The organism is Bacteroidota bacterium (assembly GCA_041658205.1).
Classification (GTDB): Bacteria; Bacteroidota; Ignavibacteria; order UBA10030; family UBA8401; genus UBA8401.
The window spans coordinates 519045-576715 of record JBBAAO010000001.1 but is presented as its reverse complement, the minus strand read 5'-3'; the positions used below and the strand labels follow the sequence as shown (position 1 = coordinate 576715).

The following is a 57671-nucleotide window of genomic DNA, read 5'->3' as shown; positions in this document are numbered from 1 at the left end:
AAAGAATTACTCCCATTCAATGGTGGCAGGAGGTTTTGAACTAATATCATAGACAACACGGTTAATGCCACGCACTTCATTGATGATTCTGTTGGAAACATCAGCAAGAAACGTATAAGGTAAGTGCGCCCAATCAGCAGTCATTCCGTCAACACTTGTTACAGCTCGAATTGCTACGGTATTTTCATACGTCCGTTCGTCACCCATAACGCCAACAGACTGCACAGGAAGCAAAACGGCAAACGCCTGCCAGGTAGCATTATAAAGATTTTGATTTCGTAATTCACCTATAAAGATATCATCGGCGCTGCGGAGTATCTCCAGTCGTTCTCTTGTAATTTCGCCAAGAATACGAATGGCAAGCCCCGGTCCGGGAAAAGGGTGACGATCAATTAAATTATCGGATAATCCAAGCTTTCGGCCAACCTCCCGAACTTCGTCCTTAAATAATTCTCGGAACGGTTCAATCAATTTAAGGTTCATTTTTTCAGGAAGACCACCGACATTGTGATGCGTTTTGATTGTCTGCGAAGGACCTTTGAAAGAAACAGATTCGATCACATCAGGATACAAAGTCCCTTGAGCCAAAAACTCTGCCCCGGAAACCTTTTTCGCCTCTTCCTCAAAAATATCAATAAAGGTTTTGCCGATAATCTTTCTTTTTTGTTCGGGTTCGATCACCCCTTTCAGGCGCGTAAGAAAGATCTCCGTTCCGTCAACAAAATCGAGAGCAATATGATATTCGTCCCGAAATGTTTTAATCACTTGCGCGCTTTCACCGCGACGCATCAGACCGTTGTCAATATGAATACAGAACAACTGATCCCCAATTGCTTTATGCAGTAACACTGCCGCAACAGATGAATCTACTCCACCGCTCAATGCGCAGAGAACTTTTTTATTCCCAACTTTTGAACGAATATCGGCGATGGTATTTTCGATGAACGATTCAGCATTCCAGTTACCAGAACAGCCGCAAATGTCTTTAACAAAATTGGAGAGAACTTTTTTCCCTTCGGTGGTATGTACAACTTCCGGATGGAATTGAATTCCATAAATTTTTTTTTGAGAATTTCGGATCGCACAAATCCCAGCGTTTTCTGAATGAGCGATCTTTTCATACCCTACGGGCATTTTGGTCACCTCATCGCCGTGACTCATCCACACTTCCGTCTGAGCTCCGAGACTCCTAAAAATATCGGTATGATCATCCATCAATAACTGAGCCCGACCAAATTCGCGTCTTGGTGCTTTATTTACTTCTCCGCCATTTTGAAAAGCGATTAGCTGCAACCCGTAACAAACTCCTAAAATCGGAAGATTCATTTCGTAAATTCTTGCATCGGGAATCGGAGCATCAGTCGCATAGACGCTTGATGGACCTCCGGAAAAAATAATTCCTTTTGGATGAAAGGTAGAGATTTTATCGAATGGAACATTGAACGGATGAATCTCGCAATACACATTCAGTTCGCGTATGCGTCGCGCAATGAGTTGTGTAAATTGGGAGCCAAAGTCGAGAATAAGAATGGATTCAGTATGCTTCATGGATGATGTTTGAGAGTTTAGATTTCAGTGTGCGGACTGTGGATATAGTAGAAGATAACGCACATTGTTTGTTTTTCCAAGATTGATTTATCGTTCGATTCTATTGTAAATAGGAAAGGTTTTCTGTAATTTCATGAACGAACAATGGAAAAACAAAAAGAAGAACATGCATCAATTTCCAACCGCCGCGCACGCTTTGAGTATGAAATTCTCGATTCGTACGAGGCAGGAATTGTTTTAAAAGGCTCAGAAGTAAAATCATTGCGTGCCGGAAAAGCCAATCTGCAGGACAGTTATGCTTTAATCAAGAATGGCGAAGTGTGGCTGATAAATATGCATATCAGTCCATACGAACAGGCAAACCAATTCAATCATGACCCTATCCGAACACGGAAATTGCTGCTGAATAAAAGCGAAATTGCGAAACTTAACGTGAAAACGAATGAAAAAGGATTAACGTTGGTGCCGTTGAAATTGTACTTTAAAAAAGGAAATGCCAAAGTACAACTCGGAATTGCCAAAGGTAAAAAATTACACGACAAACGGGAATCGATAAAAGAACGCGATGTTGAACGCGAAATGCGACGAAATTCATAAGTATACATTACTCACAGCACTATCTATCATAAAAACTGAACATGCCATTTCCTTCACTTAACGAACAGATGGACCTAATTAAACGAGGCGTTTCGGAGATCATCCCCGAAGCAGACCTCGTTCAGAAAATTGAAAAATCGATCAAAACCAACAAGCCGATGAATGTTAAACTCGGGTGCGATCCAAGCCGTCCGGATCTTCATTTGGGACATTCTGTTGTACTTCGTAAACTTCGTCAGTTTCAAGACTTAGGACATACAGCAATTCTTATTGTGGGAGATTTCACCGGGATGATTGGAGACCCATCGGGAAAAAGCAAAACGCGTCCTTCCCTAACACTTGAAGAGACTCGAAAGAACGGCGAAAGTTATTTTGACCAGGCAAAGAAAATTTTATCCGACAAGAATGTCAAAATGATTTACAATTCTGAGTGGCTAGGGAAAATGAGTTTTGCAGATGTGATTAAGCTAACGAGTAAATATACAGTTTCACAGATGCTGGAGCGGGAAGATTTCCATACACGGTTCAATAAAGAAGAACCTATCTCGCTTCACGAGTTTCTCTATCCCCTTGCGCAAGCGATGGATTCTGTTGCAATCGAAAGTGATGTGGAACTGGGCGGCACGGATCAAAAATTCAATCTGCTTGTCGGCCGTTCAATCCAGCGCGAGTTCGGAAAGGACGCACAGGTTATTTTAACAATGCCCATCCTTCCGGGAACAGATGGTATTGAAAAAATGAGCAAGTCGCTTGATAATTATATTGGTATCAGTGATTCACCCCGCGAGATTTTTGGCAAAACACTTTCCATTCCTGATAGATTGATGTATGATTTTTTTGTGCTGGCAACGAACATTCCAAATTCGCAACTAGCGGAAATCAAATCGGCAATCGAAAACGATCCACGAAATACGAAACGTCGTTTAGCAAAAGAAATCGTTACGTTATATCATGATAAAGAAGCGGCACAAGCGGCAGAAGATGAATTCGACAGAATCTTCGTAAAGAAGGATCTTCCCGATATCATTGAAGAGATGAATTTTGGATCAAAAGGAGATTCCGTAAACATCTTGCAGCTTTTGACCGACACGAAACTTGTTCCTTCGAAAGGCGAAGCTCGACGGCTGATTGAACAAGGCGGCGTGACGATCAATAATGAAAAAATTACAGACTCCAAAATTGATGTCCAACTGACAGAACCGAAGATCATTAAAGTGGGAAAACGAAAATTTCTCAAGATCATTCCGTCTTGAATCTAAAGTAATTTTAACAATATTTTTGTTTGCATTTTTTAGAACAATCTGTATATTTCGCATCACATCAAACGATCACAACACACATTTTACGGATGATCTATGACGAATTTTTTTTATAAATCAAAAATACCATAATACTTTTATTCACCAACCACAAAAGGAGATGAGACGTTGTCATTCGTCCCAGCCAAAATGTTCTTCACCAAAGGCGTCGGCAGACACAAAGATTATCTGCAGTCATTCGAACTTGCCTTACGTAACGCCGGCATTGAAAAATGCAATCTTGTAACCGTATCCAGCATCTATCCCCCAAAGTGTAAACGCATCTCCGTTGCCGACGGATTAAAAGTACTTGAACCAGGACAAGTGACATTTTGTGTTATGGCAAGAAACGCCACAAATGAGCCTAATCGACTAGTAGCATCCTCCATTGGTGTTGCAATGGCTGCTGACGATTCTCAATACGGTTACCTTTCTGAGCATCATCCTTTTGGCGAAACGGAAGAAAAAGCAGGTGAATATGCTGAAGACCTAGCCGCCACCATGTTGGCAACGACTCTAGGGCTTGAATTTGACCCTAATGTTGCTTGGGATGAGCGTGAAAAGCACTTTAAAATGAGCGGAAAGATCCTTAAAACGTTTAATGTTACCCAATCTGCTGAGGGCGATAAAGACGGAAAGTGGACGACTGTAATTTCAGCCGCTGTCCTCCTTTCATAAAAGCTTCATAATATTTTTACAAATAAAAAGGGACGCATAATGCGTCCCTTTTTATTTGATTTTTATTTATTACTACTTAAGCCTTTTTATCAAAGACCTTTCTATATTCATCGTAGTAAGTTATTACCGATTCAACATAATTTGATGTTTCTTTCCAACCTTTGAAATAGCCGTTTGTAGGTTTTTTCTCTTCCCATACAAATTTATGTAATGATGAGTATTTTTTTGATAATAAAGAAAGGGAGTTTTTTACAGATTTCCATTCTTTAGGGTTATCATTGACATATTCAGCCATCTTTTGAGCATCATTTACCCTACCGGAACCTGCATTGTATGCAGCAAGTGTAAATTTAACTCTGTTTTCTTCACTCAATCCATCATCTCCGAACTGTTTGTAGAGTCTTGCCAGATAGAAAATGCCTCCGCGGATATTACCATGCGGATCATCAAATGCTTCGCTTTCCAGTCCGAATTTTTCAGCAATTTCGGTCTGTGTAGCAGGCATAATTTGCATGAAACCTTTTGCACCTCTATGGCTTTCAGCAGAATGATCAAATCTCGATTCTACTTTGATGACAGCTACAACCAATCGCCAATCTATCCCATATCGTTCGGAATAGTAGCGTATCGTCTTACCATATTTATTCAGAATTGCTAAGGATTTTTGGTCAAGTTTTGTTCTGACTTCTTCCTGAATAAAGATCTTATCAGACTTTGCTGAAAATGAGCCATCGAAACAACCAAAAATCACCATTGGCACAAACCAGAAAGTATTGAACAGAATCTTTCTCATTATCCCCTCAAATTGTTGAGAAATTCCCCCGATATTCAGAGGGTGTTTTTTCAATGTTTTTAAAATAGCCGTGACCACTCTAAAAACTGTTTAAAGGTACCCAATAAAGGGGTTATGAGGCAAATTAAATAATTCTAATGTTTATGTTGATGGGTTACGATTTTTGAAGTAGGAAAGAATAACAGAAATCGTTAGAATTGATAGGATAATAGATAAGGAAACGACAGTATCAATCTTAAAAAAGTCCACAATTATCATTTTTACACCGACAAAAGCTAAAACTACACCGACACCATATTTAACATAGACAAATGAAGCATGAACTTCAGCCAATACGAAATACAGAGAACGGAGTCCTAATACCGCCATAAGATTGGAAGTAAGAATGATAAACGTATCCGTTGTAATGGCAAAAATAGCCGGGATAGAGTCTATTGCAAAAACCACATCTGTTGTCTCAATCACTAAAAGACACACAAAAAGCGGAGTGGCAAAGGTTTTACCAGCTTGTCTAATGAAAAAGCTGTGTCCATGATAGCTATTATTCACCGGTATGATCTTCCGGAACAGTTTTACTGCAAGGTTCTTTTCCGGTTCAATTTTAGCATCCTCTCCATAGATAACTCGATATCCCGCATATATTAACATTGCCCCAAAGAAATAGAGAATCCAATGGAACTGTTCCACCAATGTTGCGCCTAATATAATGAGAATGCCGCGAAGGATAATAACACCAACAATGCCGTAGTTGAGAACCCGGCGTTGATCCCGTAACTCGACTCCAAAGATGGTGAATACAATGAGGAACACAAACAGATTATCGACTGAAAGTGATTTTTCAATGATATAACCGGTGAGAAATTCGAGGGCTTTTTGCTGACCGTGAGTGTAGTAAATTACTACATTAAACGAAAGTGACAGCGCAATCCAGAAGATACTCCAATAGATAGCTTTTCGTAAGGGCATTTAAGATTAAATTTATTATATTCTTCAACAAGATAGTAAAACAACTGTTCAATACCAATGAGAATTTACTAAGATGCATTCAGAGTTACGTTCATTTATTCAAAAAAACGAATTCATTATTTTTTCTCTCCTGATATTAAGTTTCGGCTCGTGCGAACAAAAGCAACAGGAACAGCCCTCTTCTCAGCAACAGTCAAAACAGACCATGCAAAAAAAATTTCCGGCATTTGACGGCAATAAAGCATTTAGTTATTTGAAAGTGCAAACGGATTTCGGTCCACGCAATCCTAATTCTGACGGACATAAAAAGTGCCTGTTTTTTTTAGAGAGTGAGCTGAAAAAATTTGCCGACAACGTAAAACTTCAGCAATTCAATCAAAAAGGGTATAACGAATCGTTATTTCTGACAAATATTTTTGCTCAATTTAATCTACTTGCTACCCAACGTATTTTATTAATCGCCCATTGGGATACCCGTCCTCGTGCCGAAGAGGATGCTGATCCGGCAAATCATTCTAAACCTATCATCGGCGCAAATGATGGCGCAAGCGGGGTCGCAGTATTGTTGGAACTTGCCCGACTTTTTAAGGCAACACCTCCTCCAATCGGTGTTGATATTTTACTTGTTGATGGCGAAGATTACGGTGACTCAAGAAAGGACGGAAACACCGATCTCTATTTCCTCGGCGCAAAATATTTTGCAAAGACAAAAGATCCCGCGTATACTCCTCAATTTGGAATCTTATTGGATATGGTTGGGGACAAAGACCTGCAAATACCTCTTGAACAAAACTCAATGCGAAGTGCTCCCCAATTGTTAGATATCGTATGGTCCACAGCGGAAGAAGTTCACGCAACACAATTCATCCGAATTCCCGGAGAAGCTATTTCCGATGACCACATCGCATTAAACGAAGTCGGCATTCCAACTATCGACATCATCGATTTTCAATATCCGCACTGGCATACAACGCAAGACACTCCGGACAAATGCAGTCCGGAAAGTTTAGAATCTGTAGGCACTGTTTTATCCGCCGTCATTTACACAAAACTTGGAAAGTAATATGAACGGATCTTCTACCCGATTTGCATTTTTTGAGATCGTGCGAATCGTTATCCCCGGCGCTTATTTCATCGTTGTTGCCTATTTGTTAAGCCTTGGTTTTGGTATCAATCTTTATCCCTTTGCAACGTTGGGATTTGGAATCCCATTCTTTTTTCTTGCTTCGATTGTGGCAGGATTTAGTTTTTATTCCAAAGAAACTCCGAAAAAGCGAAAGGCGTTCCAGGAAAATCAGCCGAGTATTTATATTCTCGATCGATCTCGGGAAATTTCTTCCTCCCATCCGCTCACTGAAGACGAGGCACGGCGCCTCTATTTTTACATTTTAAATCACCATATGCCTGTGACTGTTCATGATAAGATTTTCTTTTTCGGAATGATCTATCATATCATGATCAATATACGCAGAACATCATTTTGGTTCGGTATTGTCGGCGTTGCCGCTTTGATTGTACAGATTGCAACAACACAACTGACAACGATCCCGGCGGTTTCCGCAGTCGTTCTTATTTGGTTCATCTATGGAATGAATGTGCGACACAATAAAGCTGACCGGAAAATGCAGGAAAACTATCAAGACCAGATTTTTTGGCTTGAAATGAATAAAGAGACTGTCGATGCATTAATCCATCAACGGATAAAAAAATTATGAATGATACTTATCTCGATATTCACATTTCCGTCCTTCCTGATGAGCATGTACGAGAGATTCTGCCCGCAGCACTGTCTGATTTTCCGTTTGAAGGATTTTTGGAAGATGACCGTGGAATACACTGCTTCATCAAAAAAAATGAGTGGCATGAATCAATCGATCAGGTCATTAAAGACATTTCCGAACTGTATCAGCTTTCCTTTATCGAACATGTAAGCACCTCTGAAATCAAAAATAGAAATTGGAATGAAGAGTGGGAAAAAACAATACAGCCAATCCACGTTTCGGATAGGTTTGTCATCACCCCCTCCTGGCACATTGTTAATGATCCTAATAAAACGGTTATTATCATTGATCCAAAAATGACGTTTGGAACTGGGTATCACGAAACCACAAGATTGATGATACGACTGATGGAACAATATCTTCCACCAGGAACCACGGTTCTGGATGTTGGCACCGGAACGGGAATATTGGCAATCGGCGCTGTAAAACTCGGTGCGAAACATGTCGTTGGTGTCGATATCGATGAATGGTCTCTGGATAATGGTATTGAGAACGCAAAGCGTAATAATGTTCAAGACAACATTGAAATACGCATTGGATCAATGGATGTTGTAACTGAAGCCCATTTCGATATTGTGCTTGCAAATATTATTCGCAATACGATTTTAGAGCTGATGGATTCCATGCTGGCGAAAGTTTCACCACAAGGAAAAATATTCTTCTCGGGTCTGTTAGTCGGTGATCGTGAAATTATTGAGTCAGCATTACAGCAGCGAAATTTTAAGGTGATCACAGTCCTTCAAGAAAATGACTGGATCGGGATGGTCGCAGAAAAAATATGAGAGTTGCTGCTATCGATATCGGAACAAACACCATCTTGCTTCTTATTGCAGATGTAGACAGGAATGGAATTACCCGCATTGTGCATGACCAACAGGTAATCGCACGATTAGGGAAAGGGGTCGATGCTGAACGCGTTATTAATCAAGAAACGTTTCTTCGTGTTGAAGGATTCTTTCGCGATTATAAAACAACATGCGATCGTTTAGCTGTGGAGACAATTTGCGCTGTCGGCACCAGTGCAATTCGGGATGCAAAAAATCGAAATGAATTTATCTCTTTCATTAAAGAAAAGACAGGGATCGACATCGAGATCCTTTCCGGAGACGATGAAGCACAGTGGACATATCGCGGTGGGATTTCAGAGTTTGCAGGAAAAGCTGATCGTTATTCAGTTATTGATATCGGCGGAGGCAGCACAGAAATTATCATCGGCAATGCATCGAAGATTCATTCAAAAGTGAGCATTGACCTTGGGAGTGTAAGAATCACCGAACGCATCTTAAAAGATTCTCCACCGGAAATTGGAGCATTAATCGAAGCTCATGAATTCATTGCATCACATATCCAAAAAAAACTGCTGATCGATATCCCTTCTACATTTTCTATTGGAGTGGCCGGAACATTAACTACACTTGCAGCGTTGCATCAAAATCTTCCTCATTATATTCCAGAAAAAGTAAGCGGATATTCCCTTACGTACGATGATGTTTGCGCTTTGTTTGGATTACTCAAGGATAAGTCTTTATCGCAAATTACATCCTTTCCTCAGATATCCGCCGGTCGCGCAGATATCTTATTGGCGGGAATTTTAATCTTAATGGGATATATGGAAGCGAGCGGTCTCAAACAAATTACGGTAAGCGACCGCGGATTGCGGTATGGGATAGTATATCGCGAGATTGAAAAATTATTTCAATAGAACACTGGTTTTGTCAAGATAACATTAGCACGGACGAACTTATCATTCACCATGCCGGGCGATATTCTTGTAAATTCTTTTTGAGTATTTTTCGGTACTGGTGTACTCGTAACTGTCGTTAAGCGTTTTACTTCTTTTCCCTTGTCGTCAAAATAAACAAATTCCAGTTCTACGAACTGTAGATTTTGATCTGTGCTGTTCAAAACCGTTATCGTATGTAATGGAAGAATTCCCAAGTTGTTAACTGTAAATGTATGTTTCGTAACAAAAACACCCTCTTTCTTTTTGGTCGATCGAGTATCCAATGTCGGATCGGCATAGATTTTTTGGATCTCGTCCATTTTACGATTGACGGATTTACGTAAGAGACTTTCCTCGGGAATCTTATCATAATAATATTCCGCAATTTCATATTCCCCTTTATTGAAAAACTCGTCCCCCTTCCGCAGATTGGTGGAAGCATTTTCTTCGGAGTCCGAACATCCAAAAAGAACTATCATAAAAAGGAACGGCAGTTTTTTCATATGAATCCTTCATTAAACGGTATATGGTTTCTTCAAAAACGATTGAACGATTGAGCAGAATGTCTCCCCTGCCCTCTTAACTTCTTGAATTGTTGTGAATTTTCCAAATGAAAAACGAATTGCGGCCTGAGCAGTTTTGGCATCACGACCCATTGCCAAAAGAACATGCGAAGGTTGTACACTCCCTGAAGTGCAGGCAGAACCGCTGGAAACTGCGATTCCTCGAAGATCCATATTTAACAATAAGGTTTCGCTTTCAATTTCATAGTACGTCGAATCGAGCGAAACATTAAGTATATGGGGCAGGGAACGGTCCTCAATTGAATTGAGGACTATCCCGACAGATGATGATCTGATAATATTCAAAAGTTCGGACCGAAAATCTGATACTGCGGTATACAGTTTTTCCCTATTATTTTCCGCTAATTCAATCGCCTTTGCAAAACCTGCAATCAACGGTATGTTTTCGGTTCCCGGACGGTTCTTTCGTTCCTGAGCACCGCCGTGGAGGAATGCATCCAGGTTTGTCCCTTTTCGGATATAAATTGCGCCTATTCCTTTGGGACCGTATATCTTGTGAGCAGAAAGAGCAAGAATATCAACGCCAAGGTCATTTACATTCACTGGAATTTTACCAAAAGTCTGCACAGTGTCCGAATGGAATGGAATTCCAAAATTTTTTGTTATTGCTGAAATCTCTTGGATAGGCTGAATTGCTCCGGTTTCATTATTGGCATGCATCACCGATACAATACATGTTTTATCCGTGATGAGTTTTTTGATCTCTTCGGGTTGAACAAATCCATTGGAATCGACAGGAATTCGGGAGATGGTAAACCCTAATTCATGAAGATATTCAGCACAATCCAAAACCGCATGATGCTCAATAGCGGAAACGATGATATGATCTTTTCCACTGCTGCGTCGCTGCGAAAGAGCAGATCCCATCAACGCATGGTTATCTGACTCTGTGCCGCCGGACGTAAAAAATATTTCGGCTGTATCAGCTCCAATTGAACGCGCAATTTTTTCCCTGCTTTCTTCGAGAACAACTTTTGCACTCCTTCCAAATGCATGAACAGACGATGCGTTACCGAATGTCTCGTTCAAATGCAGTCGAACGACTTCGGCAACTTCGGTGTCCAACGGAGTTGTTGCGCTATAATCAAGATAAATATGCTGTTTATTGTTTATCACGTAAAAATATATCAAAAAAATTAAAGAGAACCAAAATAAACAAAAAAGGTGAAGCACAATGCTTCACCTTTTTATTACCCTTTTGTGAATAGTATTCAATCTTTTTGTCGGCGTTCTTTCTGAACATCTTTCACGACTTTTCGAAGGTCCTTCATAAAATTTCTTTCGAAAATCATATATTCAGCAATTTGTTTATTAGTAAAGATTTCTTTCAGGCCCTCAAGATATTTTTTACGGGCATCCGATATTTTCTTTTCAATTTCAAAGAATTCGTTGAACGATTTCTGCAAATCAGAATCTGTAGCATTCGAACGAACTTGTTCATCAAGTTTTTCAATTATCTTGGTGCGATCCTCCTCTAGCTCTTTTACACTTTCACGGTGTTTATTATATCGGCCCACAAGTTTTAATCCTGTTTCCTCATCCAACTTAAGTGCTTCAATCATCCGAATTTTCTTAAAGCTTTCCAATCGTTCCATCGGACGCTGAAAATGGCCTCCCATGGCATCCGGCGGTTGCGCAAACATGGTTAACGATGCAACAATATATGTGAGTGCAAATTTATAATAGTTCATACTATCTCCTAAGGAATCGTATTTTTTTGGAACAGTTCTACCACCTGTTCTGCTTCTTGTTCTTCAAGCAATGCAAACACTTCATTTTCCGTCTGATACGTCGATGCATCAATCCCGAAAAGTTCATCGGATACTTTGGTATCGAGAAGATTTTCCGCAGTGCTCAACGTAAGAGCAGATGTTTCTTCCATGAGCATCGTAATTTCATTTTGCTCAAATTCACTCACCAGTGAATAGATCGGCGACGAAATGCTCTCCGGATTGAAGGAATAATATAATCCGTATAAAGTCAGAATTACTATTGCTGCCATTACAGGCCGGAGAAAAGAGTGAATCCATTCAGGAATAGACCAAAAAGTATAGTTTTCACCATTGTCAATTTTTTCCCTTATCTGAGGCAAAAAATTGGTGAAATAGTGTTCAGGGACGGGGGATACCTCTTCTGTCTGTAACACCGTAAATGTTTCTTTCAATAATTCAATCTCTTCACGCATTTCCGGCGAAGCAGTCAGCATCAGATCGACTTCGTTTTTTTTCTCTGTCGATAGTGTACCTTCAACATAATCAATCAACACTTCATGTAACTCTTTACTTTTCATGTTTAAGATATTCTCCGATTTTTTTTACCGCATGAAAATAATTTGCTTTTAATCCCCCAACACTCGTCTTCAATATTTTTGCTATCTCGTCATACGGTAACTCTTCATAATACCGCAATAGAAATACTTTTTTTTGTTTCTCCGGTAATCGTTCAATTGCGTTTTCAATCTGCCTTGTTTGTTCTTTTTTTTCCAGCAACTCTAACGGATGAGCATCCGATGAACGAATCTGGTGAACTTCCTCATTGATGGAAAATGTTTTTCGGATCTTTTTTCTGCGAATTTCATTCAGAGACAGGTTAATGGCAATTCGATAGATCCACGTGTAAAAACTTGAATCGCCTTTGAATGTCTTTAATGAATGATAGGCTTTAATAAAGACACTTTGTGTTACATCGTCTGCTTCGTCATGATCTGGAATCATGCGACGAACAATCCAATAAATTTTTTCTTTATAACGAAGGACAAGCTGATTATATGCCTGTTCGTTCCCGTTATTGAAATCTTTTATTAACTGCAGTTCATCGGTTTGATTCATTCAATTCGTGACGTTTTGACACAATCATGGGCAGGTAAGTTTAATATCAATCAAAGTTATACCTCATCCCGACAAAAATGTCCCACTTTTTCGCATAGTCCGAAGTGATTATATACTCATTTGGACTATTTTGGAAAGAATAACTTGAGGACGTTACCTGAGTTGTAAAGCGACTGAGCAAGATGTTCATATCAATAATGAGATCTCTCGTCGGTTCATATGTTCCTACAAATCCAAACGTTTGTTGTTTTGTAAGAGGACTGTATAATATGGTTGGACTCGGAAGCCGATACTGCATCACTGTTGAGTCTTTCCCTCCTTTGCGAAGGGATTCAAAGAACAATCCAATCTCCAGATTGTGCATAGGCCGATGATAGACGCCGACAGAAAAAAGATCTGCATTCTGTCCAAGCCAATGACCTAAATTGATCTTGTGGCTCTGATATGTATCATCCGAAAATCTGTGATTATACACCCACGGATTCAACCGTGTGTATTCAACTATGATTTTCGTATCTGAAAAAACTAGATCATACAACTTTGTTCCAACAGTAAAAGCCAATTGATTGTGTTGTCGGTTTGTATTTGCAAAATCTTCAGTTGAAATCTCATCAATAAACAGCGATAGATAATAGTTCTGATTCTTAATAAAGTTCAGATCAGCAGATAAGAACATTTGAGAATTATCCGTGTCATTCATCCAATGCTCACCAGCTTTAAAGAACATGATCGGAATGAGGTATAATAATTCAGGGCTGCGACCGCCATATACTTCTGACTCTCCGATTGCCAGATCAACACCATCCCACGGAGTGAATTCCAGCATATGTGCAGCAATATACTTTTGACGATTGACTCTACGAAATCCGAGACCGCCTGGAACGGTAGAACTTTGATACGAACGGGCTGAATCCAAAATATCAGAATATAACCACCCATGGATATACGTGAAATCCAAATTCTCACCGAGTTTTGCGCGAATCTTTAACTGCGGAAATGATGGCGCTTTGTTTGACAGGATGATATTCCCTTGTTCCGCTGCACCCCAAACATTATGCATTTTTTCCATTGACAGCGAAACAAATCCTATATCAACATTCACTTGTACCTCAACAGGGTCGTAATACAATCTGCTGCCAAGATTCCCTATCACTTGGGAGGGTTCTGAAGAAAGAGGATTTGACCCGCTGCGGTATGAACCTGAAAGACTGTTATCTCTGTACATAAAATATGCTCCGACTGTCTTCCCAACATACCCATATGCATTCAACCCATTCGACGTTACTTTTGTAAATGAATTGTCAGCGCGGTCACGATAGGTGACCCCTCCGATAAGATCAATATTCACTCTCCCGGGATCACTCTTGTATTGGTATACATGCCATCGTTCTTCAATAATATTTTCATAGCCGAGATTTTCTAGTTCCTGAAAGAATTCTTCTTTGTAAAAAAATTGCTCTTCTTGCTCTATCTCGGTTAACAATTGTGATGTTGTGTCAATTTGGATAATAAATTTTGCTAATGCTTCACGCGAAATTGGTTTCACGACATCACGGTAGCCAACAATAATCTGTTTCGCTTCCATCTTATCCAAATATTTGTAGAGTGGATGTGTTACAGGGAGGTATACTGATTGAGAATAGAGAAAGATTGGAAAGAGGAACAGCAATATTTTTTTCATTCAATGATCCGCACGTTATTTTTCTCGTTAATTGATCTGAAGGCTCATCGTATCAACAAATTTTTTTGTCACCATCCGCGGACGGGTTATTGCACTCCCGGCAACAGCACAAAATGCGCCGCGCATTAATGCTTCTTTCGCTTGCTGGGGTGTCCACACTCTTCCTTGTGCAACCACAGGGATTTTTACGGCACGAGAAAGTTCTTCAATTAATTGGAAATTGGGTTCATCCGTCAACAGCTTTTGCGTATAATCAGTATATCCGGAGAGTGTTGTGGCAATGGCATCCGCGCCCATTTCGGCGGCACGAATTCCCTCTTCAAATGTCGAAATATCCGCGATGAAAGGGACATCGAAACGATTTCTCGCTTCCTCAAAAAATTCAATACCGTCCATTCCATTGGGGCGTTTCCTTGGCGTAACATCGAGCGCGACGATATCAGCACCGGCTTTCAACATTTCTTCGATATCTTTGAAATCAGGAGTGACACAAATCCAGCCATTGGCAAATTGACCGTCGATGATCCCAATGAGCGGTAAATCGACTTCTGCACGGACGGCTTTGATATTTTCAATACCTTCGGTGCGAATACCGGCAGCGCCCCCCATTTTTGCGGCCAGCGCAAATTTTGCAATTAGGTGTGGAGCATTAAATGGATCATCACCTTCACTTTGACATGAAACTATGAGACCATGTTTGAGTTCTGCAATTAATTCATTCATATCATTTTCATTAATTGAGTATCATTTGTTTGAGTGCTGTTAATCCCTGCTCAACACTTCCCGATAAATGGATATGTAACAATCTGCGAGATCTGTTCGCAAATGATTGATAATCGCCCAGTCCCTGAGCATTTTTCAATATTTCAAATGTAAATATTTCGTCAGGAATCGTTACATCCTTTGGCTCATTGGCGGAGATAATGAGAAATATACCATTTGGTTTTCCCCCTTTGTGTAATTGTCCGGTTGAGTGAAGATATCTCGGACCAAAGCCCACGGTCGAAGGAAGACCGTACAATTTCGTTAACTCTTCTCTCAAAGCATACATCAATTTTTCATTTGCACTGTTTTGGTCAATGTACGCCAACAGAGCGATATAATCCTCATTCCTTTTTCCGGAAAAATGTTTCCGCAATAAGGAAGAGACTGATGTAGCGGATAGTGATGAAGCGTATGAAGGTTCTCCAAAAACTGCAAATTGAGCATCGGAGATTATTTTGTTCTTAACCGGAAGTTTTCCGTTTTGCTTAAACTCATCAATAACACTAACAGTATTGTCTTTACTCTCTTTTACATTTGGCTCATCAAATGGATTAATTTTTAATACAATCGCTGAAATTGCAGTAGCAAATTCCCAAAGAAAGAATTGAGACCCAAGTTCGTAAATATCTTTCAGTATCACTTTAGCAAAAGGAATGTTTTTCGCTTCAAGCTCTTTTTGTAACCCGGCATATTTATTGACATCCTTTTCTAAAAGGAGAAAAATGAAAAACCTGTCTGATCCGAATTTTGCATTGCTAAATTGTTGCGGAATTATTTCACCTTCAACAGGCAAAATTCCTTTCCCTTCTTTGCCGGTACTTTCAGCAATCAATTGTTCTGCCCAATATCCAAATGTGGCAATCTCGTCGGAAATAACGAAAGTCATTTTATCGATTCCTTCATTATGAGCTTCCCCCATCATAAGACCGATCTGCGCTGCCGGATTCTGAACCGTTTCAAATCGGCTTTGTTTCCTCATCTCATCTGCGGCATGAAGCAATTTCTTGATGTCCATTCCGACCAAGGCCATCGGGACAAGTCCAAAATATGATAGAGCGGAATATCTTCCTCCGATATCCTCTGGATTAATGAATATTTTTCTGAACTTTTTCTCCTTTGCAATCCCCTCCATTTTTGTATTCGCATCGGTGACAGCAACAAAATTTTCACCCGGATTCTTTTTCACGGAACCGACGCGGTCATAAAAATATTGATAAAACATGTTCGTTTCTGTTGTTCCGCCGGATTTTGAAGCAACAATGAACAATGTTTTTGCAAGATCAATCTGCAGTTCTATTCGCAAAACTGAGGTAGGATTAGTACTGTCTAACACTAACAGATGTGGAAAACCTGCTGCAGAACCAAACGTAGCCCGGCAAACATCGGGACAAAGACTGCTTCCACCCATACCTAAGACCACTACGTGTTTAAACCCGGCATTTTTGATTTCATTTCCGAATGAAATCAGTGTATCTACATTGGAAAGCATCAGGTCAAGACTTTGTAACCATCCAAGGCGGTTAAGGATTGATTTTTTATGAACCTCTTCACTCCGCCAAATTGTGTAATCTTTTTCCCACAGTCGATTAATAATGGAATGCGTTGCAAACGAAGTGAATTGGTTGTTAAGATTTTCGCTTAATGATCCTGACGATATTGAAATCGATGGCATAATATTCCTAAAAAATGGTTGAAATTCTTAAGAATATAGCCATAAAAAACAAAAAAGGCGATGAATATTCATCGCCTTTTGACCAAACAAAAGAAATGTTATTTCTTAAAGATGATTGTTCCTGGAATGATTCCAACTGTTGCTGAATCTTTTAAGGTTGCACTCTTGTCGTAGACATACAGCTTTCCATTCGAATTAAAATCTTTTGCATCTCCAAGATAAATCCGTTCTGTGATGTTATCGACGGCGATAGAGTACGGCGTTTTTAATATAAAGTTCGACGAAACAATTGTGTTTGCTTTTGTATCAAATTTCAACACTCCGCTTTGCACTACCGTATAACCATATCCTTTGTTTGAAACTGCTAATTCGCTTGGATGACCGTACGTTGCAAGCGGAAGAGAAATTGTTCCCTTTACCGCATATGTCACAGGATCGATGACCGAAATATTACCGGGAGTATCATTCTTGGAATTGGAAAAGTCCATATACCCATTGCATAACACAATCACATCACCATCGCTGTCCAGAGCGATATCGGTCGGTGACTTTGCCACTTTAATTGTTGCAACGACTGAGTCACGAATCGGATCAATGACAGAAACAGTACTGTCGCTTCCGTAACCAGAATTACAGACAAACACCTTTCCATTCGCAACCACCATCCCTTGCGGATTCAATCCGACAGAGATATTATCTTTGATGATGCCATATGTTGAAGGGTTAAACGCTGTCACACTTCCTTTATACAGATTTGTAATATATCCCTTCGTGTCGCTGACAATAACAATTTTGTTTGGACTATTCCCTGATACATTGATTGTCCCAAGGGATTTATGTGTTTCAGTTGAAATGATCTCTACCTTGTGAGAGTTGTTAACGACAATAAACGCTTTATTGTTATAGAGAACAATATCATTTGAAACGTCGCCTAAAGAACGATTATTTGCTGCAGTAAACACATCAGAATATATTTTGTTCGAATCTGGAACAAAGAGCGACAATGTAGAATTCAATTTTGTAAAACCTCCTTCGTTCAGAATATAAATCCCTTTCGTTGAGATGGGATTTTCTTGAGCCGGCACTATCGGATCGGTTTTGTCGCAGCCTGAAAGAGCGATGATGATGAATAATGCGACGATATATTTTTTCATGTTTTTCCTGTAATTGATTAATGGTTATTGAAAAGAAAATTCAGTGGTTATCAAATAATTTCTTAACGGGGTGGGATAACCTCGGATCTGCTGATATTCTGTGTTGAGAATGTTATTGACCTCTCCCCTAATACGAAATGAATATGAAGCAAAACTGAATTCATAGGAAAGATTCACATCGACCGTTTCATATGTTGGCAATATAAATCTGGGATTGTTATCTGCTGTTTCATATCGGAATCCATTAAACGAATAAAGAATATTTAATGACACACCGGCATATGAACTTCCAATGATCAACGACGATATCTCCTGGGGGACAAACGGCAGAATTTTATTCTGCGTGATATCGTTTGGTGTATCTGCACTCGTTTTTATTGTGCGCAGAAAGTTATGATGATAATTCAACATCAATAAATGGTTGAACATATTTGCATTGACGCGCAGTTCAACTCCTGAAGATGACACGGATTGCAGATTTTTTGGGGACCATATTCCTCCTGCAACGGGCTGCCAGACGATTTTATCTCGTGCATCGATGGAAAAATAATTTGCCTCGACACTGAAATCGATTATTTCATGCTGAATTCCGCCGATAAATCCTGCATCAAAATTCCATGAACGCTCTGGATGCAGCTGAGGATTTCCTCCGTTGACCCAATACAGATCGTTAAATGTCGGCACACGGTAATTTTTTCCATAACTCGCCCTCAGATGCAGTACCGGTTCTTCCAGAACTCCAATGTTAACGCCAATCTTTGGAGAAATATCCCCTTGTGTATCACTAAAGGAATCAAATCGGATCGATGGATAAAGAGTCGCTTCGAAAGGAATCTGAAAATGATGCTGCGACGAAATCAATCCGCTCAGCTGTTCCCGCTTTGAAGGGATCGATTCATTACTGGAAATGGAAGCAACGGTAAGATCACTCCCCACCATCAAAAGATGATCAGACGAAAACGAATACCGCAGAATTGGTGAGATATTGATAATATTGTTCTCATAATACGCTGAGAGAGGAATTCCGCTAATCACCAGATTTGGATCGCCATAATTCTGTTGGTTAAAATGATACGTGATAGGGATTGAGAGGGTGATGTTCTGAGAGTTCGACATCTCTGTTGTAGAATTGAGGAATACGTCTTTATCATGAATACGAGCAAGATTGTTCTGAACAGCATTCGTTACGGCGGAAGGCTGCCCTCGTTCCGCCTCAGAATATCGAAATGAATAATTCGTTATGATATTATCTGAGAATGATGTCCGGGCTGACAAGGAATAATTTTTGATGAAATAATCAGAACCGCTCCGCTGCAATGTTTGTTGTGTTATGCCATCATCAAAAACAAACTCAAAAGCGTTAGATGCGTGCTGATGTTTCATGGTTCCCCGATATGAGAACCGTTCATTCCCGCCGCCTGCCGTAAGCTGATACCCGATCAGTCCGAACGAACCCACATTATTAGAAAGTAACGCAAAATATTTTCCTGTCGCTTTTTTTGTAATAATATTGATCACTCCTCCCACCGCATCTGCTCCATAGAGTGATGAGTTTCCCCCTCCGGAAATTTCAATCCGCTCTACCTCTGCCAAAGAAAAAATCCCAACATCAACCGTACTGATTTGAAATGTTGTAAATCGTTGCCCGTCGATCAGGATCAATGCATAATCGGATCCCATTCCGCGGATGGAAACGGATTGAAGCGCACCGTTCCCACCGTAGCCGCGTAACGTAACGCCGGACAGATTTTTCAGTTTGTCTGCCAATGATATGCCGTTACTCTGCGCAAGTTCAAGACTATCAACAATCTGAACAGAAGTTGAAAGCTTTTCTATTGGCATTGCCGTTCTGGTGCCGGTGATAACAACATCACTCAATCGAAACACTCTTGTGGAGTCACTTTCCGAATGCGAATATGTACAGAACAACAAAGATATCGTGAGTAAATATTTCACTGTGTAAAAATAAAAAAGCCCAACCTTCATCAAATGAACGTTGGGCTAAGAAAAAATAATTAAAAAATAATTTCTCAATCCATCCTCAGTCCTCGAAGGAGTATTGAATCTATATATTGGCAGGTCTCCTGGCTTGTTCATCACACGGAGTTCACCTGACAGGTGGGCTCCATGATTATGAATTCACAGTTGCGGGTCAGCTTCCGAATGAAACGGAATTCCCATTTTCATCCCGATTTCGTATCGGGACACCAACATTGTTATGATAAAGAACCGTATTTCGTAAAAACTATGTTATACTTTTTGAGCAGCAGTATGTGGAAGATATTTCATTGATAATTCATACACTCCAAAAAGGACGGTTACATAAAAAACATCTCCGGCAATGGCATTTCTGAAAAATGGAAGTGCCGCAATATAACAATCGATTAAGCCGTTCATTGTCAATGGATACATAAAACCACTTTGCCATACACCAAAATTTGTTACGAGAAAGAATAAGAAAGAACCGGCAAATGTTGATCCGGCCACCACCCCAATCGATTTTTTATTCGAGGCAAACATTCCCAGCATTGTTACAACCAAAAAGCTGCCGTAGACCCAAACAATTCCATCATAAAAACCGAGAAAATAATCACTGATAATCAACGCCGCGAACGGTAACACAGGGGCAAAACGTTTATCAAAATACATACCGCCAAATAACGCAATAGCAGTGATTGGTGCAAAGTTCATTGGATGAGGAATTAAACGGGAAAATGCAGCCGCTAAAACCAGCACAATTCCGATCAATATCGATTTATTGGATTTCATACGAACTCCTTAGGTGATTGGTTTGCTTTAAAATGAAAATGCCTCATATACGATGAGGCACGAAAAATTTTCAGGTTCAAAAACTTTCTGCCACCTCATTCCACGAAGGTGAATCAAAATCGGTATTGGCAGGTCTCCTGGCTTATGATGCTGTGCATCATCTACAGTTGCGGGTCAGCTTCCGAATTGAACGGAATTCCCATTTTCACCCCGAAATCATTTCGGGACACCAACACTCTTTATGGAAAAGATCAAAATTTCTTGTTGTAAAGATACGATTTCGGACTTCTGATGTCAAGTCGTTTTGAGGAATATATTTTTTACTCGCTGCATCTCTCCTCGAGTGAAAAATCCGATGATATATAAACTGAAACACCAGAAAATAAACACGAAAATTTTCGTAACGATGTCCGCATCAATCATTTTTACAAAAGCAAAAGCAACAATTACAGAGAGAGTCAGTTTTGCAATGCGAGCAAATTCGTATTCAATGTAATAGAATCGTTGGACAACAAAATACAGCGTAATTTCCACCATAATATATCCGGCAAGCGTTGCATATGCTGCCCCTATAATGCCAAATTGAGGAACGAGAAGAAAAGTAAGAATGATTTTTGTAATTGATCCGGACACCGAGGTTGGGAAAAGATATTTTGTCTTTTTTTCAATCTGAATTCCAGCGTTAAGATTTGTGCCGATTCCACTAAAGATATAACTCAATAACACCAGCGGGACGATCTCCAATCCTGACCAGTATTCTGGCGGAAGAATATATTTCTTTCCAAAAAATTTGTATTGAATAATATGTTCGAGAAAAAAGGATAACGCTAAAAATATAAATGCGCTGATGGCAAGATAATAGGTCATAATGCGGGCGAAGAGTGTTTTTGCATTCGGATCTTTCGCATGCGATAAAAAGAACGGGCGCCAGGCAAATTCGAACATACCAGTAATTAATGCCATAAAAATCCCCAATCGATAATTTGCCTGATAAATACCGACAGCGGAATCATCCATCAGCAGTTTTAAGATCGGTCGATCAACCAGTTGAAGTAACAGACCGGAAACGCCGACGGGTACGATCGGCAATCCAAATTTCAACAACTCTTTCAGAAGTCCTTTATGCAAAGAAAATGCAAATTGACTAGTTGTTGACGGCAACAGCAGTAAAAATGTACATACCGATGCAGCAAGATTGCTAAAGAATATCCCTTCTATTCCCCAATGAAAGAAATAGATCGTAATAATATTCAATAAAACGGTAAGGACAATATTGAACATCTTCGTTCCCGCAAAGAATTTTGCTTTTCGTTGCAATCGAAGGGATGCATATGGTATCATCACGATCGCATCAAAGAACAAAATCACGGCAGCATACATAATAATTTTGGCTTGCGATGCATCAATTTGGAATACTGAAGTAAGCGGTATCGAAAAAAGAATCATCAATACAGAGAAGAGTCCGGACATCAATGCAATGGAAAGATATGGAGTGCTGAAATTATCTTTGACACTTCCTATCTCTTTCGATGAGGCAAAGCGGAAGTATGAAGACTCCATTCCAAAACTGTAAAAAATGAAGATGAATCCAATATAGGAATAGACGTTTGCAACAATTCCGAATTCGGACGTGGTGAGAATGTTTGCATATAATGGAACGAGAGCAAAGTTCAACAATCTGGCAAGGACAGTGCTGATGCCGTAGATTGCTGTATCTGTTCCAAGTCTTTTAATTTGTTCAAACATAGAGAAAAAAGGTCAGCCACGCATTTCACTGATCATTCAAATCTGTATTAACGAAACGGGTGGCTGAGAAAATGATTTAGGATTTAGGATAGATATTCCAGTGATATATCTAATGCCTTTGGAGAATGGGTCAACGCGCCAACCGAAATAATATCAACGCCTGTTTCGGCGATAGAGCGTACCGTTTGAAGAGTAACACCCCCTGATGCTTCAACTTCAATCGTTCCATTGATCAATGATACCGCTTCGCGCATTAAATCGAGAGAATAATTGTCCAACATGATTCTATCCACACCACCGATATTTAACACTTCTTGAACCTGTTGGACTGAGGTCGTTTCAACTTCAATCTTCATTTCAATGTCATTCTGCTTCAGATAATCTTTGCAGCGAAGAATAGCATTTTGAATTCCCCCTGCGGCTGCTATATGATTATCTTTAATTAATACCATTGAATCGAGAGCAAAACGATGGTTTACTCCTCCACCGTCTATCACTGCTTTTTTATCAAGCACGCGAAGACCGGGAACAGTTTTGCGAGTATCGGTGATCTTTGCTTTTGTTCCAGCAACTGCATGAACATATTTATGGGTGAGTGTAGCAATACCCGACATTCGTTGGAGAAAATTCAACGCAACTCTTTCACCCGTCAACAAACTCCTCACCGGACCGTGTAATTCTCCTAAGGAAACATTCTTTTCAACGAGGGAGCCATCTTGTACACTGGGTTCATACGTTACCTGACCATCAACGCAGCTAAAAACCAATTTGACAATATCCACACCGGAAATAATTCCACTTTCCTTTGCGATAAGCTCAGCTTTTCCTAGTTGTTCTTCAGAGATGAGTGATTCACTGGTGATATCACCGAAACCGACATCTTCGAACAATGCTTGTTCAATTAACCTGCCGATTTTGCTATCGTTAAGATAATTATTTTCCATCGGTTTTGGGAAGGAGTATCGGAATACCGTTATTTACTTCGTACACCGTCTTGCACCCTACACAGGTAAGTGTTGATTTTTTTTCGTCGTACTTCAATTCTGCTTTACAAGCAGGGCAACAAATTATTTCAAGAAGATCTTGTTTTATCATATCAAAAATATTTTTGCATAATGTGAATATATTCCTGCGGAGGTCTTATTGGTTTGCTCGTTTGTGCATTAATAAAAGCGTGGACGGTCTGACCAGTCACAAGAACTTCCGATTCTTTGTTTCGTGTGATCTCATAATTGATTGTTAACTTCATTGTTGGAAATTCTTTGAAGGTTGCTTTGACATGAAGAATATCGTCATATAACGCCGAGCGGCGATAATGTGTGTGTGCTTCCAAGACTACGAGATAGATCCCTGCTTTTTCGATATCAGAATAGACAATGCCGATATTTCGAAACAGATTTGTTCGGGCTTCTTCAAAATACGTCAGATAATTTCCATGATACACAACCTTCATCCCATCTGTTTCAGCATATCGAACGCGGATATCGGTTGTAAACGAGATTCCCGGTTCATTCATTCCAAGCACCCATATTGCAGAACTTCTCGATCCTGCGTTCCACAAGTTTTTCCGGTTTCAATTTGCTGAGTGCTTTCAGCTCTTCACTTAACGCATCTCTTAAGATCAATGCTGCTTGCTGTGGGTTTCGGTGCGCGCCCCCTTGCGGTTCAGGAATAATTCGATCAACAATTTTTTGTTCTAATAAATCAGGAGGCGTCAACCGCAATGCTTCCGCTGCTTGTTCTTTGAATTCCCAGCTTTTCCACAAAATGGAAGAGCACGATTCCGGTGCTATAACGGAATACCATGTATTTTCCAGCATCAATATTCTATCGCCGACTCCAATCCCTAACGCGCCGCCGGAAGCCCCCTCTCCGATGATCACGACAATAATCGGCACCGGAAAGTGAGACATTTCAAAAAGATTACGTGCGATAGCCTCAGCTTGTCCGCGTTCTTCCGCTTCCAGTCCCGGATATGCTCCCGGTGTATCCAGCATCGTAATGATGGGACGATTGAATTTTGCGGCAAGTTTCATCAAACGGAGAGCTTTGCGATATCCTTCAGGATTGGGCATGCCAAAATTGCGATACAGATTCGATTTTGTATCTCTTCCTTTTTGATGACCAATAATCATCACTGGCCGGCCATCCAATTTTGCAAATCCACCGACAATTGCTTTATCATCACCATATGCACGATCTCCGTGCAGTTCAACAAAGTCTGTCGTCATATGCTGGATATAGTCAAGTGTATAGGGACGTTCGGGATGCCGAGCAAGTTGTACTCGCTGCCAGCGGGTTAAGTTGGAAAATATATTCTCTCTCAATTGGCTCACCTTCATTTCAAGGGTTTTCACTTCATCGGAGACATCAACATTATCGGAAAGATTTTTTATCTCTTCAATCTTCTGTTCCAGTTCGAAGATTGGTTTTTCAAATTCTAAAACTACTTTTGCCATAATTTCTCCGAAACATACCGGATAACTTGTTTACTCTTTTTGGAACCATTGTTGAATCGATTTGAGGATAATTTCAAGATCGAGCATCAACGATTGGTTTTTCGCATAATAAAGATCGTACTGTTCCTTTTCCTCAACTTTCAGTGTATTACCATTCTGTATATGGATTAACCCGGTAATGCCCGGTTTTCCACTAAACATATTTCGTTGAGGAGTCGAAAAATAACCAACGATACTCATTGAACCGATTAACACAGATGGTAGTTGTAATATCGCCTTTTTAAATCCGATTGCCGGTTTTTTTGAAAAAACAGTGATAAAATATACAAAAGGGGCAATGGAAATCAAAAAGAAAAGACTGAATAGTACATCGAACAAGCGTTTTACAAAGCGATTTCCTAATTTCCCGATGTTATAATCGATCTCGATAAACGGAATTTCATCTAATTGATCAATGCTTGGCTTCCCGATAATCACTTCCAGATTATTCGGCACCAGTCGAAAATTAACAAACCGGTTCCTGTTCTTTGCAATAACATCCAGAATCATTGAATAGGAAACCGCATCGGAAGAAAAAATCACTTCACTGATATGCTGTTCCTGAATCACTTTACCGATCGTTTCCATACTACCTAGAATTTCTACATCGAAAATCTTTTCACCGACTCGTTTTCGATTCACATCAATAAATCCCACAACTGAATATCCGCCGCCGACTTTTGCCCGTAACTTTTTCACGATCTCTTGACCCGATTGCTGTGCACCAACAATAAGTGTTCTCCTGCCAAACAACGTTGTTCGGGATGTCTTTTCACTAAAACCAAACAATCGCAACAGTAAACGCCATCCGGGAATGAAAAAGAGCGACAATCCCCCTGAAATAAGCATGATCATTCGGCTGAATGCAAAATCTTTTTCAAATGCAACGATTGCAGCAATAACGGTGAAGCCCGAAAAGACCGCAGCGAATGATCGGGAGACCGACAGTTTAAATTCGGTATACACTCCATATAAAAACAAAGCGATAAAAATAATTAAAGCAGGAACAACGAAAGTCCAAGGATATGCATAGACCGGAAATGTGAAAAGCGCGCGCTTTCGAATATATTCGCCGATAAGAATAGTGCCAACCACAATCGCCATATCCATCAGCGCCACCGCAGCCGGTTTCACCAATCGAGCGGAGTTTGCAATGATCCTGCGGATATAAATACCGGAATAGATAAACCATTCGAACACCGGTGAACCGGTATGATGTTTCCGGACAAACAACCGCATAGCATTGTAAAAAACTTTTAACTCATCAATATCGCTTCGCTTTGTGCTTTCCCCTTTGTAATGAATGATCGATGTTGTCGGTACATAATTGACCTTCCATCCTGATTGTTGAACCCGAAAACACCAATCAAGATCTTCTCCGTACATAAAGAATGTCTCATCAAGTCCGCCGATCTTCTCATAAACCTCTCGCGTGATCATCATAAACGAACCGCTGACAGCATCAACTTCGCATGTCTCGTCCGGGTTCAAATACGTGAGATTATACCGAGCAAATAACTTTGAATTTGGAAATAATGTGCTTAAACCAAATGTTTTTGTAAACGCGACCCAGGGTGTTGGAAAACTTCTGCGGCAAGGAAGTTGAAGTGAACCGTCAGGATTTAATATTTTACATCCAACCATTCCAGAGTCAGAATGCGTCGTGAAAAATTCAATCAACTTCTCAAACGTATCTTCCTGAATAAGCGTATCAGGATTGATCAGGAGAAGATATTTTCCTGTGGACCGTTTAAGAGCTTGATTATTAGCTTTGGCAAACCCTAGATTTTCCGTATTCACAATCAGGTGAACATTCGGAAAGTTCTTCTGGATAAGTTCAACGCTTCCGTCGTCAGACGCATTATCCACAACAAATACTTCCGACGAATATCGTTCGAGAGCTTTGAACAATGAGATGAGCGCATTGTTCAAAAATTCGCGAACATTATAATTAACAATAATAACGGAAATATCCATTACGGAAGGAGTCTGATGTGCATGAGAAACAACGATCTTATAATTGATTGAATATGCTGCGAGCTTTCAGTTTCCACACCATAAAAGCCGCTTCATAGACTATTTTTTTATTCATTTTTGAAACTCCCACACGCCGATCGACAAAGACGATCGGCATTTCCATCAACGTAAATCCCTTTTTCCATGCAAGAAAGTTCGTCTCTATTTGAAATGCATAACCATTGGAACGGAGTTTATCAATATTGATCGTCTCTAGGACTTTCCGTTTATAACATTTAAAACCTGCGGTTGCATCATGCACCGGCATTCCGGTGATAACTCTTGTATAGATGTTTGCACAATAACTTAAAATCAATCGTTTCATCGGCCAATTCACAACATTCACCCCTTTAATGTAACGGGATCCGATTAGCACATCACATTCATCCATTTTACTCAGCATAATTGGAATTTCTTTTGGGTTATGAGAAAAATCAGCATCCATTTCAAAAATGAAATCGAACTTCCGTTCAATGGCATATTTGAAACCGGCAACATAGGCCGTTCCAAGGCCGAGCTTTCGTTCACGTTGAAGCATATGAATGCGGGAATTCGATTCCATCATTTTTTTTACGATTTCGGCCGTTCCATCAGGAGAATTATCATCGACAATTAAGACTTCAACCATTTCGGATTGTTGAAGTACTTCGGTAATGATCTTTTCGGCATTCTGTGCTTCGTTGTATGTTGGGATGATGACGAGTGCTTTTGGCATTAGTTACCTTTTCCTGCTATCATGACGTAAAAGGTCATTAACAGAATTTTGATATCCATTCTGAATGACATGTTTTCTATATAAAAAAGATCGTATCGAACTTTTGATTTCACATCGTCTATCGACGTATCATATCCCTGTTTAATCTGTGCCCATCCTGTAATTCCCGGTTTGACGGAAAGTCTTCTTTTGTAGAGTGGGATTTCCTTGGACAACATCTCTACGAAATGCGGTCGTTCAGGCCGTGGACCGACCAAGCTCATATCCCCGCGGACTACATCATAGAATTGCGGGATTTCATCCAAACGGGTTTTTCTAAGAAATCGACCAACTGAAGTAATGCGTGAATCATTCGTTGTTGCCCAGACCGGGCCCGATCGTGATTCGGCATCTTGAAACATGGAACGAAATTTGTGCATTCGAAAATGTTTTCCATTTATTCCAACCCGCTCCTGACTATACACCAATGGACCCGGAGAATTAAATCTGATTGCAATCGCCACGAAAACCCAAATCGGCGATGACAGCGTCAAGATCATAATCGATACAAAAATATCCATCAATCGTTTTGCACTTTCTTCCCATGCCTGCATAATGTGCGGCATAATTTCAATCAGGGGAAATCCATAAATTTGATTCGTCCGCGCCTGACCGGAAATGATGTCATACATATCCGGAATAATCTTAATAGAAACGTCAAATCCAGTTGAAAGTGAAACAACATTAAGAACGATATCGCGTTGATGTGAATCAAGTGCTAATAATATATTTCGAAGTCCGTATTTCTGAATCAATTCGGGAATATCGTCAACTACACCAAGCACGGGTAGTGGTAAATCATTTTTCGTCACATCTAGCGTAACGAAACCTATGATTTTATATCCAAGAGCCGGATATTTGTTTACAGAATCAAGAAGATCGGTTGCTTTTGCTCCAGTACCGACAATGATAGTTTCGCTTTGCCCGATGCCTCGTATTAATAATCGTTTTCGGAAACTGCGAATACCTATCCTTCCTACTCCAACAAAGAGGATCATCAACACCCAGTACATGGCAATAATGGAACGATTAGCCGAATACGTCGCGTTCCGTTCATCATCAAAAAAGATCACAAAAAATAGGCCGATACATCCAATAGAGATTGTCCGAAAAATCGCCGCAAATTCATCCGTTCGAGATTTTGCGTACCATGCACGATATAATCCAAAAAAGGTAAAGACGGAAAGCCAAAACAGATACATAATCGCCATCGGCAAGATCAAATCCGGCTTTGCCTGAACTTCAATAATTTCGCTTTCTACCCGCAACAGATAATAACAAATCCATGCAAGATTGATCGCAAAAAAATCAAACACAATTATTTTTCGTTCAAAATGCTTCATGAATTACTGGCTATATTTACATAAAAATCATTGAGCTCACGGCCGATAACTTCCATCGAATATTTTTCACGAATCATTTTTTTTCCATTCATGGATAGAACATTTCTCAGTTTTTGATCCCGGAACAATGTGATAACCGCAGCCGCAAAATCATCAGGGTTGTTTGCAACAAGCACTTCGTTATTATCGACAGAATTTATACCCTCGGCAGTTATTGATGTAGTAACAACTGGAATTCCAATTGCCAGTGCTTCAAGAATTTTAAATTGAGACCCTGCTCCGAAACGAATAGGAGCAACCGCTACAGAACTCTTCAGATATTCATCCAATATGTTCTTCACAAATCCCGTCACAAATATATTTTTGCTTATCAGTTTCCTGATAATTGAAGGAGGGTTTTGGCCGACAATATAAAAAGTTGCACCAGGTTCTTCCTTAAGAATTTTAGGAAAAATCTCATTCGTAAAATATTCGATAGCGTCAATATTGGGAAAATACGTTAAATTTCCAGTAAATATTATTCTTTTATTCCCTGGATCAGAAACATAAGAATCAACTATTTGTGTCAAATCGATGCCATTATGAATGACCCGAATATTAGCATCAGGAATACTATTTAGCAAAACACTTTTATCTTTTTCTGAGCAGACAAGATTATTTTGAACACTTCTTATATTCTTTTCATATTCTCTTAAACGATTTAATTCAATATTGAGTATTATTTTTTTGAATATTGAACTCTCCTGCTGAATAAATCTACTGAGATAAAGCGATCCTGCATCTGTAAGATCTACCACTCTTTGAATATGCAGGTGCCCTCTCACATATTCCAGCATTCTTATAAGATGCACATGCACCAGATCATATTTTTCCGTTAGCAGCAATGAATCAATCGTTTTTTTCATCAAATGGGAACGGAAATAAAGTATCTGAAATGGAAGAGGTGAGAATATTCCCATAAAACAATTGAAGATTGATTGTAAAGTTGACAATTCTATGAGAATAATTTTCTTACAATATTGTTGAAGGTCAATCTCATATTTTTTTTCCTCCCGGGATGTAACGAACGATATCAAAGTTATGTTATGACCGTGATTGAATAATTCTTTCAATAGACGGAACGTACGGACTTTATCTCCTCGAAAAGGTGGAAAGGGAATTCTAGAAGTTATAAAAAGTATATTCATGCTTAGCGTATCGTAGGACCGACTGTATTATAGACTGATAATATTTGATTCGCTGTTTGCTTCCAAGAAAATTTCTTACTCCAATTTTTACTACTACTACAAATTCGTTCACGTTCAATTTCTGAAATCTGCAAAAGGTGGTTAATAGAACTAATAACTTTGTTTTCATCGTCTGGATCAACAATAACTCCTTCATTCCCCATGAGTTCAGGAATGGATGTCCTATTTGAAGCGATAACAGGCACACCGCATGACATGGCTTCAAGAACTGGCAGTCCGAAACCTTCATATTTAGATAAAAAAAGAAATAGTGTTGCACTTCGTAATAACGTCACTAACTCCACTTCCTGAATCAACGGTAGAAAAACTATCATCTTTTCAACGCCACATTCGAGCGCTAACCCTTCAAATTCTCTTCTATATGCTTGAGGAATTCCTGTTATCACTAATTGGACATCTGGCATATTACGAATTTGTGAAAATAGTTCAATGATCCTCTTCGTATTTTTTCTTGGAGCTATTCCACCAAATGAAAGAATAAACGGCTTCATAATATTATATTTCTGCAATATTATCGATGCACGCACATCCGGATAGTCGGGAAATTCACAACCAAGGTGTACAACTGATACGGGTAATTGAAATGATGGAAAATACCTTCCGAATTCAGAATGTGAAAAATGAGAATCAGTCATTATTGCCGATGCTTTTTTAATAACATTGGATACAACGGATTTTCTATATTGTTTCCCGAGTCTTTGATATAAATTCCCCGGACGTAAATCAGCATTTTCATTATCCATGAACATTAAATCATGAATAGTCATTACTAATTTTATCGACGAATCAAAAAATAATGGGCCTGTATTACCTGGACAATGCAAAATATCTATCCTATCTCGATGTGCTGCTTGTGGAAGAGCGAGTTGCTCCCATATCATATAGTTTGCAGGAGATAGAATTTTCTTTTCAAACCTGCTCGGTAATACCCCGTCAGTATCCTCTTTGTCTATATACAAGATATAAGTATTAGCTGTATCTAGTTTTTCTAATTCGCGAAGAAAATATATGACATAACGCGGCATACCATGCGGTTCATATAAAGCTAAACGCGCATCAATTCCTATTTTCATTCACTCTTCCAGATAGTCTTGAATATTCTTCGATATAATTTTTCAACGATTCCTGAAAATCCGCGGTAATTCTTTCCCAAGAATATTTTTTTTCTATTAACAACCGACCTTGTCTCCCAAATGAAATATTTTTCTGAGGATCAAGAAGAAACGATATAACCGCCTCAGCAAAAGAATTTTCATTATCAGCAATAATCAAATGCTTTCCATTTTCTATATCAATCCCTTCGCATCCAATACTTGTTGAAACAATTGCCTTTGCAGCAGCAAGAGCTTCCAAAACCTTGAGTCTTGTTCCTCCGCCAAATTGAATTGGAGCTACGACAACCTGCGCTTTGTCTAAATAGGAGCGAATATCCTCTACCTCTCCTGTCACAATGATATTTTGCCTTTTTTGAAGATTTAATAACCTTGCTGACGGAGAGCGTCCAATAATAAAATATTTTGCGTCAGGTATTTTAGAAACCACTGCTGGAAATATCTTTGTTGCAAAATAATATGCTGCTTCCTCATTCGGGAAATAAGAATAGGAACCTGTAAAGATAATATTATTTTCACCCGAATTTGAACTATTTTGAGCTGATCTAAAATATGTTGTATCGACACCATTAGGAACAATAATAGAATGAATATCCCTCACCATCGATTTCATCAACTTTTCTTCGTGACTGGAAAGTGCGATTCCCACATTATATTTTTGAAGTACTTTTTGTTCGTAACGATATAATGATTTCCATTGACTTGCTGAGTACCAAGACATAAAACCTTTGCTTTTTTCTGCAATTCGTTTGTAGACAGTATAATTTAAATCAATATTCTGAGGAACTACTGGAATTGATACCGATGGTATATGCTGTTCAACAAAAATGTGTTCACATAAAATAATGTCATAGCTATTTTCTTTTATTAATGCCCGGATTTTTTCGGCCATTGTAGTGCTAAAATATTGTAATACTTTGTAGGGAGTTTTAGAAAAAAAGCTTTTAATGAGTTTAATCACACTATGTCTAATGTCTACAGGAATTGCATACACAGCCCGACAATAGCGAGAAAGTTCTTCCTTTGCAGAAAAAGGATCTCTTGTATTGGATAATCCTACAAAATCAACCTCATTAAATCGTGATAAGCCTTTAACAATATGATATAATCTGTTACGTCCACCACTATTAATAGGATATGGAATATCTGTCGCTATAAAAAGAATTTTCATCTTTACACACTTGAATCAACCAATTATTTTTGACTTTTTCTGCCATAATCTCAGTATACCATCGATTCCTTGATTGAAATTATCAGAAGAAAAGTTTTGCATATGATGTTTTAGTACTGTTAAAGTCTGTTCGCGCAGAAGAGTGTTTTCCAACACTATAGCAATATTGTTTAATAATTGCTGAATGGAATTGTATCTCAGCACTTCCTCGATTACTATTTCACGCTGCCCACCTGTGTTATGGACAAAAGTGAGACAGCCCGCTCTGACCGCTTCAAGAATAGAAATGCCAAAGTGTTCATATTTTTTTGGAGCAATATAAAATTTGCTGGCTATCAGCATTTTCATCAATGTTTCATTTTCAAGATTATGGTAAAATTCTACGGAAACACCAAGATCGGCAATTTTGTTTTTAACTTTCTCGTAATATTTTACATCGCTGACTCTTCCGACTATAGCAAACTTTGCTGAAGGGTATACGGAAATAATTGCTTTGCAAATATCAATGAATTCTAAAGTTTTTTTATCCGGAGATATTCTTCCCACTGTTACAAAACGAAATTCCCGTTCTTCCCAAGGGATGGTGTGATCCAATGATATTTTCGACACGGCGTCAGGGTGAACTATTTCAGCAGGTATTCTATACAATTCTTTTAGCCAATCCGCCATAAATTGAGAATTAACCATTGTTACATTATTTGAAAATCCCTTTCTACAATTCCGTGAAATTAACCAGATCATAAAATTGTACGGTATTTCCATAATGGACTTAATTAAGACAAAAAAAATGGGATCGTTGATCATCTCATAACGTTTAAGGCTGCGTACTGGAGCAAATGTTGGATGATGAACATATTGTATTCCACATTTTCTAAAATCAATCTCATTATATGTACTAACGCATAATTCAAAATTCTTTGCTAATAATTTAGTCTGTCGGTGAAGGTAAGCAATTCGCAGCAAGTAAAAGCGACCGGTTCGGTTTTTCAATATATTAGGATATTTTGCAACAACAAGAGATACTCTTTCCGAGGATAAAGAAATACCGGTCGTTTTTGCAATAGCTGAAAGAGACCATTTTTCTAGTGTAAGAATAGTAATATGTGCATCAGTTGTTTCAACTATTCTTTTCATAATCTTTAGCGCAACTGTTTCCGCTCCACCTATCTGAATGAATTGTGGGTGAACAATTAGGATAGATTTCACATTCAATATTTTAGATATACTCTTATTCACAATGTTCAAAATATTTATTTCACCACCATAAGTTTTTTCGCTCGAGTACACTTACTGGTTTGAAGTTGATAAATATACCTTCCACTTGTCTCATTTTGGTCATTTCACTCCACCATATAACTTCAACTGAATTTTTATTCATTCGCACGTTTCTGTATTTCTCCTTCAACCTTGACGAAAGGTAAAATATTCATCAAAATTATTTGATGAAATCTATGATAACTTTTCCCGAAATGCAGTTATCAAATCTTGTATTGTAATGAGCCGCAACAAAAAAAATCCACCAACCATACAAACAACAACAAGGGTAAGTCTCACAATAAACGGTAGCGAAACAGTAAACAATCCAAGAATATAAACAGCTATTGCCGATGCACTCACTTTCAGCAACACACTCAATAGCGCTCTAGTCCTAATGTAATCTCTTACCAAAGTCCAATTAGAAAATGTAACCGCACACTCAGTAATGACCACTGAAATTGCCGCACCTACAACACCGAGAATCGGTATTAAGATCACCAGTAGTAGCACATTACCAATCGTTGTTCCCAAAATATATACATTTGCTCTTGATTGACGGCCGGAAACTGCAACGAGACTTCCTACCACCCAATTTATTCCTATCGGAATCATGGCTAAACACAAAATTCCAACCGATGAAGATGCGTCTTTGTAGAAATCGCCAAAAAGGAGTAAGGTCACCTCGTCATGCAAAATAAAAATAGGAACACTTATAAGCATAGCCATACTTAAAATGATGCGTAAAGCATCCATGGCAAGACGTGAGACCACCTCTTTGTCATTGATTCTTCGGGCAAAGACCGGATATATAGGCGCAATAATCATAGAAGGAATCAACACAAAGGCTTCAACAATTCTGTATCCTGCGTTAAAATATCCAATTAATTGATCATTCTGTGTAATGATTGCAAGAAGCAGTGTACCAGAACGGAGATACACTATAATGAAGATATTCATAGTTGCAAACGGAAGAGCTGGTTTTATTATTTCAGACACAAGGTTACGGAACTCAGGAATGAACGCGGGTTTTCCTACCTTTTTAAAAACTAATAAAAGTGTCACCAGGCTTGCTAACAGGTATGCGATAGCAAAAGAAAAACCATAACTGAATGCCGTTGGAAAAAAAAGAAGGGCGATACCGCAAAATAAAATGACACTTATTTTTTCTACAACAATGGACCATGCTTCATACTGCATAATCTCGTAAGCCCTAAAAACAAATCGAAAATGAGTTAATGCAGCACTTGTTATACCAAAGATTACTGCCGCAAAAAACAAATTATAATCCGTAACAAGCGATGGGATAAAAAGACTGAGAGCGTACGCTGCGATTGAGGCAATGATTCCGCTTCCTACTTTGATCCACGTAGTTTGGGAAAAAAATGTAAAATATCGTTTTGGTTCCGAAGCAAGTGTACGAATTAAATGAATATCAATTCCGCCTTCGAAAATACCAACGGCCACAGAAATAAATGAGATCGCAAGCATGTACTTCCCAAATTCGGCCGGGCCGAGAACTCGAGCAGATACTAAAAGAAAAAAAAACCAAAGGGGTTTCGAAATCAGGTTGACAGCAACCAACCATGATATATTTTGTCTAATCGTTTGCTTCGTTACCATACAGGAAAAAGAAAACGGATTCTTACATCGGACAAACTAATTGAAACAATGTGAAGGCAGATGAAGGAAATCATTCTATGGTTTCTATTGAATATTCAATTTTCGGTCAACAATACGAGCGATGATAATACCAGTGGCGAGACTCAAAAACCACCCTCCCAATTGGGTCAGCATCACAAACCAACTCATTCCTACCACCGCATATATATGCGCCAAAATAATAATGTCCAATAATTTATTGCGTTCTCGAATTCGGAACCAATACAACGATGCAACAAGCCCAAGAAGATAAGGCACAATCACTACACCGCTAACCCCAAAATCAGCATGTAACTCTCGAATATAGGTACCGGTATTTGCCGGAGCTGGTGTTTGATAAAACCATGATTGATAAAATCCAACAAATGTTTCGAAACCAAATTTCGAAACTAATCTCCACATCGGAGCCAGCGTATATCGTCCCCACACGACATGTTCCTGATCCTCTTTTAAGTATTGATTTAATACTCCGCTATGAACTGAAATATACATGATGACTGAAGGACTGATAAAGCTGGATCCCGATGTCCTCATGTGTCGCAATGTTGAAGTTTCACCGGAAAATTTCTCATACACGCCTCGCGTTGTTCGTATCACTTCCAATGTCACAACCAGCAAACTTATCAGTATACCAATTGCAACAACGCGCCTGAAATAATTTTTAAAAGTACGCTGTATATTCTCATCCGTTCTTTTTCTATTGAGGAAATAAGCACTGATAAACAGAACGGCGACAATGACTGCAAACGCACGAACTACTTGCACAAATGAAATGGCAATAGAAATGATAAAAGGGATAAACGCAACAAGTTTTAGTTTACCTACAGCAGAGGTATAAATACCTGATAGAATTGCGGCAAGAAACGCTAACGATCCAAAATAAGGGATTGATCCTGGAATTCCTTCCTGTACGCGAATTCCATAGAGCTTATTCGCAAGAATGACCACATTGGCGAGTCCACCCCCTAATATTCTCACAACATTATATACTTCATACGTTGTATGAAGTATTAATATAATATTCAACACCCACAGAGTTCTATGCAGTAGGTGCAATTCTTTTTTCTCGATAAAAAATAATTCCCCTGGTTGGTAAAAGCTAAAAGTATTTTCCCGCGGTGGTACGGCAGCCCTGCAGGCAATCATTGTTAATGATCCAAATAAAAAAGCCAACCATGCAGCAATAATCAACATCCATGTCTCTGATTCAAGAGGATAATATCGGTATAACCCGGAATGAAAAACTGCGAGAGTAAATCCCCAAACAGCCCCATATATACCCAGATGGTTAAACCATGAACCAAATGCATATTTGCCGATGAGGATTGTTAGTGCGGCAAAAAATATTATGACTAAAATAATCAAGTTAAATTGATTTTATACCGGTCAATAATCGCTCTGGCATACCTATGGAATGTTTGTTCTAGCGAACTCATCTCACCGGATCTCAATGCAAAACCATGAGAAGTGAAAGCTATAAGCACAAAAAAGAAAAGTGAAAGCACGGAAGCAAGAAACACAATGAGCATCCGCTGAGGTCTGGATTTTTTTTCTGCCGGAACGGCTTTATCCAAGACAAGTAATACAGGGATATCTTTTTGTTCATCAATTCGCGCCTGCTCATATACCGGTAGGATGAATTCTAAAATCCGTTGCTGAGTTATCACTTCGCGGTACAATCGAAAACTTTCCAATCCGGCTGACGGAAACTTGTCTAATCGCTGATTCAGTTCGATAATTTCGAGCCTTAATTGACGTAAATACGAATCATCCGATGAAACCGTTTTTTGCAACACAGCAATTTCAACATCCTTCTTTACCTTCATAGCATACAATTCAGCATATGCTGAAACACTGGAATTATTTTCATCTGCAGCAATCATCATTCCAGTTTTTTCTTGGTACGCTCGCAATGCATCCTCGGCATTTTGCAAGTCCAATCGGCATTTCAACAGCCGCTGCTCAATAAATTCTCTATTACTTTTTGCTTCCTGAGTGCCCAGACGTGTATTTATTTCATTGAGAACTTCAACAAAATAATTTGCCATATTGGCTGCACGAATGGGATCTTTATCAAAGACCTGCACTGAAATATTATCGTCAACTTCTTCTTCGAAATTGACATTACCCTCAAGTTCTTTTATTGCCAACTCCATTGATTTATTTTTCGTATCATATACTTCAATCAAATTGAATTGTGTAATAATTCTTTCCATTGTTGTACGGCTACGTAAAATAGCAAAATAGTTATAGGCACCCGCTTTCCCCCCAAGCCCTCCTAATTTTCCGAGCCCGCCAATTCCTTTCAATAGCGAACTTGCTCCGCCAAGATTTCCGAAAATATCGGATTGTTTCGGCGGGAGCAATGTAGTTGTTGATTTATACCAATTCGGAAGGAGTAAACTAATTCCGATCGCCAAAAGTGTAACGACAATAACATTAATGAGAATAAATTTTTGCCACCGTAAAAGAATTGATAAATTTTCCAGCATAATAATTTTCGATTGTTAATGTTCTGAATGAACGTTAAGATTTCCGGTTATCGTGTCACTAATAGAATTAAACTTACAGTTGTTGCAACGATACCAAACACCTGACTATACGTACCTAAATAATAAGTAAACGGACGATACGGAATCTTCGGTACCCATACATAATCTCCCTCTTCAACAGTTGTTTCGCTGAATGAAAGCCATTGTTTGCTTCCGGCCTTAATGATTTTTATATCATCTTCTTCAGCATGTTCCGTTTGCCCACCGGCAGCAGAAAGATAGAAATTCAGATCCTTCCCTTTTGAATAACGGATAAATCCTGGAAACTTTACTTCGCCAAAGATATAAACAGAATTGGTCTTCGAAGGGACAATAATTCGATCACCACTCTGCAATGATATATCTTTTGATAGATCATTTTTTTCGAAAAGCGATACAAAATCAACCGAAACAATCTCATTCTTATTTCTCAATGCTATTTCATTATTGTAATAGATAGTATCTTCCGCCGATGTTATCCCCTTCCGCAACAACAAATCACCTACCTCATCCTCTTGATCTTTATCCTGACTACGAATAACTACCGCACCGTTCAACATTGCATATTTGGTTAATCCACCAGCTTTGGCGATAATTTCAGATAATTTTGTGGAATCCTTTATGATAGAATAAGAACCCGGAATACTAATCTCTCCTTCAACCTCAACAATTCCTCCACGATTGACAGAATTTTTTTGCGGGATGAAAATTCTATCGCCATTCGTTAAAACTATGTCATTATCTTCCTTCGAAATAATCTTTGCAACATTAACAGATATTTCGGAATAGGAACCCGATTGTTCCTTTCGCGAAATGATCGCTTTCTCGAGATTCGCATTTGAGGTCAAACCGCCAGCGATTGCAATGAGCGTTGTTAGACTATCCCCTTCAACAAATTCATAGGTACCCCCTTTTACAATTGCTCCATGAATTCCAATAAACTTTTGGTCAATATTATTAGGAGGGACAACTATCACATCACCGTCCTGTAACATTGGATTATACGTTTTATTTCTTGTCGCCGTGTATTTTTCAACATCAGCAATCACTGTCGATCCATCTTTACGGATAATTTTAATATTCCGTTTACTGGATGATTTGAGAATTTGTTCACTCTTTGCCGATGAAAAGTATTTATACTCAGGATTGATTATTTTTGCTTTATATTCTTGAACGTCATTGGCAATCTGCAGTGCCGTCTCGACGCGATTAACGGCGGTGACAATGAGAGTCTGCTCGTTAAGCACAAGGCCTCGAATTGTCACCGTAAACGATCGGGGTTGAGAAAGTGTAAACGATGCTTCGCCCGAGAGATATTTTTTCCTGATTTCTGCAAGCACTAGTTTCTTTGCCTTCTCAAGAGTTAATCCATTTAGAAAAACTTCACTGACGGTAGGGATAACAACACTCCCTTCCGGAGTTACCGGAACGAGAAAATTTAACGGAATAGCAGAATAAATACTAACAGTAAAAACATCCCCTGGTCCAACAATATATTCTTTGGGATCAACTACTCCATCCATCACAACGGCTACAGGAACTGTAGCAGTAATATTTTGTTGAACCTTATTTGATAGCGATTTGGAATCTTCATCGCGACCGCTCATTTGAGAAAACCCGATGCTTAAAACGCAAAGCAATAACAGAGCAAAAAAATATGTTATGCGTAGACTCATTGTATTTTATTTCCGTTCGGAATATTGTTTTTCATAATAATGTTTGTAATCCCCGCTGATAATCCTCTCCCACCATTTCTTGTTCTGTAAATACCACTGGACAGTCTTTTTGATTCCATTTTCAAACTGATATGCTGGAACCCAGCCAAGATCTTTCTGTGTTTTCGCAGCATCAATGGCGTACCGTTTATCATGGCCGGGACGATCTTTTACATATGTGATTAGAGATTCAGGTTTACCAAGCTCTTTCAAGACCAGTTTTACAATATCAATATTCGTCCATTCATTGTGTCCGCCGATATTATATACTTCGCCAATTGTCCCTTTATGAAGAACAACATCAAGAGCAGAACAATGATCTTCCACATAGAGCCAATCGCGGACATTCGATCCATCGCCATACACAGGAATAGGTTTATCATTTAATGCATTGGCAATCAACAATGGGATTAATTTTTCGGGAAACTGGTATGGCCCATAATTATTGGAGCATCGGGTAACAAGTCCCGGAAAGCCAAATGTGTGTTGATACGCAAGCACCAACATATCCGATGAAGCTTTGCTGGCGGAATACGGACTATTAGGATGAAGCGGGGTTTCTTCCGTAAAATATCCAGTCGCACCGAGCGATCCGTATACCTCGTCTGTAGATACATGAAGGAATCGTTCAATACCAACTTCGCGCGACGCATCTAACAATACCTGTGTACCAACTACATTCGTATGCACAAATATTGCAGGACCGGTTATGCTTCTGTCCACATGTGATTCGGCCGCAAAATGAACTACGGTATCTATAGAGTGTTCTCGAAATGCTTTTATGACTTGATCTTTATTGCAGATATCCCCTTTGACAAAGAGATAATTTGGATTTCTTTCAATCGTACTGAGATTTTCAAGATTTCCAGCATATGTAAGCGTATCGAAGTTGACGATCTTATAGTCAGGATGTTTGTTCAACATTAAATGAACAAAATTACTGCCAATAAAACCGGCTCCTCCAGTTATGAGAATATTTTTCATCGATCCAAAAAATGTTTATGAATTTAAGAATTTACGAAAAAATGCCAGTATTTCCAACGATTAACACTATTGGATGTCTAAGTGGTTGATGAAAAGCTACAAAAAAATGATGAATATGTACTCGTCATCGGTAATGCGGTATCAAAATTGGTAGGTTTTCCCTTTTTTGTTGGTCTTAATTTACATCTTTTCAGGAGAAGAAACACTCAAAATTTTGCAGCCATTAGCAATGACGATTTTTGTCATTAAACAGACTGTTAATCGGGCCTGCATCAACTGCTTATCATCATTAATAACACGGTGTTCGTGGTAAAAACGGTGAAATGTCTCAGCAACTTCACGAAGATATGTTGTCAATCGATGTGGTTCAAAGGAAAGTGCACAGTTCTGAACAAGTTCTGGGAATTCTAACAATTTCTTCAAAAGATCGATCTCTTCTTTTTCTTTGATGTAAGAAAAATCGGTATTAGACATCATAACAGAGACGTCTTCGACATTAATATGTTCGCTTGCAGCGTGCCGCAGAATACTTGCGATACGGGCATGAGCATATTGTAAATAATAGACAGGATTTTTATCCGATTGCTCTTTTGCTAAGGCAATATCGAATTCCAAATGTGTACCGACACTTCGCATGACGAAGAAGTATGCTACTGCATCAACACCGACTTCATCAATTAAATCGTCAAGAGTATATGTCTTTGCATTCCGTTTGGACATCTTTACAACTTCATCGCCATTCACAAACGATACCATTTGGTGGATGATCACTTTCACATTCTTCGTTTCATATCCCAGTGCCTGTACGCCATTGAGAACATCTGGAATAGTGGCAATATGGTCGGCGCCAAAAATATCGACAATCAATTCAAAACCGCGTCGGAATTTTTCGCGATGATAAGCAATATCCGGCAGACGATATGTTGGTTCGCCGGTGCTCTTCACAATTACACGATCCTTGTCCGCGCCAAATTTTGTTGCTCGAAACCAGACTGCTCCTTCACTGTCATATGCAAGATCTTTTTTCTTGAACTCTTCTATCACTTCTTTAATCTTGCCGGATGTGTACAATGTATCTTCATTGTAGAAGATATCGTGTTTTACATTAAGCCGGGCAAGAGTCTCTTTAATCTTTTTAAAACACCATTCTTCGCCGTATTTTTGAAAATACGATTTTTCTCCATCCGATGCCTTGAGAGAATCACCTTTTTGTGCTATGATCTCCTTGGCAATATCAACAATGTATTCTCCTTTGTAGCCTTCATCGGGAAAAGGATAATCGTCGCCAAGTTCCTGTCGATACCGGGAATAGATGCTTTCCGCCAGCGTGCGCATTTGATTGCCGGCATTATTAAAATAATATTCTCTCGTTACCGAATGTCCTGTCCACTCCAAAAGATTTCCAATCACCTGACCAAGCAACACCTGGCGACCATGTCCGGCATGGAGCAATCCTGTTGGATTTGCACTCACCCATTCTAAATTCGTTTTCTTTCCGTTCCCAACATTTGATTTCCCAAATGATGAATGCTCACGAAGTATTTTTTTGGCATTTTCGACAATATAGGCATTGGAAAATCGAAAATTGATAAATCCGGGTCCAGCTATTTCTACCGCGGATAAGAATGTATCGTTGATTGTTAATTTCTCTACAATAGATTGTGCAACCTGGCGCGGATTTTTACCGACTGATTTTGCCAGCATCATGGCAACATTCGTTGTCAAATCGCCGTGTGCTTCGACTTTCGGCTTATCAAAAACGACATCAACAGGAGGGTAGTGTAGTTCTGCAAGAATGGATATTAGCTGCTTCTGTAACTGATCTTTCATTTTTTCGCAGTCTTCTTTCGGATTGGTTTCTTCTTTGGTTTTTCGCTCTTCATTTTTGCAGCGGGCTCATCGTTTGCATACTCAAATTTTGCGTCGCCCCATAGTTTTTCCAAATTATAAAATTCCCGCGTTTCCTTATGAAACACATGGGCAACAACATCAACAAAGTCTAGCAATATCCAGCGCCCCTCGCTGTATCCTTCTTTTCGAACAGATGATTCCCCCTTTTCCAACGCTTCATGTTTGATAGCATCAGCAACTGCACGTGCCTGAGTATCGGAATCAACCGAACAGACGACAAAATAGTCAGTCATTGTCGTTAACTTGCGCAGGTCTAAAATAGTTACGTCATATCCTTTTTTACTTAATGCCGCCTGTGCAACGAGTTTAACAAGATTCTTTGAGGTCACATTTCTCCTTTATTTCCACGGTGTTAATAATTTAAAATCTCTTCCGATCACGACCGAAACCGAGACCATTTGATCGTTATTGAATTGTTGAATAACGTTTTTTCTTTCGATACCAAGCTGTGATGCAAGCTGTTGTGCTTCGTTTGTTTTTCCGCTTCTATCGATAACGATGGAATGTTCCAGATCGAATGTTTTATAGTTACCCATTTCAACAACATCATAACCGAGCTGACGGCAGAATTTCGTCATGGTGTTCCCGACACCATTCACACCACAACCATTCAACACGTTTATCTGAATTGGAACATGCATCGTATCATTCTCTTTTTTAGCTGATGAAATTGTTGATGTTGATTGTTGCGAAAAAATTCCGTAGAGCTGCATTCCATTGAACAGAACAAGAAGTACAATCGCAATATTAAGCAATAATCGATGTTTTATAGGTGGATTCATTATCTACAAAAAAATAACCGAGAAAGTCGAAATGACTACTCGGTTATTCATATAAAAAATTGTTTGCAAAATGTGAACGTTTAATCCTCGTAATACTCAAGTCCGGAGAACATTCCACCAAACGGACGATTATACCCATATCCGTAAAACGAATATGGCAATTCTCTGTATTGCAATCGAATAACCATATTATCCGTCGGACGATAATTGAGTTCTGCCCGGCTTACATATGCTTTGCTAAATTGATTTTGCAGCCGATAATCAAAGGTGCTGTACGGTGAATTTTGAAGACTGAGATCGACACGAGCATCAAGATTCGGCATAAACTGATATATCATGGTGTTCGTATAGCGTTGAAGCGCCATTCCTTCACCACCAAATGCGGAATAACTTGCAGAATACGAATGTCGCATATAAAAATTATTCGGATTGAAAAAGTTAAACCAGTCACTTGCCGATTGTGGCTGAATGAACGAATCGGATACTTTCGCTTGTTCAGCCGCTTTAGGTTTGAATTGACCGAATGCTCCAATTACTCCAAACACCATTATCAAAACGAATAATTTTTTCATATGTTCACCGTTCACTCTATATTCAAATTATGAAAAACCACCTGCTTTGTCAATATAGACTGCGAAACAGGCTTATTTGTTCCGAGATTTCAATGCAACTTCAGCTTCTTTCAATTGCTCGAGCGTATTCACTCCGCGAATCTCATTTGAATCATCCGTCATCATTGCCGCCACTACCAGTTTTTGTTTCCAAAAATGGCCGAACACGTCAGTCAAATAATATTCATTTTGCGCATTGTGTGGATTGATGTGCTGTAATGCGGTGAAGAGATAACGCGTATCAAAAATATAAATACCTGAGTTGATCTCGGTGATTTTGCGTTGTTCTTCACTTGCATCCTTATGTTCCATAATTCCGACAACGTATCCGCTTGTGCTTCGTAAAATTCTACCATATCCCGTAGGATCGTCGAATTTCGCTGTGAGAATTGTTCCGGCAGCATTATTGTCACGATGATAGTCGATAAGTTTTTTGATCGTCTCTTTTCGCAGAATCGGAACATCACCCGAGAGCACGATCACGTCTCCGGCATATCGACGAAGAAACGGCTCCGCTTGCATTACAGCATGCCCGGTTCCTAACTGAGGATCCTGAACGGCAAATTCAACGGTAGGTGCTACCTGTTCCAAATGATTATAGACAGATTCACGCTGGAATCCTACGATGGTGATGATGCGTTCAGATCCGAGCGATTGTGCAATCTCCACAACATGCTGTACCATCGGTTTGCCATTCACTTCAAACATTACTTTAGCTTTTGATGAATCATTCATCCGTGTGCCTTTACCGGCCGCCATAATAATTGTAGCAAAATTAGACATCGATTTTTCCTTTTCTATTTTACAGTAACAAGAATATTATCAATTAATCGTGTTGTACCAAATCGTACAGCAAGTGGTATCAACACTGTTTCGCCGCTCATAAGTGTTTCTTTTTTTTCAAGAGTTTCCGAGTCAACGATCTCCACATAGTCGATCTTGGTCGGATTCTTTGAGAGGATCAATGATTTCATCTCTTCAAGGATCTTATTGGGGTTTCGTTCACCCTCCAGAATCTTTTTTTCACCCAGTTTCAATGACTGGTTCAACACAACGGCATTTTTCCGTTGTTCGGTATTCAAAAATATATTCCTTGAACTCATTGCCAGTCCATCCTGTTCGCGCATGGTCGGAACGATGCTTATCTGAACCGGAACGTTCAAATCTTTTACCATTTTTTTAATCACAATACTTTGCTGAGCATCTTTTTGTCCAAAATATGCAACATCCGGTTGGACAACATTCAATAACTTCAACACTATAGTCGTGACACCCTTAAAATGTGTCGGCCTAAATTCTCCTTCCAGTTGCATCGATAATCCTTCAACAATGGCATACGATGAAAAACCATTTGGGTACATCTCATTAACTGTAGGAACAAATAACAAGTCGCATCCCGACTGCTGCGAAAGAGTGGTATCTTTTACAATATCGCGCGGATATTTTTCAAGATCTTCATGCGGAGCAAATTGCGTTGGATTGACAAAGATGGAAACGACAACCACATCATGTTCACTTTTCGCTTTTTTGATGAGCGAAAGATGCCCCTCATGCAAAAAACCCATAGTCGGAACAAGAGCAATGGATTTTTTTTTAGCACGAATTGATCTAAGGCGAGATTGTACTTCCGAGATATGAGTGACTGTAAGCAAAAATTCAGGTGTTATAATAAATTAAATAATTTTCTTCCCAAATCCCGACTGCATCAAGCCAACTGCAAATTCAGCAGATTGATTCCGATTATCGAGGATAGGATTTGCTTCAACCACTTCGAGTGAATTCAACCGATTGTTTTCCGAAAGTGTTTCCATAATCAAATGCGCTTCACGGTATACAAGTCCCCCTTTTACTGGAGTCCCAACGCCGGGACATTCTTTCGGATCCATCGCATCAAGATCAAAACTAACGTGAATGAAATCGACATCTTTGAGTTTTCGAAGTGCTTTAGTAATCACGACCGCCATTCCATGTTTATCAATATCTTCCATGGTAAAGATGGCGATATTGTTTTTCCGTATCGCTGCTTTTTCGCCTGCATCGAGATCACGAATTGCAATCATCACTAAATTTTTCGGGTCGAGTTTTTGATAATCACCTCCAATTGAAGTCAATTCCAACGCACCAATCCCCAACGATGCAGCAAGCGGCATTCCATGGATGTTACCCGAAGGAGAAGTAACATCGGTATTCATATCACCATGGGCATCAACCCAGATAACACCCAATTTTTTATTTTTTTTCTTGCAGAAATTCGAAACACCGGCGATAGTCCCAATAGCGATTGAATGATCACCGCCAAGAATCAAAGGAAATCCATCACTTTCAAGAATCTTTTCTGTTTTTGTGGCCAAGAGTGTACAAGCCCGGACAATTTCAGAAAGGTACTTCAGTCTGGGATTTTTCACTTTTTGTTGTTCCGGAATCTTCGTGGAGATATCCCCTTCTTCAACAACAGTATGTCCGAGTGATTGAAGTTTTTCTGAAACACCGGCGATGCGAATTGCAGAGGGTCCCATGTCAACGCCGCGGCGGCCTGCACCCAAGTCCATGGGAACACCAAGTAAGTGTATATTCATAAAATTTTTAATGAACCATTTCGAACAGATTGGAGATCGTCGCTTTCAGATCTTTTCTTGGAACAACGAGGTCCACAAATCCTTTCTCCTGTAAAAATTCTGCCCGCTGAAATCCTTCCGGCAGATCTTTCCCGATCGTTTGTTTAATAACACGCGGACCGGCAAATCCAATCAGCGCGTTCGGTTCGGCAATATTTATATCCCCAAGCATAGCAAAACTGGCTGTTACTCCGCCGGTTGTGGGATCGGTCATCAACGATATAAAGGGGAGACCGGCATTGGAAAGCTGAGCAAGTTTTGCGCTTGTTTTGGCAAGCTGCATTAATGAATATGCCGCTTCCATCATTCGCGCACCACCGCTGGCGGAAATAATAATTAATGGAGCTTTCAGCTTAATGGCTTTATCGACTGCGCGACGAATTTTTTCGCCGACAACACTTCCCATACTTCCACCGATAAACGTAAAATCCATGCAGGCAATGACAACTTCGCGTTTATTCATTTTTCCTGTCCCATAACGAAGTGCGTCACTGAATCCGGTCTTTTTAATCGTCTCTTTGATGCGTTCTTTATATTTTTTTGTATCAACAAAATTGAGTGGGTCTTTCGAAGTCATCTTAGCATCGAATTCTTTAAATGTCCCTTCGTCAAAAAGAATGGAGAAATATTCCCGGCTGCTGATTCGGAAATGATGCGAACATTTTGTGCAAACCCACAGATTTTGTTCCAGTGCACCATTATGAATAATCTCACCGCAAGAAGAACATTTTTTCCACATTCCTTCGGGCATATCTTTTTTCTGATTGTCCGATGCTATATTTTCTGTTGAACGCCTAAACCAGGACATAGTACCCTTTCAATTTGTAGAACAAAATATCTATCATTCACCTTTATTTCAATGAAAATCTCTTGAAATAGATTCTTACGGTAATTACACTTTACTTTTTGGAAAAGTGGCAACAAAATCACGCAAATACATTGGTTCTGTATGTGAAAAATCGGATACTGTATACTCGTTTCGCTTGCGATATGCGAGCAATCCGATTGATGCCGCAGAAATATTTGGTTGTATGACAACTGCATCTTGACCGGATGCATCCAATAATATTTCGGATTTTAGTTTTATTGAATAATCATTTCGCCGTGCTATTTCATTCTGAGTTATCGTATAGTATGCAAAAAACGCTTCTTCCCGTTTCGCATCGACCATTGCACAGAATATTTTTTTGCTTCCAGGGTTTTGATTTAACCGAAACGATTCCGCAATTCCATCCAACGTGGGGACTGCAAATAATGGAAGATCAAGAGCCATCGCCAACCCTTTTGCGGTGCTTAAACCGATACGGAGTCCTGTAAATGATCCAGGTCCAAAAGAAACGGCAATTCCATGTAATTGCATTTTTGATGTTTTCGAATATGTTAACACCTCATCAATCAAAAGCATTAACCGCTCGGAATGAATATTTTTTTCATGCAATGAACGTTCACACAAAACGGTATCACGATCGATGAGCGCCGCGCTGCAGACTTCTGTGGCTGTTTCAATAGCTATAATCATCGCTTCTCTATTGTAATAATGCGTTCATTTTCTTTATCCCCCAATATGCAATGGACGTTGAACCGCTTTTGGGGAAGTTTTGATTCGACCATATCTGCCCATTCAATAACACAGACACCGTCTCCATAAATATATTCATCATATCCCATCTCATCCAATTCGGCTGTCGATTTCAATCGATAACAATCAAAATGATAGAGAGGAAGCCGTCCGCCCAAATGTTCGTTGATGATCGTAAAAGTCGGGCTTGTCACATTTTCGGTTACTCCTAATCCGCGTGAAATACCTTTCGCGAATCGCGTTTTTCCTGCTCCCAAATCTCCGACCAACGCAACGACAGCACCAGCAGTTAATTGACGAGAGAATTCTTCTCCTGCACCGATTGTCTCTTCTTCATTATGTGTCACGATGCGGTTCATTACTATTTTGGTTCCATGGTAATGACGGGAAGGATCATCTCTTCCATTGAAATACCGCCGTGTTGAAAACTATCCCGATAATGATTTAAATATTTATGGAAATCTGTCGGATAAACAAAATAATAGTCCTCTTTTGCAACAATGTAATTTGTCGTCACACCGCGCTGCGGTAGCTTAAAGTCTTTGGGATTCTTGAGGAAGATCGATTGTTTATCATCCGACTTTAAATTGCGTCCAAACTTGTATCGAAGATTTGTCGACGCTTCCTTATCGCCGATCACTTTTGAACCTCGCATGCATCGAACGCTTCCGTGGTCCGTGGTTACGATGATCTTCACATCTTTGCGGGTTGCCAGCGCTTGGAACATTCCCAATAATGATGAATGCTTGAACCACGTATCCGTCAGCGATCGGTATGCCGATTCATCCGGCGCAATCTCTTTCAAGATTGGATCGTCTGACCTGCCGTGTGCCAGCATGTCAACGAAATTAACGACAACCGCCGTTAACTTATTTTGCGTAAAAGAGATAATGTTTGACAGGATTTGTCGCCCGAATTCAGGATCAAGAATCTTGACATATTTCGGTTCCGGTTTAAGAACGACCCGTTTTCGTTCAAGTAGTTTCATTAATAATTCTTTTTCGTATTTATTGTGGCTCGATTCACTGTCATCTTCCCCCTGCCATAAATCCGGAAACCGCTGTTCGAGTTCCAACGGAAATAATCCGCTGAAAATTGCATTGCGTGAGTACGGTGTTGCCGTCGGAAGAATGGAAAAATAATATTCTTTATCGATCGTATACAATTCCCTCAAATATTCTTCCATCACCAACCACTGATCTAATCGCATGCAGTCGATCACAAATAGGAATACCGATTTTTTTTCATTCAAGTTTGGTATTACATATTTTTCAACAATCTCCGTTGAAAGAGTCGGACGATTCTCTTTTCGATTGATCCACGCTTGATAATTTTTTTCCACATATTTGGAAAACTCCGCGTTACTCTCTCTTCTCTGATCTGCCAGCATTTTTTGCAGACCAAGTTCCGGATGTTTATCGAGTTCCATTTCCCAATTGGCCACCTTTATATACAACTCGGTCCATTCAGTGTAATCCATCGGACTAAGCAGCATTCTGGAGATGGAAGAAAATTCCTGAATATAATCCCGCGAAACCTGTTCGCTTTGAAGTTTTTTGCCTTCCAGAAATTTCTTACACACGAGTAAAATTTGGCTGGGATTTACAGGCTTGGTAAGGTAATCAGAAATTTTGCTTCCGATCGCTTCCTCCATCAACGACTCCGCTTCATTCTTCGTAATCATCACTACAGGTAATGCATAAAATAATTCTTTAATTATAGCGAGGGTTTCCAGACCTCCTTTACCTGGCATCATCTCATCAAGAAATACCAAACCATAATTTTTAGATTTGACCATTTCGATAGCATCATCTCCGTTGGTTGCTGTGTCTACGGAATATCCTTTATCCCGAAGCAACACAACGTGTGCCCGCAGCAATTCTATCTCATCGTCCACCCAAAGGATATTTCCTTTATTATTGTCCATTCTATCCAACTTTCTTTTCGTTAGTGACAAATGTTACACAAAATGCAGATCATTTTAAACCAATGCTTCGGCGCGTCCCGATGAAAAACATCGGGACTTGCTAAGCATGACTATTTTTCTGCATTTCATAACATCAGTTATTGAATTGCAATGTGGACATCAACGCCACCTTCGTTCGTCGAAGAACCCGGAATGCGCGATCCTCCCGCATCCGGTTCTATCTTCGTATAGCGATAGAACAATGAGGCTGTCACGCGTGAACTTAATACATACCGGATACGAGGTTCCATTTGTGTGCGAGATGAACCTTCGCCCGGTGTTCCTTTTGTGTTAAACTCGTTTTGTTTTACATCAAAAGTGGTTCGGGAATTTTTCGCCAGCGAATATGTGAAACTAATATCAATATCGTTTTGCAGACTCACTCCAAAGAGCGGTATTTCAAAACCAGAACGTGAAAAACTACCGGTGATGGACATATCGTTTCCGACAGCCTCAACAATATTTTTAGAGGAAGGTGTAAGATCATACGACACATTTGAACCATAGCGCAAATTGGCACTCATTGTACCTTTCAATACCTCTTTGAATGCAATGCTGACACCGGCAAGAGGTGAAAATGCATAATTAATACGCTGTGATTCGGTGATATTTCCGCCGCCGGCACTCCCTTTGAACACTTTTGCATAGCTTGATTGATATGCGTGATCTAAACTGACTCGTGTTGCAAAATTTTTGAAGAGACTAAACTGTTCCAACCCATCCCATCGGAATGAATAATTCACCCGCGGGAAAAGATCTCCGAAGATTTTTTTCAATATCGGGGCAGATTCAAAACCTTCCTCAAAAGCTTTAGCAAGTTTCTCATCCTGATTGGGAGAAGTCTTGAGCGGAACAGCCTCTTTATAAAGTTTTCCTACTTGTTCAATTCCGCTTTTAAACATTGAAAAGACAAATGTTGGCGGTAATGTAAAGAACGATCGCTCGATTGATCCCCCCGTCGCGATGTTAATAATTGCCGCCCTGCCGGTAATGGAATCTGTCCGAAGTGTTTGCGTACGAGAATAATTCCAGCCAAGATTCCAATTGAGATCAATTCGTGCACCTGTCCACAGATCGCGTCCTGTACGGAAGGTTAACTTATTGTTTTGCGTAAATCCATCTGTAAGATTTGCATTTCGCGCACGTATTTGTTTGTCTGCATCAGTGGAAAAGCCGACAAACGGAAATTTCGGTTTAATAAACACATCGGTTATGTTTGCACCGGGTACTGAAACCAATCCAAGTTGGTACGACCTTGTCGGACCAAACTCTCGTTCCCCTTTTTGAATAAATGGAGCACGGCCGAAGAAATTCGCAAAACCAGGACGGCCCGGAACACCGCCATTGGAGGCTGAATTGCTCTGAGTAAACGAAATATTGATCTTGTCATAATCCAAAAACGGAGTCTTAATAAATGTCCGCGCAATTCCGATCAATCCTCCTCCACCTTTCGACTTTGTATTAGTCGATTGCGTCGTATCGATAACCGAAACTTCAGGTTGAGGTTTTTCTTCCTGCTGTTTTGGTGCCGGCTCTTCTTCGTCATCATCCCGTTCTCCTCTGCCGCGGGACGGAGCTGGAACGGGCTCTTCAATTTCCTGAGGTGCTTCATACGCAGGAAACCACGAATCAACAAACGATTTTAAACTAATATCAGAACTCAAGGAGATGCTGTTTCCCCATCCAGTAGAAATACCAAGATCACCCTGCTGCAAACTGTTCTGCCATCGATATCCAACATTATACCGCGCCGATAACGTTACATATTTATTTAAATCAAACATTGAGGGAACTTTTGGTCGGGTATTTAATGTAAATGTTTGATTGTAGGCATTATCAAATCCAAAATTGACGAGACGATCCTGCAAGAACATTTGATTCATAATCTGTTGGAAATTTCGTTGCCGACCAAAAGGATCAAGTTCCAAATGAACCATGGAGCTGGTAATATCTACGGCATAATCTCCTGAAAGATTGATGAGCCCATTGTCTGTCAGCTTCCATGCAAATGAGAAATTACGGGAAGAAGCAAGTCCGCGTATCGGTTCGGTATCTTTAATTTGACTCCGCAGCCGTTCATTGGTTCTGGATCGTGCGATACTAAATCCTGTACTAAAACTCGAGATCGGATTGTAAAAGATCTGCAGTTCTCGTAATTCTTCAAAGAAAAATGTATTCTCAAAGAAACCAAATGGCTGAATATATGCATCACCTAAAAATGAATAGGCATAGCTGATTCGTGCGTTCCATTGCCACGAATTGCGCGAAGCTGTCGTTGGGTTCCGCTGACTGGATGTGGTGTAACTGAATCCGTAATTGACACGATTAAAGAGATCGCGAAAGAACCAGTTTTCCGACGGAACATTGAATTTAAATGCGGGAACTGCATATGTATCCGTTGTAGAAAGCGTCTGCGCTTCGGAGAGGATCTTTTGTTTTTCTTTTTCACCAAGCTCCACTGATCCGTTCTTCTCCGTAATAAAATCCTTTCGTTGATCTGCCGCTTTTGTAACAACAATATCAGAACTTGGCAGATACTGCGGAGTGGAGATTGCTTCGCTATGAGAATAACTGAATCCCAATTGTGTACCGGTCCAATCCTGCGGTAGAAACCGTTCGAACGCAAGCGATGATGAAAAATTCCAGCTGCTGTTCGTTACGCGACTGCCAAATCTGCTTTCCAAATTATGGAAGTATGGATCGACCCGGCTGTAATTAAATGCCATTGATCCAAAGTCTGCAAGCTTTACGGTCGTGCTCATGCTGTATGCCCAGCCGGGAGTATCATCCACATCGGCAAGCCGAAGTTCGTTCACCCAAATTTGCCCTGTCACACGCCGTTCAGTTCCGTTGATGATCGGATTCTCAATTCCTATTGAGATAAATGCAATGCGCGTCAATGTCGGATTTCCCAAAACGGCATAGGTTGATCCTTCTGGTCCGTTTGGAACAGGTCGGACAACACGTAAAGCCGCTGTATCTCTTACCTGCTTAATTGATGTTAAATCTTCAAACCGGATATTGACATTGTTTCGTGCATCCCACCCGGGATAAACGGGGGCCCGATATTCATAATAGTTCAAACTATCCGAACCGAACCGGATGTACATTTTTACTGACGCTTTGCTTGCCGTAGATGAAAAATGTTCAGCTCCATGAACAAACATCTTCATCTGCCGGTAACTAAAAACGTCCAGCGGTCGATAGGAGAATTTTTTGATTGCTTCACGACTGTCACCATCGCTTAAATCTAAAATATTCAACGCCAATGATTGTTCGTTTCCATACACCTGTTCATCAGGCTTTGTTCTGTCCCGTTCACGGAAAACACCCGGCGGCGAGACATATCCTTGAAGAGAATTGTCTTCCACGTTTACCACCGACACTTTAAATACCGGATCGTTTTTCTTTACTTCTTCCCATTGATTTCCGATAAGATTGAATTCAACAAACTGCATATCAAACTCATCCGGATGGCCGGTAAACCAAAGACGGGCATACTGAATATTTGATTGGTCCGGTGTTCCAATTTTGTATTTATAGGAATTGATGGGAATACGATATTGAAACCAGCCATTTGTGCCTCCGCCAATCTTCAACGGATTTGCATCGGTAGTATCAAGATTCAATTCATACTCATAGTAGTCATTTGTTCGATCCGTGTAACTGTTTCGATTTAGATCTTCTGAATCGGGGAAACGGCCGATCTCACTTGTACTGTTGTGTTCCGTCTGATTGATTCTGTTAAACACCGTCGTGCTATATTCGAAATCGTCACCGGATGGATCATTGACGATATCCGGAAACAATGCTTTATTGGCATCGACAAATGTTTTGTATTCAGATTGTTCTTCGTTGTTGAATAAACCATCGATACCTGTATCTTCATCCTGTGCGAGAATATCGTTCTTGAATTGGCCTTTATCTTCTGTATTAAGCGTTGATGACTTATCCCAATAAATATCTTCGCTGATCGTTCCAAGATCGATATAGATTTTCCGCGTAGAATCAATCCTCCCTTTGTTCGGATTCACCCTCACCCAAATTTCAATAAAGCCAACATTCTCACTGATCAGGTTGATGGCGCTGGTCGAAAGAAGTTTTTGAATTCCCCCCCAGTTCTTTTTCGGTTCATTCAACAATGTCTGCTGCAAATCCGGAGAGTAGTTATACACTCCACGAGCGAGAGGATTGTAATTAACATTCAACACTTGAATAAGATCTTGACCTCTGCCTGCCTGTTTAATAGACTTTCCATTAGCATCTATTCCATAAATAGCATCAAGAGGAATACCGCCGATAGGATTATACCAAAATGTTCGTGCTTTGGATTTCAACTTAGTGGTATCACGACTCCACGCTGTCGTATCATAACGATCAACTCCAAATTGAAATGCCGGAGCACTCATCTCATGCCATTGACCATAACCTACACCAAGCGGAATAATTCTTTTTGCACCTTCAAAGTCATCGATATATGCAATACCATTCCCTTGATCATCCGCGATAGAACTTTTTTTCGTGTTCGGATCGGGATTCATATATGCCGCTTCGCCGCGCAATGTAAATTCAGATTTTGCTTTTGTATCGAGAAACGGAAGTGCGTCGATCATTTTCGTTAAATATGGAATTTCACCGGACGTCTGTCCATCGAATCCGTAAATAGAGTTGTTTGATGGCTCCTCATTCAACCGGACTTTATCGCTCAACACCTGTTGATCGAGATTCATCATGGTGAAACCAAATTTCGTTTTTTCCGAAACGTCTACTTCACCGCGCAACCCCATCAATGTTTTTGATGCCAATTGGAACAGATCGTTCTGTTCAAACTTCACCTGTAGGCTCGCCCCCGGAACAAGTGCCTCTTGTTTCTTAATAATTACCTGCCCAATAATGTAATCGACTGTATAGTCAACATTGGCGACCAACGGCTGACCGTTCAATAACACCTGAACACTTCCTTCCACCACGTTAAATCCGAGATTGACAGTATTGGAACTGGAAGCAGTGATTTGACCTGTGATGACAAATCTATCTTTCAACGTATTTTGCTGTGCCGCCGCACTTGTCGTGTCATAGAGATCGTTATACAGATATTTTTGGATTATTGAATCTTCTGGAGGAGTTGGTAATGCCCGCAACGCTTTTTCCAATCCATCAGTAAAAGGTTTTAATGTTGGAAAGATAATTTCTCCGCGCTCTTGGTCGATCGTAACACCAGGATTAAAATCGAATTTACCATCCGGAACATTACTACCGTCACCAACAAGATCCAGGCCAAATAATGTGATGATCTTTGTCGTTCCAATAACATCAACAGGATCCTTTCCCGATTCTTTATATTTTAAGTCTAGCGAGAATCCTTCTTTGTCAACTTTGCGTCCGCCAAGCGGGTAAATATTTTTCAGCATTAATGAAAATGGAATGCTGTCCTTTGGAAGTGTATAATTTAATGGTTTCACCAATTTCAACACCAAAATCGAATCTGAACCAGTTTCATTCTTCGTTAACGTTCCATAGATGCGATCATCGTCGTTTCCCTCGAAATTCTCTATACGATACGAGATAGCGATGGCCTGTCCTTCCTGCACAGAACGATTTAATGTAATGTATCCTGCATTCCGTTCAATTCGATAATCTTTCTGCGGTTCAAGTCTGTCCCACGTTGCAGCAACTAGACCGGCATCTGTATTTGTTGTGGTGTCGGGAGAACGATACGATTTATATGTTATGGTATCATTGACAGAAACATCAGGAAGATTAAAGTAAGCATTTCCCTTTCGCATTGTTTCATTTGCTGCTCCAATATGGTACAGCCATACTTCATATTCGTTTTCTTTGATTTGTAATCGACCATTTGCCTGTCTAGTTTTGATAAACGGCTCAAATAATGCACGATATACAGTATCGACAAAGAAGTGATCTTTTGAATATTCCCATGCTCGTTTTTCAAAATCAATCTTTTGCGCACCGCCGGAAATGCTTTTTTCCTGTATCTGTCCTTTTTTTTGCGAAGCGATAGCGGTCAGCTTTAAAGGGCCAATCTGAAATGCCGCTTTAATACCGAACAATGCCGAACTGCTCGATACGAAACTAGAGCTTGTTGAAAGCGATACGTTACCGGCTTCCACACTTTGAACAATCTCATCTTCATAGCCGGTGTATTTTATCTTTAGTTGATTTTCGTATTCGAATGTACGTTGTGTATTCCAGTCTGCAAGAATATTCAGTTTATCACCGATGGTTCCACTGACATTAATCTGAACTTCTTGCGCAAAATCAGGTTCATTACGTGTATTGCCGAATGCGCTAAGTGTCTGTTGGTCCGTTGAGGTGTTTCTAAATGCAGCCCGAATGTCGACTGCTCCGGAAATGTTCAAATTGATGCGCGGAGGTCCAAAAATAGAAAATACAGGATTTGCAGGAACGGGAATATCGATTTTGGTAAACGTACCGAGAAGATCCCCGATATCATCTCTCTTTTTTGATGCTTTCACTGACTCTTCTTTGTCGATCAATTCAGTAAAATTCTTTTCAAAATCTGATGTTGCGCGCTGCTGGACATATTCATTAATCGGCATTTTAATCGGCAGCTTGATATCCTTTCCATTCACTGTCTGACGGACGATGACAAACTTTCCCGTCGAATCAAGTTGGACAGTGTTGACAACAAGTGTTGGAGTCTTAAGATAGAAAGGATTATAGGGTGCCGGAAATGCCTGTGCCGCATCGGAATCTTTTCGGCGGAAGGTTAATTGTTCTAAATACGTTGAATCTTTTATTTCATATTTTTTTGGACGAAGCGAGTCATTTTTTGTCGACAAGGAATCAACTGATGTTGAATCCTGAATCACTTCGTAGACTATAGGACGTAATGGCGCAATCGTGGCGTTCGCTGATGAGACAATCAATGCGAACGCAAAGAGTACAACAACGACGGACAGTCCTATTGATACTGTTTTACGCACAGATGACAATGTCAAAGTGTGATTTTTGAGAAATGTGAATTGTGAAAACAACCAATGCGCCTACACGCTGTTAATAGTTCTGTATCAAATCTGCGATTGATCGTTCTCCTGTTTGAAGTGCTTTAGAAGATGAGTGCTGTTTGCTATAGTAAAAGTAGAAAAATCCAGTGTAACATTCAAGTTCTAGAAGTATCTCAAAAACATAAGTATTCTTCAATCCAATGTGGTTTATCGGAATGAAGAATTTGAATCTACTACCCGATCCTTCGCTCCGCTCAGGATGGCGACAGATATATTTTTGAGATTACTTTTAGTCAATATCCGCTCGTTCGATAAGGTTTTGATCTATTGATTTCGTTGTTTTTGCAC

At 39.7% G+C, this 57671-nt stretch carries 51 protein-coding genes and 2 riboswitches (1 of these 53 only partly in view); of the genes, 7 read left to right on the top strand and 44 right to left on the bottom strand.

Annotated features, from left to right (window positions below; translation table 11 throughout):
* Positions 1-6: 6 nt before the first annotated feature.
* On the bottom strand, positions 7-1548 hold the full coding sequence (gene guaA / locus WDA22_02265) for a glutamine-hydrolyzing GMP synthase (GenBank protein MFA5832277.1): 1542 nt from the start codon (positions 1546-1548) through the stop codon (positions 7-9).
* A gap of 144 nt (positions 1549-1692) precedes the next feature.
* Here guaA and smpB point away from each other — a divergent pair, with 144 nt between their 5' ends.
* The 3 genes from smpB (at position 1693) to WDA22_02250 (ending at position 4121) form a co-directional block, all read left to right on the top strand.
* Positions 1693-2145: an SsrA-binding protein SmpB gene (gene smpB, locus WDA22_02260; GenBank protein ID MFA5832276.1), complete on the top strand. Its 453-nt coding sequence runs from the start codon at positions 1693-1695 to the stop codon at positions 2143-2145.
* 41 nt (positions 2146-2186) lie between these two features.
* On the top strand, positions 2187-3398 hold the full coding sequence (gene tyrS / locus WDA22_02255; protein MFA5832275.1) for a tyrosine--tRNA ligase: 1212 nt from the start codon (positions 2187-2189) through the stop codon (positions 3396-3398).
* A gap of 174 nt (positions 3399-3572) precedes the next feature.
* Positions 3573-4121 carry an arginine decarboxylase, pyruvoyl-dependent gene (locus WDA22_02250; protein ID MFA5832274.1) on the top strand — a complete coding sequence of 183 codons (549 nt, stop codon included), beginning with the start codon at positions 3573-3575 and terminating at the stop codon, positions 4119-4121.
* Between the two features lie 76 nt (positions 4122-4197).
* Here WDA22_02250 and WDA22_02245 read toward each other — a convergent pair whose 3' ends face one another.
* Both WDA22_02245 and WDA22_02240 read right to left on the bottom strand, forming a co-directional pair.
* Positions 4198-4914 (bottom strand): transglycosylase SLT domain-containing protein, encoded by a 717-nt coding sequence (locus WDA22_02245; protein MFA5832273.1) that lies wholly within the window; start codon positions 4912-4914, stop codon positions 4198-4200.
* A 141-nt stretch (positions 4915-5055) separates the two neighbouring features.
* Positions 5056-5880, bottom strand: a complete 825-nt coding sequence (locus WDA22_02240) for a TerC/Alx family metal homeostasis membrane protein (protein MFA5832272.1) — start codon at positions 5878-5880, stop codon at positions 5056-5058.
* 205 nt (positions 5881-6085) lie between these two features.
* On the opposite strand from WDA22_02240, the gene WDA22_02235 reads away from it, so the two are divergent.
* Genes WDA22_02235 through WDA22_02220 form a run of 4 tightly spaced genes read left to right on the top strand, consistent with a single transcriptional unit; the run spans position 6086 to position 9363 of the window.
* Positions 6086-6943: a M28 family peptidase gene (locus WDA22_02235; GenBank protein ID MFA5832271.1), complete on the top strand. Its 858-nt coding sequence runs from the start codon at positions 6086-6088 to the stop codon at positions 6941-6943.
* A gap of 1 nt (position 6944) precedes the next feature.
* Positions 6945-7595, top strand: a complete 651-nt coding sequence (locus tag WDA22_02230) for a hypothetical protein (protein MFA5832270.1) — start codon at positions 6945-6947, stop codon at positions 7593-7595.
* Positions 7592-8443 carry a 50S ribosomal protein L11 methyltransferase gene (prmA, locus tag WDA22_02225; protein MFA5832269.1) on the top strand — a complete coding sequence of 284 codons (852 nt, stop codon included), beginning with the start codon at positions 7592-7594 and terminating at the stop codon, positions 8441-8443. Before WDA22_02230 ends, prmA begins: the two co-directional genes overlap by 4 nt.
* Positions 8440-9363, top strand: a complete 924-nt coding sequence (locus tag WDA22_02220; protein MFA5832268.1) for a Ppx/GppA phosphatase family protein — start codon at positions 8440-8442, stop codon at positions 9361-9363. Before prmA ends, WDA22_02220 begins: the two co-directional genes overlap by 4 nt.
* Here the strand turns inward: WDA22_02220 and WDA22_02215 are convergent.
* The 41 genes from WDA22_02215 to rmuC form a co-directional block, all read right to left on the bottom strand.
* Positions 9357-9887, bottom strand: coding sequence for an FxLYD domain-containing protein (locus WDA22_02215; GenBank protein ID MFA5832267.1), 531 nt, complete (start codon positions 9885-9887; stop codon positions 9357-9359). The two genes, WDA22_02220 and WDA22_02215, sit on opposite strands and share 7 nt — an antisense overlap.
* 12 nt (positions 9888-9899) lie before the next feature.
* Complete coding sequence (locus WDA22_02210; GenBank protein MFA5832266.1) at positions 9900-11084, bottom strand: cysteine desulfurase family protein; 1185 nt, start codon at positions 11082-11084, stop codon at positions 9900-9902.
* Between the two features lie 95 nt (positions 11085-11179).
* Complete coding sequence (locus WDA22_02205; protein ID MFA5832265.1) at positions 11180-11659, bottom strand: hypothetical protein; 480 nt, start codon at positions 11657-11659, stop codon at positions 11180-11182.
* A gap of 8 nt (positions 11660-11667) precedes the next feature.
* A complete protein-coding gene (locus WDA22_02200) occupies positions 11668-12258 on the bottom strand; it encodes a hypothetical protein (protein ID MFA5832264.1) in 591 nt (196 codons plus the stop codon).
* Positions 12248-12796: a sigma-70 family RNA polymerase sigma factor gene (locus WDA22_02195; GenBank protein ID MFA5832263.1), complete on the bottom strand. Its 549-nt coding sequence runs from the start codon at positions 12794-12796 to the stop codon at positions 12248-12250. The genes WDA22_02200 and WDA22_02195 overlap by 11 nt, the downstream gene beginning before the upstream one ends.
* A 46-nt stretch (positions 12797-12842) precedes the next feature.
* Positions 12843-14477, bottom strand: coding sequence for a capsule assembly Wzi family protein (locus WDA22_02190; GenBank protein MFA5832262.1), 1635 nt, complete (start codon positions 14475-14477; stop codon positions 12843-12845).
* Between the two features lie 27 nt (positions 14478-14504).
* The gene (locus tag WDA22_02185; GenBank protein MFA5832261.1) at positions 14505-15200 is read right to left on the bottom strand and encodes an N-acetylmannosamine-6-phosphate 2-epimerase; all 696 of its coding nucleotides are present in this window, start codon (positions 15198-15200) and stop codon (positions 14505-14507) included.
* 10 nt (positions 15201-15210) lie between these two features.
* Positions 15211-16914, bottom strand: a complete 1704-nt coding sequence (locus WDA22_02180) for a glucose-6-phosphate isomerase (protein MFA5832260.1) — start codon at positions 16912-16914, stop codon at positions 15211-15213.
* Between the two features lie 98 nt (positions 16915-17012).
* A complete protein-coding gene (locus WDA22_02175; GenBank protein ID MFA5832259.1) occupies positions 17013-18068 on the bottom strand; it encodes a DUF5074 domain-containing protein in 1056 nt (351 codons plus the stop codon).
* A gap of 24 nt (positions 18069-18092) precedes the next feature.
* On the bottom strand, positions 18093-19955 hold the full coding sequence (locus WDA22_02170; protein MFA5832258.1) for a TonB-dependent receptor: 1863 nt from the start codon (positions 19953-19955) through the stop codon (positions 18093-18095).
* Positions 19956-20124: 169 nt separating this feature from the next.
* A riboswitch (cobalamin riboswitch) is annotated at positions 20125-20295 on the bottom strand.
* Between the two features lie 23 nt (positions 20296-20318).
* Complete coding sequence (locus WDA22_02165) at positions 20319-20837, bottom strand: DUF6580 family putative transport protein (GenBank protein MFA5832257.1); 519 nt, start codon at positions 20835-20837, stop codon at positions 20319-20321.
* A gap of 109 nt (positions 20838-20946) precedes the next feature.
* Positions 20947-21086: riboswitch (cobalamin riboswitch) on the bottom strand.
* Positions 21087-21131: 45 nt separating this feature from the next.
* The gene (locus tag WDA22_02160; protein ID MFA5832256.1) at positions 21132-22583 is read right to left on the bottom strand and encodes an oligosaccharide flippase family protein; all 1452 of its coding nucleotides are present in this window, start codon (positions 22581-22583) and stop codon (positions 21132-21134) included.
* An 83-nt stretch (positions 22584-22666) separates the two neighbouring features.
* Positions 22667-23527 carry a carboxylating nicotinate-nucleotide diphosphorylase gene (gene nadC, locus WDA22_02155; GenBank protein MFA5832255.1) on the bottom strand — a complete coding sequence of 287 codons (861 nt, stop codon included), beginning with the start codon at positions 23525-23527 and terminating at the stop codon, positions 22667-22669.
* Positions 23517-23678 (bottom strand): Trm112 family protein, encoded by a 162-nt coding sequence (locus WDA22_02150; GenBank protein ID MFA5832254.1) that lies wholly within the window; start codon positions 23676-23678, stop codon positions 23517-23519. The genes nadC and WDA22_02150 overlap by 11 nt, the downstream gene beginning before the upstream one ends.
* Position 23679: 1 nt before the next feature.
* Positions 23680-24099 (bottom strand): thioesterase family protein, encoded by a 420-nt coding sequence (locus WDA22_02145; GenBank protein MFA5832253.1) that lies wholly within the window; start codon positions 24097-24099, stop codon positions 23680-23682.
* Entirely contained in the window at positions 24092-25045 is a 954-nt protein-coding gene (locus WDA22_02140) for an acetyl-CoA carboxylase carboxyltransferase subunit alpha (protein ID MFA5832252.1), read from the bottom strand. Before WDA22_02140 ends, WDA22_02145 begins: the two co-directional genes overlap by 8 nt.
* A gap of 27 nt (positions 25046-25072) precedes the next feature.
* On the bottom strand, positions 25073-27058 hold the full coding sequence (locus tag WDA22_02135) for a glycosyltransferase (GenBank protein ID MFA5832251.1): 1986 nt from the start codon (positions 27056-27058) through the stop codon (positions 25073-25075).
* 37 nt (positions 27059-27095) lie between these two features.
* Positions 27096-27812 (bottom strand): polyprenol monophosphomannose synthase, encoded by a 717-nt coding sequence (locus WDA22_02130; protein MFA5832250.1) that lies wholly within the window; start codon positions 27810-27812, stop codon positions 27096-27098.
* Complete coding sequence (locus WDA22_02125; protein ID MFA5832249.1) at positions 27812-29194, bottom strand: sugar transferase; 1383 nt, start codon at positions 29192-29194, stop codon at positions 27812-27814. The genes WDA22_02130 and WDA22_02125 overlap by 1 nt, the downstream gene beginning before the upstream one ends.
* A complete protein-coding gene (locus WDA22_02120) occupies positions 29191-30381 on the bottom strand; it encodes a glycosyltransferase (protein ID MFA5832248.1) in 1191 nt (396 codons plus the stop codon). Before WDA22_02120 ends, WDA22_02125 begins: the two co-directional genes overlap by 4 nt.
* A gap of 2 nt (positions 30382-30383) precedes the next feature.
* Entirely contained in the window at positions 30384-31514 is a 1131-nt protein-coding gene (locus WDA22_02115) for a glycosyltransferase family 1 protein (protein MFA5832247.1), read from the bottom strand.
* Positions 31498-32724: a glycosyltransferase family 4 protein gene (locus tag WDA22_02110; GenBank protein ID MFA5832246.1), complete on the bottom strand. Its 1227-nt coding sequence runs from the start codon at positions 32722-32724 to the stop codon at positions 31498-31500. The genes WDA22_02115 and WDA22_02110 overlap by 17 nt, the downstream gene beginning before the upstream one ends.
* A 15-nt stretch (positions 32725-32739) precedes the next feature.
* Positions 32740-33930 carry a glycosyltransferase family 4 protein gene (locus WDA22_02105; GenBank protein MFA5832245.1) on the bottom strand — a complete coding sequence of 397 codons (1191 nt, stop codon included), beginning with the start codon at positions 33928-33930 and terminating at the stop codon, positions 32740-32742.
* Positions 33931-34173: 243 nt separating this feature from the next.
* Complete coding sequence (locus WDA22_02100) at positions 34174-35601, bottom strand: oligosaccharide flippase family protein (protein ID MFA5832244.1); 1428 nt, start codon at positions 35599-35601, stop codon at positions 34174-34176.
* Positions 35602-35685: 84 nt separating this feature from the next.
* Positions 35686-37005, bottom strand: a complete 1320-nt coding sequence (locus WDA22_02095; protein MFA5832243.1) for an O-antigen polymerase — start codon at positions 37003-37005, stop codon at positions 35686-35688.
* On the bottom strand, positions 37002-38132 hold the full coding sequence (locus WDA22_02090; protein ID MFA5832242.1) for a Wzz/FepE/Etk N-terminal domain-containing protein: 1131 nt from the start codon (positions 38130-38132) through the stop codon (positions 37002-37004). The genes WDA22_02095 and WDA22_02090 overlap by 4 nt, the downstream gene beginning before the upstream one ends.
* 47 nt (positions 38133-38179) lie before the next feature.
* A complete protein-coding gene (locus WDA22_02085; GenBank protein ID MFA5832241.1) occupies positions 38180-39847 on the bottom strand; it encodes an SLBB domain-containing protein in 1668 nt (555 codons plus the stop codon).
* A gap of 6 nt (positions 39848-39853) precedes the next feature.
* Positions 39854-40870 carry a dTDP-glucose 4,6-dehydratase gene (rfbB, locus tag WDA22_02080; GenBank protein ID MFA5832240.1) on the bottom strand — a complete coding sequence of 339 codons (1017 nt, stop codon included), beginning with the start codon at positions 40868-40870 and terminating at the stop codon, positions 39854-39856.
* 180 nt (positions 40871-41050) lie between these two features.
* Positions 41051-42700: an arginine--tRNA ligase gene (gene argS, locus WDA22_02075; GenBank protein MFA5832239.1), complete on the bottom strand. Its 1650-nt coding sequence runs from the start codon at positions 42698-42700 to the stop codon at positions 41051-41053.
* Entirely contained in the window at positions 42697-43110 is a 414-nt protein-coding gene (gene rsfS / locus WDA22_02070) for a ribosome silencing factor (protein MFA5832238.1), read from the bottom strand. The genes argS and rsfS overlap by 4 nt, the downstream gene beginning before the upstream one ends.
* A gap of 9 nt (positions 43111-43119) precedes the next feature.
* The gene (locus WDA22_02065) at positions 43120-43563 is read right to left on the bottom strand and encodes a LytR C-terminal domain-containing protein (protein ID MFA5832237.1); all 444 of its coding nucleotides are present in this window, start codon (positions 43561-43563) and stop codon (positions 43120-43122) included.
* A gap of 80 nt (positions 43564-43643) precedes the next feature.
* Positions 43644-44135 carry a hypothetical protein gene (locus WDA22_02060; protein ID MFA5832236.1) on the bottom strand — a complete coding sequence of 164 codons (492 nt, stop codon included), beginning with the start codon at positions 44133-44135 and terminating at the stop codon, positions 43644-43646.
* A gap of 72 nt (positions 44136-44207) precedes the next feature.
* Entirely contained in the window at positions 44208-44957 is a 750-nt protein-coding gene (locus WDA22_02055) for a sugar phosphate nucleotidyltransferase (GenBank protein MFA5832235.1), read from the bottom strand.
* 14 nt (positions 44958-44971) lie between these two features.
* On the bottom strand, positions 44972-45826 hold the full coding sequence (gene panC / locus WDA22_02050) for a pantoate--beta-alanine ligase (protein MFA5832234.1): 855 nt from the start codon (positions 45824-45826) through the stop codon (positions 44972-44974).
* 21 nt (positions 45827-45847) lie between these two features.
* Positions 45848-46750 carry an arginase gene (gene rocF, locus WDA22_02045; GenBank protein MFA5832233.1) on the bottom strand — a complete coding sequence of 301 codons (903 nt, stop codon included), beginning with the start codon at positions 46748-46750 and terminating at the stop codon, positions 45848-45850.
* Between the two features lie 7 nt (positions 46751-46757).
* Complete coding sequence (gene accD, locus WDA22_02040; GenBank protein MFA5832232.1) at positions 46758-47597, bottom strand: acetyl-CoA carboxylase, carboxyltransferase subunit beta; 840 nt, start codon at positions 47595-47597, stop codon at positions 46758-46760.
* A gap of 84 nt (positions 47598-47681) precedes the next feature.
* Entirely contained in the window at positions 47682-48308 is a 627-nt protein-coding gene (gene tsaB, locus WDA22_02035) for a tRNA (adenosine(37)-N6)-threonylcarbamoyltransferase complex dimerization subunit type 1 TsaB (protein MFA5832231.1), read from the bottom strand.
* Positions 48305-48727 carry a tRNA (adenosine(37)-N6)-threonylcarbamoyltransferase complex ATPase subunit type 1 TsaE gene (gene tsaE, locus WDA22_02030; protein ID MFA5832230.1) on the bottom strand — a complete coding sequence of 141 codons (423 nt, stop codon included), beginning with the start codon at positions 48725-48727 and terminating at the stop codon, positions 48305-48307. The genes tsaB and tsaE overlap by 4 nt, the downstream gene beginning before the upstream one ends.
* Before the next feature lie 2 nt (positions 48728-48729).
* Entirely contained in the window at positions 48730-50295 is a 1566-nt protein-coding gene (locus WDA22_02025; protein ID MFA5832229.1) for a response regulator, read from the bottom strand.
* A 137-nt stretch (positions 50296-50432) separates the two neighbouring features.
* Positions 50433-57302, bottom strand: coding sequence for a cell surface protein SprA (gene sprA, locus WDA22_02020; protein ID MFA5832228.1), 6870 nt, complete (start codon positions 57300-57302; stop codon positions 50433-50435).
* A 310-nt stretch (positions 57303-57612) separates the two neighbouring features.
* On the bottom strand, positions 57613-57671 hold the 3' end of the coding sequence (gene rmuC / locus WDA22_02015) for a DNA recombination protein RmuC (GenBank protein MFA5832227.1). It continues 1288 nt past the right edge of the window; 59 of the gene's 1347 nt are visible here — the last part of the coding sequence; its start codon lies beyond the right edge, outside the window — the gene reads right to left on this strand; the stop codon is at positions 57613-57615.

Coding starts and splice junctions, on each gene's coding strand:
- WDA22_02165 (MFA5832257.1), bottom strand. CDS start 20,837: ATGAAATCCAATAAATCGATATTGATCGGAATTGTGCTGGTTTTAGCG.
- rfbB (MFA5832240.1), bottom strand. CDS start 40,870: ATGAAAAATATTCTCATAACTGGAGGAGCCGGTTTTATTGGCAGTAAT.
- WDA22_02215 (MFA5832267.1), bottom strand. CDS start 9,887: ATGAAAAAACTGCCGTTCCTTTTTATGATAGTTCTTTTTGGATGTTCG.
- WDA22_02235 (MFA5832271.1), top strand. CDS start 6,086: ATGCAAAAAAAATTTCCGGCATTTGACGGCAATAAAGCATTTAGTTAT.
- WDA22_02065 (MFA5832237.1), bottom strand. CDS start 43,563: ATGAATCCACCTATAAAACATCGATTATTGCTTAATATTGCGATTGTA.
- WDA22_02055 (MFA5832235.1), bottom strand. CDS start 44,957: ATGTCTAATTTTGCTACAATTATTATGGCGGCCGGTAAAGGCACACGG.
- WDA22_02090 (MFA5832242.1), bottom strand. CDS start 38,132: ATGCTGGAAAATTTATCAATTCTTTTACGGTGGCAAAAATTTATTCTC.
- WDA22_02100 (MFA5832244.1), bottom strand. CDS start 35,601: ATGGTAACGAAGCAAACGATTAGACAAAATATATCATGGTTGGTTGCT.
- WDA22_02180 (MFA5832260.1), bottom strand. CDS start 16,914: ATGCCATCGATTTCAATATCGTCAGGATCATTAAGCGAAAATCTTAAC.
- prmA (MFA5832269.1), top strand. CDS start 7,592: ATGAATGATACTTATCTCGATATTCACATTTCCGTCCTTCCTGATGAG.
- accD (MFA5832232.1), bottom strand. CDS start 47,597: ATGTCCTGGTTTAGGCGTTCAACAGAAAATATAGCATCGGACAATCAG.
- WDA22_02220 (MFA5832268.1), top strand. CDS start 8,440: ATGAGAGTTGCTGCTATCGATATCGGAACAAACACCATCTTGCTTCTT.
- tsaB (MFA5832231.1), bottom strand. CDS start 48,308: ATGATTATAGCTATTGAAACAGCCACAGAAGTCTGCAGCGCGGCGCTC.
- WDA22_02110 (MFA5832246.1), bottom strand. CDS start 32,724: ATGAAAATTCTTTTTATAGCGACAGATATTCCATATCCTATTAATAGT.
- smpB (MFA5832276.1), top strand. CDS start 1,693: ATGGAAAAACAAAAAGAAGAACATGCATCAATTTCCAACCGCCGCGCA.
- WDA22_02130 (MFA5832250.1), bottom strand. CDS start 27,812: ATGCCAAAAGCACTCGTCATCATCCCAACATACAACGAAGCACAGAAT.
- WDA22_02150 (MFA5832254.1), bottom strand. CDS start 23,678: ATGATAAAACAAGATCTTCTTGAAATAATTTGTTGCCCTGCTTGTAAA.
- WDA22_02205 (MFA5832265.1), bottom strand. CDS start 11,659: ATGAACTATTATAAATTTGCACTCACATATATTGTTGCATCGTTAACC.
- WDA22_02085 (MFA5832241.1), bottom strand. CDS start 39,847: ATGAGTCTACGCATAACATATTTTTTTGCTCTGTTATTGCTTTGCGTT.
- WDA22_02245 (MFA5832273.1), bottom strand. CDS start 4,914: ATGAGAAAGATTCTGTTCAATACTTTCTGGTTTGTGCCAATGGTGATT.
- WDA22_02195 (MFA5832263.1), bottom strand. CDS start 12,796: ATGAATCAAACCGATGAACTGCAGTTAATAAAAGATTTCAATAACGGG.
- WDA22_02200 (MFA5832264.1), bottom strand. CDS start 12,258: ATGAAAAGTAAAGAGTTACATGAAGTGTTGATTGATTATGTTGAAGGT.
- tsaE (MFA5832230.1), bottom strand. CDS start 48,727: ATGAACCGCATCGTGACACATAATGAAGAAGAGACAATCGGTGCAGGA.
- WDA22_02145 (MFA5832253.1), bottom strand. CDS start 24,099: ATGAATGAACCGGGAATCTCGTTTACAACCGATATCCGCGTTCGATAT.
- WDA22_02230 (MFA5832270.1), top strand. CDS start 6,945: ATGAACGGATCTTCTACCCGATTTGCATTTTTTGAGATCGTGCGAATC.
- WDA22_02175 (MFA5832259.1), bottom strand. CDS start 18,068: ATGAAAAAATATATCGTCGCATTATTCATCATCATCGCTCTTTCAGGC.
- WDA22_02025 (MFA5832229.1), bottom strand. CDS start 50,295: ATGGACAATAATAAAGGAAATATCCTTTGGGTGGACGATGAGATAGAA.
- tyrS (MFA5832275.1), top strand. CDS start 2,187: ATGCCATTTCCTTCACTTAACGAACAGATGGACCTAATTAAACGAGGC.
- WDA22_02185 (MFA5832261.1), bottom strand. CDS start 15,200: ATGAATGAATTAATTGCAGAACTCAAACATGGTCTCATAGTTTCATGT.
- guaA (MFA5832277.1), bottom strand. CDS start 1,548: ATGAAGCATACTGAATCCATTCTTATTCTCGACTTTGGCTCCCAATTT.
- WDA22_02125 (MFA5832249.1), bottom strand. CDS start 29,194: ATGAAGCATTTTGAACGAAAAATAATTGTGTTTGATTTTTTTGCGATC.
- argS (MFA5832239.1), bottom strand. CDS start 42,700: ATGAAAGATCAGTTACAGAAGCAGCTAATATCCATTCTTGCAGAACTA.
- WDA22_02135 (MFA5832251.1), bottom strand. CDS start 27,058: ATGGATATTTCCGTTATTATTGTTAATTATAATGTTCGCGAATTTTTG.
- WDA22_02160 (MFA5832256.1), bottom strand. CDS start 22,583: ATGTTTGAACAAATTAAAAGACTTGGAACAGATACAGCAATCTACGGC.
- WDA22_02115 (MFA5832247.1), bottom strand. CDS start 31,514: ATGAAAATAGGAATTGATGCGCGTTTAGCTTTATATGAACCGCATGGT.
- WDA22_02190 (MFA5832262.1), bottom strand. CDS start 14,477: ATGAAAAAAATATTGCTGTTCCTCTTTCCAATCTTTCTCTATTCTCAA.
- nadC (MFA5832255.1), bottom strand. CDS start 23,527: ATGGAAAATAATTATCTTAACGATAGCAAAATCGGCAGGTTAATTGAA.
- WDA22_02120 (MFA5832248.1), bottom strand. CDS start 30,381: ATGAATATACTTTTTATAACTTCTAGAATTCCCTTTCCACCTTTTCGA.
- rocF (MFA5832233.1), bottom strand. CDS start 46,750: ATGAATATACACTTACTTGGTGTTCCCATGGACTTGGGTGCAGGCCGC.
- WDA22_02060 (MFA5832236.1), bottom strand. CDS start 44,135: ATGAAAAAATTATTCGTTTTGATAATGGTGTTTGGAGTAATTGGAGCA.
- WDA22_02240 (MFA5832272.1), bottom strand. CDS start 5,880: ATGCCCTTACGAAAAGCTATCTATTGGAGTATCTTCTGGATTGCGCTG.